Source organism: Pseudarthrobacter sp. lyk4-40-TYG-27, assembly GCF_030209295.1.
Classification (GTDB): domain Bacteria; phylum Actinomycetota; class Actinomycetes; order Actinomycetales; family Micrococcaceae; genus Arthrobacter.
In genome coordinates this window covers 287,110-339,908 of record NZ_JARVSH010000007.1, presented here as the reverse complement: position 1 = coordinate 339,908, position 52,799 = coordinate 287,110, and the positions used below count along the sequence as shown (strand labels likewise).

At 63.6% G+C, this 52,799-nt stretch carries 40 protein-coding genes (1 of these 40 running past the window's edge); 29 read left to right on the top strand and 11 right to left on the bottom strand.

Annotated elements, in window-relative coordinates; translation table 11 throughout:
* Positions 1–299: 299 nt before the first annotated feature.
* A complete protein-coding gene (locus tag QRM96_RS15630) occupies positions 300–3,113 on the top strand; it encodes an NACHT domain-containing protein (protein WP_285320187.1) in 2,814 nt (937 codons plus the stop codon).
* A gap of 261 nt (positions 3,114–3,374) precedes the next feature.
* On the opposite strand, the gene QRM96_RS15625 is transcribed toward QRM96_RS15630, so the two are convergent.
* Positions 3,375–4,139, bottom strand: coding sequence for a FadR/GntR family transcriptional regulator (locus QRM96_RS15625; protein WP_285320186.1), 765 nt, complete (start codon positions 4,137–4,139; stop codon positions 3,375–3,377).
* A 96-nt stretch (positions 4,140–4,235) separates the two neighbouring features.
* Between QRM96_RS15625 and QRM96_RS15620 the strand changes: the two genes are divergently transcribed.
* The 8 genes from QRM96_RS15620 to drmB all read left to right on the top strand — a co-directional run bounded on the left by QRM96_RS15620 (position 4,236) and on the right by drmB (position 19,757).
* Positions 4,236–5,114, top strand: coding sequence for a carbon-nitrogen hydrolase family protein (locus QRM96_RS15620; RefSeq protein ID WP_285320185.1), 879 nt, complete (start codon positions 4,236–4,238; stop codon positions 5,112–5,114).
* A gap of 9 nt (positions 5,115–5,123) precedes the next feature.
* Complete coding sequence (locus QRM96_RS15615) at positions 5,124–6,473, top strand: APC family permease (RefSeq protein WP_285320184.1); 1,350 nt, start codon at positions 5,124–5,126, stop codon at positions 6,471–6,473.
* 48 nt (positions 6,474–6,521) lie between these two features.
* Positions 6,522–7,301 carry a carbon-nitrogen hydrolase family protein gene (locus tag QRM96_RS15610; protein WP_285320183.1) on the top strand — a complete coding sequence of 260 codons (780 nt, stop codon included), beginning with the start codon at positions 6,522–6,524 and terminating at the stop codon, positions 7,299–7,301.
* Between the two features lie 207 nt (positions 7,302–7,508).
* Positions 7,509–8,291: a protein NO VEIN domain-containing protein gene (locus QRM96_RS15605; protein ID WP_285320182.1), complete on the top strand. Its 783-nt coding sequence runs from the start codon at positions 7,509–7,511 to the stop codon at positions 8,289–8,291.
* A 253-nt stretch (positions 8,292–8,544) separates the two neighbouring features.
* Positions 8,545–13,257: a sacsin N-terminal ATP-binding-like domain-containing protein gene (locus tag QRM96_RS15600; protein WP_285320181.1), complete on the top strand. Its 4,713-nt coding sequence runs from the start codon at positions 8,545–8,547 to the stop codon at positions 13,255–13,257.
* Positions 13,254–14,771: a nuclease-related domain-containing DEAD/DEAH box helicase gene (locus QRM96_RS15595; protein ID WP_285320180.1), complete on the top strand. Its 1,518-nt coding sequence runs from the start codon at positions 13,254–13,256 to the stop codon at positions 14,769–14,771. The genes QRM96_RS15600 and QRM96_RS15595 overlap by 4 nt, the downstream gene beginning before the upstream one ends.
* Positions 14,768–17,962, top strand: coding sequence for a helicase-related protein (locus tag QRM96_RS15590; protein ID WP_285320179.1), 3,195 nt, complete (start codon positions 14,768–14,770; stop codon positions 17,960–17,962). Before QRM96_RS15595 ends, QRM96_RS15590 begins: the two co-directional genes overlap by 4 nt.
* A complete protein-coding gene (gene drmB / locus QRM96_RS15585) occupies positions 17,913–19,757 on the top strand; it encodes an MrfA Zn-binding domain-containing protein (protein ID WP_285320178.1) in 1,845 nt (614 codons plus the stop codon). Before QRM96_RS15590 ends, drmB begins: the two co-directional genes overlap by 50 nt.
* Positions 19,758–19,831: 74 nt before the next feature.
* On the opposite strand, the gene QRM96_RS15580 is transcribed toward drmB, so the two are convergent.
* Positions 19,832–20,920 (bottom strand): DNA cytosine methyltransferase, encoded by a 1,089-nt coding sequence (locus QRM96_RS15580; protein ID WP_285320177.1) that lies wholly within the window; start codon positions 20,918–20,920, stop codon positions 19,832–19,834.
* Between the two features lie 430 nt (positions 20,921–21,350).
* On the opposite strand from QRM96_RS15580, the gene QRM96_RS15575 reads away from it, so the two are divergent.
* Entirely contained in the window at positions 21,351–22,364 is a 1,014-nt protein-coding gene (locus QRM96_RS15575; protein ID WP_285320176.1) for an NgoMIV family type II restriction endonuclease, read from the top strand.
* Between the two features lie 461 nt (positions 22,365–22,825).
* Here QRM96_RS15575 and QRM96_RS15570 read toward each other — a convergent pair whose 3' ends face one another.
* Positions 22,826–24,196: a GAF domain-containing protein gene (locus QRM96_RS15570; RefSeq protein WP_350224072.1), complete on the bottom strand. Its 1,371-nt coding sequence runs from the start codon at positions 24,194–24,196 to the stop codon at positions 22,826–22,828.
* A 76-nt stretch (positions 24,197–24,272) separates the two neighbouring features.
* On the opposite strand from QRM96_RS15570, the gene QRM96_RS15565 reads away from it, so the two are divergent.
* The 3 genes from QRM96_RS15565 (at position 24,273) to QRM96_RS15555 (ending at position 28,114) form a co-directional block, all read left to right on the top strand.
* On the top strand, positions 24,273–26,072 hold the full coding sequence (locus QRM96_RS15565; protein ID WP_285320175.1) for an NAD(P)/FAD-dependent oxidoreductase: 1,800 nt from the start codon (positions 24,273–24,275) through the stop codon (positions 26,070–26,072).
* 14 nt (positions 26,073–26,086) lie between these two features.
* Entirely contained in the window at positions 26,087–27,142 is a 1,056-nt protein-coding gene (locus QRM96_RS15560; RefSeq protein WP_285320174.1) for a 2,3-butanediol dehydrogenase, read from the top strand.
* 108 nt (positions 27,143–27,250) lie between these two features.
* Positions 27,251–28,114 carry a class I SAM-dependent methyltransferase gene (locus tag QRM96_RS15555; RefSeq protein WP_285320173.1) on the top strand — a complete coding sequence of 288 codons (864 nt, stop codon included), beginning with the start codon at positions 27,251–27,253 and terminating at the stop codon, positions 28,112–28,114.
* Positions 28,115–28,135: 21 nt separating this feature from the next.
* On the opposite strand, the gene QRM96_RS15550 is transcribed toward QRM96_RS15555, so the two are convergent.
* Positions 28,136–28,510 carry a PH domain-containing protein gene (locus QRM96_RS15550; RefSeq protein WP_285320172.1) on the bottom strand — a complete coding sequence of 125 codons (375 nt, stop codon included), beginning with the start codon at positions 28,508–28,510 and terminating at the stop codon, positions 28,136–28,138.
* A gap of 221 nt (positions 28,511–28,731) precedes the next feature.
* Here QRM96_RS15550 and QRM96_RS15545 point away from each other — a divergent pair, with 221 nt between their 5' ends.
* Both QRM96_RS15545 and QRM96_RS15540 read left to right on the top strand, forming a co-directional pair.
* On the top strand, positions 28,732–29,238 hold the full coding sequence (locus QRM96_RS15545) for an SRPBCC family protein (RefSeq protein ID WP_285320171.1): 507 nt from the start codon (positions 28,732–28,734) through the stop codon (positions 29,236–29,238).
* The gene (locus tag QRM96_RS15540; protein WP_285320170.1) at positions 29,235–29,714 is read left to right on the top strand and encodes a nucleoside deaminase; all 480 of its coding nucleotides are present in this window, start codon (positions 29,235–29,237) and stop codon (positions 29,712–29,714) included. The genes QRM96_RS15545 and QRM96_RS15540 overlap by 4 nt, the downstream gene beginning before the upstream one ends.
* A gap of 28 nt (positions 29,715–29,742) precedes the next feature.
* Here QRM96_RS15540 and QRM96_RS15535 read toward each other — a convergent pair whose 3' ends face one another.
* Both QRM96_RS15535 and QRM96_RS15530 read right to left on the bottom strand, forming a co-directional pair.
* Positions 29,743–30,045, bottom strand: a complete 303-nt coding sequence (locus QRM96_RS15535) for a YciI-like protein (protein WP_285320169.1) — start codon at positions 30,043–30,045, stop codon at positions 29,743–29,745.
* Positions 30,046–30,127: 82 nt separating this feature from the next.
* Positions 30,128–30,796, bottom strand: coding sequence for a TetR/AcrR family transcriptional regulator (locus tag QRM96_RS15530; protein ID WP_285320168.1), 669 nt, complete (start codon positions 30,794–30,796; stop codon positions 30,128–30,130).
* 98 nt (positions 30,797–30,894) lie between these two features.
* On the opposite strand from QRM96_RS15530, the gene QRM96_RS15525 reads away from it, so the two are divergent.
* The gene (locus tag QRM96_RS15525; RefSeq protein WP_285320167.1) at positions 30,895–31,344 is read left to right on the top strand and encodes a nuclear transport factor 2 family protein; all 450 of its coding nucleotides are present in this window, start codon (positions 30,895–30,897) and stop codon (positions 31,342–31,344) included.
* Positions 31,341–32,231, top strand: a complete 891-nt coding sequence (locus QRM96_RS15520) for an SDR family oxidoreductase (protein WP_285320166.1) — start codon at positions 31,341–31,343, stop codon at positions 32,229–32,231. The genes QRM96_RS15525 and QRM96_RS15520 overlap by 4 nt, the downstream gene beginning before the upstream one ends.
* Positions 32,232–32,303: 72 nt before the next feature.
* Here the strand turns inward: QRM96_RS15520 and QRM96_RS15515 are convergent, their stop codons facing one another.
* From QRM96_RS15515 to QRM96_RS15505, 3 genes are all read right to left on the bottom strand, one after another.
* Positions 32,304–33,578: an ArgE/DapE family deacylase gene (locus QRM96_RS15515; RefSeq protein WP_285320193.1), complete on the bottom strand. Its 1,275-nt coding sequence runs from the start codon at positions 33,576–33,578 to the stop codon at positions 32,304–32,306.
* Positions 33,568–34,908: an MFS transporter gene (locus QRM96_RS15510; RefSeq protein ID WP_285320165.1), complete on the bottom strand. Its 1,341-nt coding sequence runs from the start codon at positions 34,906–34,908 to the stop codon at positions 33,568–33,570. Before QRM96_RS15510 ends, QRM96_RS15515 begins: the two co-directional genes overlap by 11 nt.
* A gap of 174 nt (positions 34,909–35,082) precedes the next feature.
* Positions 35,083–36,276, bottom strand: coding sequence for a helix-turn-helix domain-containing protein (locus tag QRM96_RS15505; RefSeq protein WP_285320164.1), 1,194 nt, complete (start codon positions 36,274–36,276; stop codon positions 35,083–35,085).
* 156 nt (positions 36,277–36,432) lie between these two features.
* Here QRM96_RS15505 and QRM96_RS15500 point away from each other — a divergent pair, with 156 nt between their 5' ends.
* Complete coding sequence (locus QRM96_RS15500; RefSeq protein ID WP_285320163.1) at positions 36,433–38,127, top strand: amidohydrolase; 1,695 nt, start codon at positions 36,433–36,435, stop codon at positions 38,125–38,127.
* Positions 38,124–39,377 (top strand): M20 family metallo-hydrolase, encoded by a 1,254-nt coding sequence (locus QRM96_RS15495; RefSeq protein WP_285320162.1) that lies wholly within the window; start codon positions 38,124–38,126, stop codon positions 39,375–39,377. The genes QRM96_RS15500 and QRM96_RS15495 overlap by 4 nt, the downstream gene beginning before the upstream one ends.
* 68 nt (positions 39,378–39,445) lie before the next feature.
* Here the strand turns inward: QRM96_RS15495 and QRM96_RS15490 are convergent, their stop codons facing one another.
* Together QRM96_RS15490 and pdxA are read right to left on the bottom strand one after the other, a co-directional pair.
* Positions 39,446–40,222: a DeoR/GlpR family DNA-binding transcription regulator gene (locus QRM96_RS15490; RefSeq protein ID WP_018762022.1), complete on the bottom strand. Its 777-nt coding sequence runs from the start codon at positions 40,220–40,222 to the stop codon at positions 39,446–39,448.
* Positions 40,223–40,297: 75 nt separating this feature from the next.
* A complete protein-coding gene (gene pdxA / locus QRM96_RS15485; RefSeq protein ID WP_285320161.1) occupies positions 40,298–42,673 on the bottom strand; it encodes a 4-hydroxythreonine-4-phosphate dehydrogenase PdxA in 2,376 nt (791 codons plus the stop codon).
* A 188-nt stretch (positions 42,674–42,861) separates the two neighbouring features.
* Between pdxA and QRM96_RS15480 the strand changes: the two genes are divergently transcribed.
* The 10 genes in view from QRM96_RS15480 to QRM96_RS15435 are tightly spaced (at most 44 nt apart) and all read left to right on the top strand, a layout consistent with a single transcriptional unit that may run on beyond the window.
* The gene (locus tag QRM96_RS15480; RefSeq protein ID WP_018762020.1) at positions 42,862–44,436 is read left to right on the top strand and encodes an ABC transporter substrate-binding protein; all 1,575 of its coding nucleotides are present in this window, start codon (positions 42,862–42,864) and stop codon (positions 44,434–44,436) included.
* Between the two features lie 3 nt (positions 44,437–44,439).
* Positions 44,440–45,375, top strand: a complete 936-nt coding sequence (locus QRM96_RS15475) for an ABC transporter permease (RefSeq protein WP_285320160.1) — start codon at positions 44,440–44,442, stop codon at positions 45,373–45,375.
* Positions 45,372–46,310 carry an ABC transporter permease gene (locus tag QRM96_RS15470; protein ID WP_018762018.1) on the top strand — a complete coding sequence of 313 codons (939 nt, stop codon included), beginning with the start codon at positions 45,372–45,374 and terminating at the stop codon, positions 46,308–46,310. The genes QRM96_RS15475 and QRM96_RS15470 overlap by 4 nt, the downstream gene beginning before the upstream one ends.
* 1 nt (position 46,311) lies before the next feature.
* Positions 46,312–47,184 carry an ABC transporter ATP-binding protein gene (locus tag QRM96_RS15465; RefSeq protein WP_051083469.1) on the top strand — a complete coding sequence of 291 codons (873 nt, stop codon included), beginning with the start codon at positions 46,312–46,314 and terminating at the stop codon, positions 47,182–47,184.
* Complete coding sequence (locus QRM96_RS15460; protein ID WP_285320159.1) at positions 47,177–48,007, top strand: ATP-binding cassette domain-containing protein; 831 nt, start codon at positions 47,177–47,179, stop codon at positions 48,005–48,007. Before QRM96_RS15465 ends, QRM96_RS15460 begins: the two co-directional genes overlap by 8 nt.
* Positions 48,008–48,041: 34 nt before the next feature.
* The gene (locus QRM96_RS15455) at positions 48,042–49,031 is read left to right on the top strand and encodes an aldo/keto reductase (RefSeq protein ID WP_285320158.1); all 990 of its coding nucleotides are present in this window, start codon (positions 48,042–48,044) and stop codon (positions 49,029–49,031) included.
* Between the two features lie 44 nt (positions 49,032–49,075).
* Positions 49,076–49,867: an HpcH/HpaI aldolase family protein gene (locus tag QRM96_RS15450; protein ID WP_285320157.1), complete on the top strand. Its 792-nt coding sequence runs from the start codon at positions 49,076–49,078 to the stop codon at positions 49,865–49,867.
* Between the two features lie 4 nt (positions 49,868–49,871).
* Positions 49,872–51,110, top strand: coding sequence for a sialidase family protein (locus QRM96_RS15445; protein WP_109863535.1), 1,239 nt, complete (start codon positions 49,872–49,874; stop codon positions 51,108–51,110).
* Positions 51,107–51,781: an SDR family NAD(P)-dependent oxidoreductase gene (locus QRM96_RS15440; RefSeq protein WP_018762012.1), complete on the top strand. Its 675-nt coding sequence runs from the start codon at positions 51,107–51,109 to the stop codon at positions 51,779–51,781. Before QRM96_RS15445 ends, QRM96_RS15440 begins: the two co-directional genes overlap by 4 nt.
* 18 nt (positions 51,782–51,799) lie before the next feature.
* Positions 51,800–52,799: the 5' portion of a metallophosphoesterase family protein gene (locus QRM96_RS15435; protein WP_285320156.1), read on the top strand. It continues 17 nt past the right edge of the window; the window shows 1,000 of its 1,017 coding nt (coding positions 1–1,000); its start codon is at positions 51,800–51,802; its stop codon lies off the right edge, out of view.

Below are 52,799 nucleotides of genomic sequence, written 5' to 3'. Positions count from 1 at the left end.
GGGGGGGGGGGGGGGGGGGGGGGGGGGGGGGGGGGGGGGGGGGGGGGGGGGGGGGAATAGCCTATTTTGGCGGCGATCCGATTTCAATCCAGGGACCGGGCGGCGGCACAAGGAAAACGACGGGACACGAAGCCATCGGTTTTGCCGCCGTCACGTGGCTGCTGAGAAGGGCCTCGGGGTGTGCTGACAGCCTGCAGAGCCTCGCCGAAAGTCGCGCGATTACACGTGCTAGAAAGCTCCGAGCGCGCTATCTCGGCGATCAAACACGTATGCCACGTATGGGACTAAAGTCGGGTCTCATGGATCCAATTACAATAGGAGCCGCGGGACTTGCTGCAGTGAAGGCAAGCAATGCCACCGTTACCGGCGCCAAGAATGCGGCAAATGGGCTGCAATGGGCTATACGTAAGCTGCGGCTGTACGGTAAGTACGATCCCGAGTGGCTTGACCTAGGACTAGATAGTGCCTCGCTGACTGCCGCTCAAGCAGCCGATGTGCATAGCTTTTTGGCTTCTGCTCGAGCCCAGCCGGTTCTTCGGTTCGTCGCGCTGAGCATGCTCATACCAACTTCAGAGGGGCACTCTGACATTCAAGAAGCGATGAAGGAAGCGTTTTCTAGCGAAGCCAAGCGATGGCTGATTGACTCCAATGAAAAGTGGAGCGACGCAATTGCGTCGATCTGGGATCGACTCTGTCTCATGTACAAAGGCCTTATTCGGCCGCTAGACAACGACCCTGCCCTCGTTGCAGAGGCAGAAAACTATACGCGTTTTCTGTCTTTGCCGCTGGGGACTCCCATTAACGCTAATGGTGTCGCCACTCATTACCTGAATCGCTTGACGGAATTAGCAGGCAACTTGGAGCAGCTGTTCTCCTCAGGATCCACTTCAGCGCATCTTGCTCAGCTCATTCGGGCATCAGGGTACGGGCAGATTATCAACCACATTGATGTCTCTAATATTGAGTTTCAGAACCTCTACGTCCGCCGTCACTTCAATGATTCAACCACGGGGCAGACAATTGAATCTGAAGCGCTAGTCACCTCGGAGAATCCATTTCGTGTCGTCCTGAAGGGATCTCCTGGCGCTGGTAAGACCACGTTCGTAAGCCACTTCGTGCACGCGATAGCCTCACCGAGAGAGGACGGCATAGGTACTCCATCGGCGGTAATCCGGTGTCGTGACTACGCAGGCAGTGCTTGGTCGTCAGCTCTCACTGACTACGCAGCCCAAAAGCTGGCCGCGGAGCTATCGACAACCCTTTCCTCAGCACAATTGGAAGCCATGCTCCTTACCGGTCAGATCGTTGTCGTTTTTGACGGTCTCGACGAGATTACTGAAAAGACTCAGCGATCGGAAATGGTCCAGCGCATTCAAGCGTTCACCGCGCAGTACCCGCCCGTTTCGGTACTCGTGACAACCAGAGCAGTGGGCTATGAGCGGGCACCCGTAGATGGGCGGCTATTCCGGCACCTGGAACTGCGAGAATTTTCTGAAGACCAAGTGTTGGAATACGCTACCAAATGGTTCACTCACGCTGCCCGCCCCGAGCTAATTGAAAGTTTTATTATGGATTCCGATAGCGTGTCGGATTTGCGCATTAACCCCCTGCTTTTGTCATTACTATGCAATCTTTATAAAAATAGTGGCGAAATACCAGTAAATCGTCGTGAAATTTACGAGGAGTGCGCACAGCTGTTATTCAAGCGATGGGATGCGCATCGGCAGATTCAGGTTCCACACTCGATGCCAAAATTTGCCAACCAGTTAATGCGAGAGATCGCTCGCTGGTTCTACACAAGTCAGTCAGCGCAATCGGGTGTGGAAGAACGACAGATTGCTCAGACTATCGCGAACTACATGGTTGACGACATTGGAATGTCGATAGACGAGGCGCGAGAAGCGGCCAAGGAATTCTTGAACTTCTGCGCTGATCGCGCGTGGCTTCTTGGCAGCACGGGAACTAGTGCTCAAAGTCAGAGGCTGTATTCCTTCACCCATCGCACCTTCTTTGAGTTCTTTACGGCTGAAGCTTTTGCTCGGGCGAGCGATGCGTCGGCTGCAAGTATCGCTATGCGAATTCGAGAGGCTTACGAAAGAGACTCTACCTCCGTGCTGCCAGAGTTACTTATTCAGAGCTACCACTCGGTGAGGGAGCGCGGCGCCACCCATGTTTTCGAAGAACTCTGTAAGGCGGGATCCCCTCCCACGCCGACACTTTTGCTGTTGAGGCTCCTTGATGGAGCTGTACTAGCCAAATACGCTTTGGTGGCGGGATTTAATCTTCTACGTACTCGGTGGACTTCTTCCGAATATCATATTTCCGCTTCTGAGTTCCTAGCCCTACTATCCGTAAATCCCGTTGCGCGCTCTCTTTTCGTTGAGAATTTCTTACTTGTCCCGGATGGAAGGGCCATGAGGGAGATTTTCTTCTCTCTGTGGGCAAACTACCAACTATTCGGTGGAAGGCGGTACGAGGAAAGTTGGACCCCGGATTTGCAAAAAGTCTTGGACGCCTTTGCCGAGGAACTTTCCGGCTATGAAGATGAGTGCGTCCTAAATTGGCTTTTGATTCTCGGCAGGGAGGCCGCAGAGCCGGAGTCACCTTGGGAGTATATTCGAACAGGGGGGGTGATCGGGCCGGCTGACGGAATCATTTCGTGGCTGATCAAGCGCGGTGAACCGGACAAATTTACCTCGCCCCAGAAATCTGCAATAGATGCTGTTCACGACATGATCACCCGCGGAACTTGGGTTCCCATTTGGGTGCTCAATAATTGGACCACGGATTCAGATTTTGTTCCTTCTCCGCTGCTTTCCTGGTCCAACGGTGCCGAGGTCTATACTCAGAAATTGCGCGACATTCTGGCGGTTCTCCTTTTGGCTTCATATGAAGAAAAGCATGAGAATGGACATATGTTGGCCTCAGAGCTGTGCTGGCCAGGCCGTATAAGCTCCGTCGCCGCGTACCGCGATTGGAAGCATGGGGTGGGACCTAAACCAAACATGGACATACGACACGATGCGGTGGCTGTAATCGAAGTCCTGCCTCCACACGTCCGGCGATGGGCAGCAGGTGGGCGGTACCTGGTTGAAGATTCACGATTGGATTGACGCCAGCGCGAAAGCCAGATGTTGCATGGTTACGGGATCACCCCTCGGAGGACTCCCGGTGGTCAGAGATTTCAGTACAAGGTGGCAAACGATGTAGTTAGGTCCTACTGGACGACGTTACGGACTGGTCGGTTTCTACATGCCGGATCCGGAGCGGATTAGCCTGCAGACCCTAGGCCTCAAAGGCTATGGCGCCGAAAACTGAGCTGTCTTCTATGCGTCTTCAATCTGGCAGGAGTATAGCGACTGGCCGAAGGTAACCTAGTCCGGCCTGGTGGTGGGTGCTACCCGCGCCAATCCCATAAACATCGTCCGGTGCAGGATGTCCACGTGTTTGCGGGCCACCTCCACGGCGTCCTGAACGTCCCCGGCGCGGAGGGCCGCCACGAGCGCGATGTGGTCCTGGTTGGATTTGTGCAGCTTCTCGATGGGGTAGGGGATGAAGTAGTCGTAGAGCTCCGCTAGCGTCTCGTGATAAACCTCGACGGCGGAGTCCAGACATGATGCAGTGCCCACCAGCTGATGGAACTGCTCGTCCATCCGGTGGTAGTACGACCAGTCGGTCGCGTTAGCCATTTCCCGGGTCAGCCGCTCCAGCTCATCCAGCTGCTGGCCAGTGGCGTTGACCGCTGCGTAATGCGTTACCGCGCATTCGAACAGCAGCCGCCGGTCCACCAGCCGGTTCACGGCCCGGGACTCGGCCGGGGACGCGGAAAGTGACGCCAGAACATCAGTAGGCGGCGAGTCCGCCACAAACGTTCCGCCGGCCCGCCCGCGCCGGCGAACCACCACGCCCTGCTCCGCCAGGCTCGCCAAAGCGCGGCGGGCGGTGATCGGACTGACCGAAAGGCCCAGTGCCACGTCCTCTTGGTCCGGCAGCCGCTCGCCCGGTTTCAGCAGCCCCAGAGATATCGCCATGCCGATCCGCATCCGCACGGCGTCCATGGCACTCCGGCGCTCCATGCCGGGCATCCTGCCGGCACCCAGGCGTGAGGGCTCGGCGGTGTCTTCCAGCCGATTGGTCATGACCGCTACTTTACGGCCCACGCCGGCCCCCTTCCCATTATTAGATCATTCTGATCTAATATAACCCGGATCACACCCCACAGCGGAGAAAAACCCATGCAACGAATCCTTCCCCTCGTCGCCGCCCAGGCACGGCCGCGGCTCATCGGCGAACCCGTGTCGGCTTTCCTGGACGAGGTCAAAGCAGCCCTCGACGCCCAGCCGCACAGCAAACTGGTGGTCTTCCCCGAGCTGCACCTCTTCGGCGACGAAAACCCGGACCTGCAGCGCACCGAAATGCTCCAGGCGATTGCCGAACCTCTGGACGGGCCACGGGTTAGAGAGCTCCAAGAGCTCGCCAAGGACCTCAACATCTGGCTGGTCCCCGGCAGTGTCTGCGAACGCGGCCCGGAAGGCCAGCTGTTCAACACCCAGCTGGTCCTGTCCCCGGAAGGGGAGCTCGCCGGCTACTACCGGAAAATCTTCCCCTGGCGCCCGTTCGAGCCCTACGACCCCGGCGACCGGTTCACCACCGTGGACCTGCCCGGCATCGGCAGGATGGGCCTGAACATCTGCTACGACGCCTGGTACCCGGAGGTGTCCCGCCAGCTGGCCTGGATGGGCGCGGAAGTGATCCTCAACGTCGTCAAAACCACCACCCCGGACCGCAAACAGGAACTGGTCCTGGCCAAGGCCAACGCCATCGTCAACCAGGTCTTCATGGTGAGCGTCAACTGCGCCGGCCCCACCGGCAAGGGCCAAAGCATCATCGTGGACCCGGAGGGTAACACCCTCGCCGAGGCACCTGACGATCAACCGCAGCTGCTCACCGCGGAACTGGACCTGGCCGCCGTCGAGCGCGTCCGCACGCACGGCACGGAGAACCTCAATCGCCCCTGGTCGCAGTTCCGCGAGGGTGAGCCCGCCGTCGAACTTTCCGTCTACCAAGGCCGGATCAACCCGGCCACCTGGACACCGCCGTCCTACAAGCCCTAAGGAAACACCGTGACAACAACCCTCACCCGCACGCTGAAACTGCCCTCGCTGGTCCTGTTCGGGCTGGCCTACCTCACCCCGCTGATCGTCCTGGGGATCTTCGGGATCATCGCCGAAGCCACCGGCGGCGCCTCGCCGGCCGCCTACCTGGTGGCGCTGATCGCCATGCTGTTCACCGCGCACAGCTACGGCCGGATGGCCATTGCCTACCCAGTTGCTGGCTCCGCCTACACCTACGTGCGCCGCTCCATCGACCCCCGGGTGGGCTTCCTGGTGGGCTGGGCCATCCTGCTGGACTACCTCTTCCTGCCCATGGTCATCTGGCTGATCGGCGGCTCGTACCTCAGCGCGCAGTTCCCCGGCATCCCCATCGGGCTCTGGATCGTGGGCTTCATCGTGATTACCACGCTGCTGAACATCCTGGGCATCAAGGTGGCGGACAAGGCCAACTACGTGCTGATGGCGTTCCAGCTGCTGGTCATCGTGTTCTTCGTGGCACTGTCCATCGGCAACTTGGTCTCCACCTCCGGCGCCGGGGGACTGGTGAGCAGCCAGCCGTTCGTCAACGACACCTCCAGCTTCGCCACCATCTCCGCCGGCGCGGCCATCGCCGCCTACTCCTTCCTGGGGTTTGACGCCGTCACTACCCTCACCGAGGAGACCGTCAACCCGCGCAAGACCATGCCGCGCGCCATCATGCTCGTGGCGCTGATCGGCGGCGGCATCTTCGTGGCCGTCTCCTACGTGACCCAGCTGGTCCACCCCGGCGGCGTGTTCGAGGACTCGGCCTCCGCGGCCAGCTCCATCGCCCTGCAGATCGGCGGGCAGCTGTTCGGCGCCGTGTTCCTGGCCGGCCTGGTGGTGGCGCAGTTCGCCTCCGGCCTCGCCGCGCAGGCCAGCGCCTCCCGGCTGATGTACGCAATGGGCCGCGACTCCGTCCTGCCCAAGGCCGTCTTCGGCAAGCTCAGCGAAAAGTTCCACACCCCGGTGGTGAACCTGGTGATCACCGGCATCATCGGCCTGATCGCGATCTTCCTGGACGTGGCCACGTCGACGTCGTTCATCAACTTCGGTGCCTTCACCGCCTTCACGCTGGTGAACGCCTCGGTGGTGTTCCACTACGTTCGCCGGCGCCGGGCCGGGCAGCAGCTGAACCCGGTGTCCTACGTGGTGGTCCCCGTGATCGGCGCCGTGATCTGCGCCTATCTGCTCTCCCAGCTGGACAGCAACGCCATTACGCTGGGGGTGTCCTGGCTAGTGCTGGGCGTGGTGGTCCTGGCCCTGATCACGCGGGGCTTCAAGGCGGCGCCGCCGGAGATGACGGCCACGGAGAAGGCAACGGTCGAGGCGGCTGCCTGAGCCTGTCTTGTTTATAGCGTGGCTTTGGGGCCAAGGGAAGGAACACTCGTGAAGATAGCGCTGGGGCAGCTGGAGTCGGGCGCCGACATCCGGGCCAACCTCGCCGCGATCGACCGGTTCGCCGCCGAGGCAGCGCGCGACGGCGCCGCTCTGGTCGCCTTCCCGGAGTACGCCACCTACGAGAAGAAAAAGGTGGACGCAACGTTCCCGCAGGTGGCCGAGCCGCTGGACGGGCCGGTCTGCCGGGAGCTTGCCGCCATAGCCGCCCGCCACCGCATCGCGCTGGTGGCTGGCGTGGTGGAAACCTCGGACGAGCCGGGCCGGGCGTACAACACGCTGGTGGCGTTCGGGCCCGACGGCGGCCAGCTGGCTTCCTACCGGAAGATCCACCTTTTCGACGCGCAGGGGTTCGGGGAGTCCGAGTTCATCAAGCCGGGACCGTCCACGGCCCCGGTAGTGTTCGAGCACGGGGGAGTGCGGTTCGGGCTGATGACCTGCTACGACCTGCGGTTCCCTGAACTGGCGAGGTCGCTGGCCGACGCCGGCGCGCAGGTCCTGCTGGTCTGCTCGTCCTGGGTGCCGGGCGAGCACAAGACGGAGCAGTGGCTGGCTTTGAACGCGGCGCGTGCGATCGAGAACAGCGTGTACGTGGCGGGGGTGTGCCAGGCGCCGCCGGTGTCCGTGGGGCGGAGCGTGCTGGTGGACCCGATGGGGGTTGTGGAGGCGGATCTTGGGATGGAGCCTTGTGTGCGGACGGTGGAGGTTTCGCTGGAGACCGTGGACCGGGTTCGGGAGTCGTTCCCGATGTTCCGGCAACGGCGGTTGTAGGCGGAACCTCCAAGAGCCGAGAAGGCCGCCACGAAATCCCAGACAAATTCAGTGCCGGTTTGGTAATGCCGCTGCCGCACGACATCCAAGAACGTGATGTAGCCTGGCCGCAACAATAGGAAATGAAGGAATGAGGGCAGGGTGGCAGGGAAACCGACTGATTGGTCTCAAACGGAAGTGGCACTGACCGTACGGAGCTACCTTGACATGTTGCAGCTGGAAGTGTCGGAGCAATCCTACGTAAAGAGCCATTTCAGAAAAGCGCTTTTGCCTCGGCTCTCGAATCGCACTGAGTCGGCTATTGAGTTCAAATACCAGAACATCTCAGCTGTGCTTATGAAGCTAGGCCTACGGCCAATCCGCGGTTACCAGCCTGCCCAGAACTATCAGCAGACTCTAGTCCCTGAAGTTCAGCGCCAACTGGCGTCAAGGCCGTCTATCATCGAGCTTGTCCTGGCCGAAGCCTTGCGGGTGCCCGGGACCAGCCCCATCGGTGCCCTTGATTTCGATGGTGCCAGCGTTCCTTCGATCATTGTCCCGCAATCATCTAATGGTGCCAGTGTTCACACTGCCCGTCCCGACTACGCAGCAATTGAGGCAAGAAATCGCGCGCTCGGTCTTGCAGGAGAGCTCGCCGTAGTCGATCTCGAATACCGGAGACTCGTCAAAGCAGGGAAAGCCAATTTAGCTCGTCGGATTGACCACGTAAGCGAGTCGCGAGGTGACGGGGACGGTTACGACATACTTTCGTTTGAGGAAAACGGCAGAGAAAAGTTGATCGAAGTGAAGACTACAAGATCTCGTGCGGAGACGCCTTTCTTTGTCACCAGCAATGAACTTAGAGTGTCGAGGGAGCACCCGGACATCTACTGCCTGGTGCGTGTATACAACTTTGGAAATGACTCCGCTTGGTTCCCTCTTAGAGGTGATCTCGACGCGAGCTGCCTCCTAGAGCCAAACGGCTTCACGGCGCTTCCGCGTCCAGCCTGATGACGTCCTGGCGACTTTTGGCCGCTGAGAGTGCGTCGAAGATCAAGATCAGCTCAAGAATGGGTCAGCGTTTGGCCAGAATTCTCTGTCCGCAGGGCTGCCCGGTAAAGAAGGAATTACCATCGACAGCAACACCTTGGCTAAGCAGATGGCTAGGTAACTTGTAGCGGCTCCATGCGTTGGAATTCCGCGCCTGTTTAAGTTGCTGTGGTCGATTCGGTGCGAGGAAGCACCAACAAGGTTGGGGGAATAAATGGCAATTACAACTGCCGACTGGGTTGCCGACGAAGTTCTTGTTCGAGAAATTAACCAGCAGTTCCAAAGTGCGATAGCAGCCTACGATGCGAAGCCGACGCTGATCGCTGAGCATGCTAACCACGAGGAGTCCATACGTACGGGGGGCTATGCGAACCGGACACTTCTCGAGCTTGTTCAGAACGCGGCCGATGCAATGGCTGGGTCGGAAGATGGCAAACTCAGCGGTCTCGGAAAAGTCGAAATTGTGCTCGATTCTTCTTCGAGCACACTGTACTGCGCCAACTCCGGACGTCCTTTTTCCAAGTCTGGATTGATCGCCATCACGCACGCACACCTCAGCGGAAAACGAGGCGATGAGATTGGCCGCTTCGGGCTCGGGTTCAAGTCGGTCCTCAGCGTCAGTGACTCGCCACAGGTTTTTAGCCGCTCGATTTCATTCGAATTCAATTCACCGCAGGCACGCGAAGCCCTAGCCGGAATCGCGCCAGGGCAGCGGTTTCCGATCCTACGCACGGCAACTATCCTCGATGCTGAAGAAGAAATTCAGGCAGACCCGATCCTAGCCGAGCTGGGAGTATGGGCGTCGACGGTTGTAAAGCTGCCACATGCGTCAAATCTGGACCACCTTCGTGAGGAAATTGAGAGCTTCAGCTCAGAGTTTCTTCTTTTTGTTGAAGCTGTCCGTGAAGTGAAGCTTCGAGTGGTGGGTCCTGATCCCTTTGAGACAAGCCACGTCTCTCGCGACCTGGGCCAGGGAGTCCTGAGAATTGAAGGCCCCTCGGGCGAAGGCAGCGAATGGGTGGTCGGGAGCCGGATGCACGCTCCTTCGGCCGCAGCGAGAAAACTTGTCGGAGAAGCTGTATCGCGCGCGGAAGTGAAAGTAACAGTCGCGCTACCAGCCCAGCAGAACGCGCTGAGGATTGGACAATTCTGGTCCTACTTCCAGTTGCAGGACACAACATCGGCATCGGGGCTCTTTAACGCTCCTTGGAGCGTAAATGATGACCGGACCACTTTGCTCAAGAACGAGTACAACCGGGAAATGATTGGAACGCTTGCTGAGATATTCGTAGGTCTGCTGCCTCAGCTCAGGACGGAAACGGACCCGGCGGTACATCTGGATTACATGCCCGCGCGTGGCCGTGGCCAGGAAAGCCACGGCTTTGGCGACGAGAACTTGTCGGCGCATGTCCTGCGATTGGCGGGAGCGCGTGATCTGATTCCAGATGCCAATGCCCAGCTTTGCAATGGTGCTTCGCTCCGTCCGCTGGATCTAACAGTCCGCTTCGAGGAACCGGTACATCAAGGCTGGATCATGTCGCCGAACACGGGAAGCGACGTCCCCCACTGGCGCTGTTACTCGACACCGACCCGCGCTACTCGTTTGCGAGATCTTCTTCTATCCGCGACCAGCCCTAGTCTGGAACCGAGCGCACGTGACACTAAGCTGGCGCTGGAGCACATGCCGAAGCGCGGCCTTTTGACGTGGCTGCGTGAGTGGGCCGAGGGCAATGACTCAAGATCGGCAGCCAATGCATTCCGGACGGTAATTAAGAATCCTGGTCTTGATGACATCGCGAAAGCAAACGTAATTCCTACGTCAGAAGGCATGCGAGCACTGGCCGATAAGGACGTTGTGTTCCTCCACCGGGAAGCAGACCTTGAAATCGAAGGAGCCGTCTTCGTCGATGCCGCATTCCTGGCCGAGGAAGGCATCGAAATGCTTCTCCGCGGCCGCGGGTTTCGCGACCTCGACCCTGAAGCGATTCTCAACGCACGATTGGCGACGCTTCCAGTGGAGCCTAGCGACGATGACCTAGTAAGGCTATGGGACGGCGCTTTGTCTGTCGCGGTTCCTGCCGCCGCGAAGCTGATGACTTCGTCACGAGCTTCCGTCAAGGTACCGACGCGTGACGGTGGTTGGGCTTGGCCTCAACAAGTGCTCGATCTCGATATTGCGCTACCGGGGGAAGTCGCGTCTCGGCTCCTTGATCGGCGTCGGTGCGTTCCTGATGTTGCCCACCGGCTGGGAGTAGTACAGCAGCCAGTGAAGGATTTTGCATTGGAAGACGAGCTTGCGTACCAGGCATACGTTGAAGCGACTCTCAGCGAGCTTAATGGGCTACAGGGGCCGGGCGAGCGACCAATCAAGACTATCGATTTGAGTCCTAGCGAAGGTCCGGGGCCTTTCTCGGTACTCTTCCTGCTCCGCGATGCGGGTGCTTCCGATCAGGCTCGTGCGAACTGGACGACCGCCCTTCTTTCGTTTGGCGAAGACGACTGGATAGTCGAGGACTCTGATACCGGACGGACATTTGCCGTGCGCTCACCCGTCCGGTGGGCTATCGAGCAAGCGGGGCTCTTCAACACCACCCGTGGTTATCGTCCGCTACGAGATGTCGTCGCACCTTCGTTAGTGCGCTTTTCCGGCCTGCTGCCGCTATACAAGGGGTCACATCAGGCCCTGACTTTGCTCGACCTTCCGGATGAACTCACCGACGTTCCTCCACACATAATGCAGGAGATGCTTGAGGGCCAGCTCTTTCCCCGAGTAGACGATGACATCCTCGTGGAGTTCATATTGACCGCGAGTAGGGTCGGGCTAGGTGGTGCTAAGCCGAAAACGCTTCCAGCCCGAGTAAGGCAAACGATAGAAGCGCACGCGCCGTCTTCGGTTTACCTTGCTACGACAGATGAGCAGGAGAATTTCCTTCGCGCTCGCCATCGCCCGTACTTGCGCGTCCGATCCTCGCAGGTTGAGGAGATGGTCGCGGTTGTCGGCTGTCGCAGGTTTGAAGACAGTTTCTCATTTTCTATGGTTGTCGAGGGACAGCAGGATCCCCAGAAGATCCTTGACGTTTACACAGGGCTTCGAAGCGAGTTCGGCGTGCAGTTGTATGCCGCTAAAGTTTCCCGTGCTTTATTGATTGCCAAGCGCGTTACGACTGAGGACGGCGTCGAAGATCAGCCATTGAACTGGCACCGCGATGGATTTGAACTCGTGGTCGCCGGAGACTCAGACGCGCGGCAGATTCTGAGCTTCGTGAATGAAGCCTTCGATCTGCGCCTCGATAACGCCAGGCTATCGGCGGTGCTCAAGGCAGGGCTCGACCATAAGCTGGAGCTCCTGCGTCAGCAGGCGCGTACGATCGAGTCCGACGCTGAACGGCTCGACCTGTACATTGGCCCGGACGATCTCCAGGACGCGCTGCCAACCGGCCTTTGGACGGCTTTGGAGGCACAAGGACTCGTCGATGAGGACACTTCCGTCGCTGACCTGTTCCTCACGGTTTACGGCTCGGACTCCCTGAGGATTCTTGCCGAGCGCTTCCGCGAGGAGGGATTCTCAGACGTCCCGTCAGCGTGGGCCGGAACGCCGGCGGCGATTTCGTGGGTGCGCAAGATGGGCTTCGGACCTGAATTTGCTGGCCAGCGGAACCGGCCGCGTCCTGAAGAGTTCGTCGTCGCCGGTGCTGTCCGACTCAACAAGTTCCACAGCTACCAAAAGAGGATCAGCGAGGATTTGCGGAGAGTTCTAACCCAGCCGTCTGCGGATGGACCGGCACAAAAGGGTATGGTCGAGTTGCCCACCGGAGCAGGCAAAACTCGTGTGGCAACAGAGACAGCGCTCAAGTTGTTTGTGGATGAGGTGCTGTCCGGAACGATCCTGTGGATAGCCCAGTCCGCAGAGCTGTGCGAGCAAGCGGTGCAGACGTTTCAAACAGTCTGGCGGTACCTGGGCGATGAGCGCCCTCTAACCATCGGTCGGCTTTGGGACACCAACACGGTCCACGAGCCTGACACCGAGCTCTCTGTCGTCGTCGCTACCGACGCCAAGATTGAAGCGATCATGGGTCGACCCGACTATGAGTGGCTCAGCCGGCCGACTGCCGTCTTTATCGACGAGGCACATCGCACGGGTGGCTCGACGCGCTACACGGCCATATTGCGCTGGCTCGGTGTCGATGGGCGCAGCTGGGAACGGCCTCTGGTGGGCCTATCGGCAACGCCGTTCAAGGGCCGCGCAGGTGACCACAGCGGTACCAAAGAGCTGGCCGCTAGGTTCGGCACCAATCGTCTCACCGCTTTCGAATCCGACGCATACAAGGAGCTTGTCAAACTTGGAGTGCTCGCAAGGGTAAGGCACGAGGTGCTCCCATCCGGCGTCGAGGTTGATCTCAACGCCGCTGAACGCAATACGCTCAATTCGAGCCGCCTCATCGATCGGAACGTTTACGAGAAACTCGGTCGCAATGAGCATCGAATGCGGATCCTGGTGGAACACATCCTTGAACAGGATCCGGAGTGGCCAATCCTCGTATTTACGCCGAGTGTGTTGTCCGCGCAGGTGCTGGCCGCGTCATTGAGGTATCGCGGTGTGAACGCGGCATCAGTCAGTGGCCAAACCGGACGCCAGGAACGCCGAAACGTTATCAAAGAATTCCAGGACGGCGGAATCAAAGTACTCGCTAACTGTGACCTGCTGGTGCAGGGATTCGATGCACCTGGCGTACGCGCCCTATACATAGCTCGACCCACCTTTAGCCCCGGCGCTTACATCCAAATGGCGGGCCGAGGGCTGCGGGGCAAGGAGAACGGCGGCAAGGAGGAGTGCCTGATCGTCGACGTAGCCGACAACTGGGGCGCGATGAATGATTTCCTTGGCTACCACGACTACGAAGAGCTCTGGAAGGAGCAGCAGGGATGATACTGGTTCCGACGCTGGCCGACATCGAGAAGAAGTCCGTCAGTGCGGGCGAGCGGTCCCTTGCTCGCCTACTTCATGGAATTGACACGGACCCGAATGCAGTCGCTTTTTACTCCGTTGACCTGCGCTCGCACTCCTACAAGCAGCAGGCCGAGGCAGACTTTGTCGTTCTATGGCGCGGATGCGTGGTTGTGATCGAGGTCAAGGGGGGAGGCGTGCGCAAGCACGACGGAGTTTGGTACTCGATCGACCGGCACGGGGACTGGCATAGGCTCTCGACCTCACCAATGGAGCAGGCCCGGTCGGCGGGGTTCGCGCTTCGAAACATCCTGAAGGAGCAGGGTGTGGGATGGTTCGCCCACGAGGCCGTCGTGGTAACCCCGGATATCAATACGCCGCCGGATGCAGTCGGATGGCTACCCACGCATTGGCTCGCACGTGACGACATGACATCTGCAAAGCTAGCTGCCGCTCTCAATGCAGTTGCGGCTGGCGCCCGCGAGGCTCCAGCCGGGCAAAAAATCGCTCGATTGGACGACCTTCGGGCTCGTTTATTCGGCGAGTTCACGCGAATGCCAGTCATTGACGCACAGCGCGGGGCGATTATCGAGGAGCAGAACCGAGCAACGGCTGGGCAGTCAAGAGTTCTTGGAGCGCTCGCGAGGAACCAACGTATGGTCGTCTTCGGTGGCGCGGGGACGGGGAAGTCCTTGGTCCTGATCGAGGCAGCCAAACAAGAAGCAGATCGAGGACGTTCCGTGCTCGTCACATTCCGCTCGCCTGCCCTGGCACAGTATTTCGCACCGCATCTCGACGACCGGCCAGTCGATGTGGTCCCCTTCGAGAATCTCGCAACCGCGGGCAGGTACGACGTGGTACTGATTGACGAAGCACAGGACATGATGTCCGCCGAAGCCATGGATTTGATTGACGGCGTAATTGTTGGAGGGCGAGCCAACGGGCGTTGGCGGATGTTTCTCGACCAGAACAACCAGGCACACGTCGATGGCGTCTACGATGGTGACGTTGCTGCGCTCGTTGCTGACGAGGCCGTGGCCGTCGACCTAGACCTCAACGTGCGGAACACGAGTGCTATCGTGCACGTCGTTCAGGAGTACCTAGGCGCTGATGTTGGCGATCCGGGAATCGTGAACGGTGAAAAAGTCCAGTGGCATACGACCGATAGTCAGGTCGCAATCTCGGATGGTTTAGCTGTCGCTGCGCAGCTCCTCCAAGATGGGGCGCACCGGAGCGAGATCTGGCTCATTGACCCTCGTTCTGACAAGAAGCCATCGACGTCCGATGGAATCACCATAACCACACCTAGGTTCGCGAAAGGGCTCGAAGCCGAACACGTCATCGTATGTGGTCTACCCGAATCGCTCGATGACTTCGGCGTAGCTGGCTTCTACGTCGCCGTCACGCGGGCACGGGTCTCACTACACATCGTGGTTTCCAAGGACGACAAACGGCGCCTTCAGCAACTTGTACGACAGCGGATGGTGACAAGGTGACTCTCACCCACGCACAAAGCCTTGTGCTGCAACACCTGCGATCTGCTTACCTCGGTCCAGACGGAGGCGACGACGAGGTCCTCGAGAACCTGCCCAATAGGCAATACGCCGTGGGCATGCTCTTTCCACATGACAGTGCTGCTCCAACTGCCGACCTGGGCGCCGCTACTGACTATGACGAGGTTGACGTCGACGGAGCGGTCTCTTCGTCTGGGGAAGTCGAGGAGACGGGTGCCAGCGTTCCAATCGCAGAGGATTGGCGGCCGTCCTCCGTTGCAATTTCTTTCATCACTAATGACTCGGCGGTTAAATGTGACCTCACAGGCGCAACATACACTCCCTTGGATGAGGACGGCCCGCCCCGGTGGCGGCGTGTGCCATTCCATTTCGAGGGTCTCGAGCTTTCTCGCGAACAGCCGCACTATGAAGACGTGGCAGGCGACGTGCCAATCCAAATTGGATCTCGGTGGAGAGGATTTGGCGTTGCCTTCCTTGTGACCGTCCACGTACGTGTCCTGAGCCAGTCGACTGGTGACGACCGCCTTGACGCGGTCAATATGCTTTACCAGGTCGCGCTTGCAGTCGCCCCACAGGGACAAGGGTCGATCCTCGAATACGACACCACGAGAGCATTGGATCTCGAGGATGAGGCGGCCGAACTAAGGCTCCGATACCGGGATCGAAAGATTTACGCCGTCGGGCATGGTATGGCTGCCGACTGGGAATTGAGTGAGGGATGCTGCCGTCGGGTGTGGCTCGAACCCGTGCCCTCCTTTGTGGTGCCAGCTATTGAGACAACCGGCTTCGACGATTCGACAGCTGAGGCGCAGGCGCTGCGTCTCGATCATCTTTCGCGGCTCGACGGGTCGCCGGAGGAGGTTCTCGCATCGCTTGATGCCTTCGTTGATGCTTTCGGGTCTTGGGTTGCTTCGGAAGAAAATCGCGTGAGTGAGTTCGGCTTCGACGCTTTGGTTGCCAGGCGGATTGTTGACCGCTCGGTGGTTGCCCATGGCCGGATGAGCGAGACCGTCGCGCTCTTGCGCCGGGACGACCGACCCGATCTCCGGTCGGCGTTTGCCCTGGCTATGGTGGCGATGCGGCTGCAAATGCGACAGGCTCAGCTCAATCGAGGTGCTGAACTGACGGAGCCACGTTGGCGGCCGTTCCAGCTCGGGTTCCTGCTGGTCGCTCTTGCCTCGACCGTGGATGAGACCCACAACGAACGCGAGCTCGTAGACTTGATTTGGTTCCCCACTGGTGGCGGCAAGACAGAGGCCTACCTCGGGCTGGCGGCTATCGAAATCTTCCGCCGGCGAATCGCAGAAGGACCGGCAGGTGGTGGAACGGCAGTACTGACCCGTTACACGCTTCGACTGCTGACCTCCCAGCAATTTCAGCGCGCTGCCTCGCTGATCTGTGCAATGGAGCTCCTGCGAAGGCCGGGCCCGCTTAGTGACCCCAGGGTCAAAGGAATGGCAACCTTCACGATCGGCCTCTGGGTGGGCAATGAGGTTACCCCGGGATCCCGACGTGATGCCAAGGCGTCTCTTGAACGGCTATACAAGGCAGCACGTCCGGAAGAGGCGAACCAGTTCCAGGTTGAAAGCTGTCCGTGGTGCGCTAGCGACCTCCTGCCGAAGGCGCGGTCCGCAAAGTTGCACGAGTATGGAGTTAGGCTTGTCGGCCGTGACGTCGTCATACACTGCACTGATAGCTCCTGCGAGTTCAGTGATGCGCTTCCGGTGGAGGTTGTCGATGAGGTTCTGTATGAGAATCCACCCACGATCCTGCTCGCTACCGTCGATAAGTTTGCGCGCCTGCAGTTTCGCGCCGAGGCAGGGCGGTTGCTCGGTCTAAATACCGCGTTTCGCCAGCCGTCTTTGATCATTCAGGACGAGCTGCACCTGCTGTCGGGCCCCCTGGGAACCACAGTGGCAGTCTTTGACGCGGTAATAAAATTGCTGCTTTCCGCTGGCGGGGCGACGCCGAAGATCGTAGCGTCGACTGCCACGATCAGGTCGTCGGATGACCAGGTTAAGGGCTTGTACGGGCGAGCGGTTGCTTTGTATCCCCCGTCGGGACTCGACGACGACCGGACGTTTTTCTCCCGGCCTGTTAGCAGTGGCGAGGGACGCCTTTACCTTGGGCTGATGCCGCAGGCGTTATCGCAGATGTCGGCGACAGTTTCGGCGGCTTCGCCGTTGATCGAGATCCCAGCTGTGCTCGAAAAATTAGGAAGCTCAGGTGTCAGCCGTGACGCCTACTGGACTGCCGTTATGTACCACAACAGCTTGCGCGAGCTTGGACGAACCGGAACCCTCGTTGTCGATGACGTCAATGCACGCCTTGAACCCAGGGCGGAGCGGCTCGGCCACGACCTCCGAACAGTCAGAGCAGGAAGGGTCCTCGAGCTCACCAGCCGCCGTGGACCAGAAGAGCTCCCGAACGATCTGCGTGAGCTAAGGCGGAGCATAGACCGTACTGACCAAGCCATCGACATCGTACTTTCGTCCAACATGCTTTCCGTGGGAATTGACATCCCACGCCTAGCTTTGATGCTTATGGTCGGCCAGCCCAAAACGACGTCTGAGTACATTCAGGCCACCAGCAGGGTCGGGCGCGGCAGCGTCCAAGGCGTCGTCACAACGTTATTCCGCTCCAACCGTGCGCGGGACCGCTCGCACTTCGAGACTTTCCGCGGGTACCACGAAGTGCTCTACCGCAACGTCGAACCGACCAGCGTCACTCCCTGGTCGCTGGCGTCACGAGAACGCTCGCTGGCTGGTGGGGTGGCGGCGCTTATACGGCATCTAGTACCCGCGCTAGCCGGCAACGACGCTGCTGGTCAACTTGATCTGGAGAATGCCGTGCTGAGAGGGACAATTGACACGCTAGTCGATAGATTCGTGGGACTCGTTGAGCGCGCTGACAAGGTCGAAGCGGACGACACGCGCGAGAGGGTTAGGACGCTGCTCAACGAGTGGGACAGACGTGCGAGAAATGCCCGGGAGGCGGATTCGCTGCTGCTGTACGACAGGAAGAATCAGACGGACAATGCGCTGTTCAAACGTTTTGGGCAATTGGGGGAAGGCTGGCTGGTGGCCGATTCCATGCGATCTGTCGAACCTAACGTGGCCGTGGATGTACGTGAGCCTTTTGAGGAGGTATCCAGTGGAACGGATCAAGCATGACCTGCGGCTGTCGGAGATCGTCTCACCTTTCGGAGTTGGTGCAATCGTAGACGTGCGTGGTGAGTCTCTCATCGCGCCCGACACATCCTGGTGGGATAAACGTTTCGCTCCTGAGATTCACTGCGAACGTCTCGTAGAGCGGCTGGGACCGAGCGTTCTGCGTGAGGCCCCGACTCACTCAGGCCGGGCCGGTAAAGACACGATCGGTCTCCTGTACTGGCGGTTTCCATCTTGGAGGTTCTGCGAGCGATGCTCGCGGCTCTCCCAGCAGACCGGGAAAAACAAGGGAAAATGGGCAAACAAGTGTTCCTGCGACGGTTCACTGGTTCCCATGCGTTATGTCGCGGTTTGCGAGAAGGGAAGTCACCTACAGGACATTCCGTGGTTTATGTGGACACACCGCGGCCACGACGCCGGAGTCACAGAGGCTGTACGCCTTTGTCGCGCCTACAAGGAGCTTCGGTTCGTGCGGTCTGCGAAGCACGGCGAAGGCCTCAAGTCGCTGCGCGTGGAGTGCGGAGGCTGCAAGCGTTCCAGGCCTCTGTCTGACCTTGTAACCAAGGACGCGCTCGGGCGGGACGGTATCCGTTGCAGAGGGGGCCAACCCTGGCAGGACCCCTTGCCCGCTAGTGCATGCGATCACAAGCTTTTTGCGGTGCAGCGCGGGGCAACCGGAAACTACATCGCGGAAAGGATTTCTGCGCTCGACATCCCCGAAGAACGTCCGGCCTCGGCTGCAGCTGATGATGCCATCCGAAATCACATGTTTTTTGAAAAGGTCGTCGCTGACAACGGCGGACCGCAGTCCGAAATGATCGCTGGATGGATAGCCGACGAACTCGGCGTAACGGTTGAACAAGTCTTGACTGTCGCTTCTGGTGACAGCGAGCCCGCCGATAATGTCTTACTGGATCTGAAGGACGGTGAATGGGCAGCCTTCCTAAAGAAGCTGGGGAAGCCAGGACGAGACCGAAGTGAAGGCGACTTTGTAGTCGATAGCTGGTCGGCCAAGAATCATCAGAGCGTTCTCTCGACGCTGGCGTCCCGGCTCACCGCCGTCGGACAGGTCAGGAGGGTGCGAGAAGTTCGGGCGCTGAAGGGATTCCGCCGCTACTCCGCCGATGCGGAGATGATTAGTGCAGATCTCTCCATCGATGGCAAGAGAAGACCTGTCTTTCCGGCCATCGAGATGTATGGGGAGGGGATATTCCTTCAGTTCGACGAGGAGTTCCTAAGTGAGTGGGAATCCCGATCAGAGGTCCAGGCGCGCGCTGGAATTCTCGTTAGCAGGCGGAACGAAACTCCGTGGGCGCACCGACTGGACGCGCCAGAGCCGCGTTACGTCGCTCTACACACGATCGCGCATCTCCTGATCCGCCGTCTGGCCTATGCAAGCGGTTATTCGTCCGCATCTCTTCAGGAGCGGATCTACGCGCACTCGGATCGTCCTGATCGTACCGCCGGCATTCTGATCTACACAGCAGCCGGTGATGCTCAGGGCACTCTCGGGGGACTCGTGAGACTCGGCGATCCTGACAAGTTAGTGCCGCTACTCCTCGCAGCCCTCGACGATGCTGACGTCTGCTCGAACGATCCTGTTTGCATTGAGAGCGATCGGCAGGGAACGTCCAGTCTGAACCTATCCGCCTGCCATGGCTGTTCACTTGTCAGTGAGACATCGTGCGAAACCGCCAATAGACTCCTCGATAGGCAACTGGTGCTAGGTGGAAGCCATGTCCCCGGTTTGCTGGATGGAGTACTTGAGGAAGTTAGGTCAATGGGGTCAGAGAAGTAACAACTAACAGCGGCCATTCGAGCAGAAAGGCCGCCCTTGCATGGGCAAGGGCGGCCTCCACAACTATTGCTCTATTACCCGACGGTAGCAAGCTCGCGTTCGGCAACAAGAGCAGCGTGGAGATGCCGGGCTATTGCCTGGGCCAGAGCTGTCGGAACGGCGTTCCCGATTTGCCGGGCAATCTCAATTTTAGAACCCTCGAAGATGAAGCTGTCAGGGAAACCTTGAAGCCGTGCGGCTTCGCGGTGGGTAATCGGCCGATGCGCCTCAGGGTGAAGGTACCGGCCCTTTTCCGGCTTGAAGAACTCCGTGCGGATCGTTGGCGATGGCCGCTCCCACCACAAGCGACCCATAACATCAGTTGTACCCGTCGGTTTCTCAGCCCAGCACCGGGGGAGAAGATCTGGCCGGTTCCGTGCCAAATCGAACCGGTTCCCGCCTTCGGGAATTGCCATGTAGCGTTCGAGGCTCGTTGGGCGGGGGTTTCGTTTCAGGTGGAGCTCCTGACGGTCGCCAGCAAAACCCTCGATCACCTCCGGCTCGACGGCTGTCGGGTACGGAGGCAGGTCGCCGATGGCGTCGCGGACGGTCACATACGGGTTACCGCTTACCGCATTCGGCCCGTGAGTGATGGGCGGGGGCCAGGCTACGGACTCTGCTCCACGGACCGCCATGAAAATGCCTCGTATCCGGCGCTGGGGCGCGCCGTACTCGGCAGCGTTCAGAGGGCCGTAGGCAAAGGCATACTCCTTCAGTACGGGATCGGTTTCCATCGCCTCCAAGAGAGCGTGGAACTGAGCCGACTTCTGGAATTCCGGCACGTTCTCGATGACAAACGCCGCGGGGCGTACTTGGCGGACAGCCCGAAGGTACTGCTGCCAGAGTTCATTGAGTTCGGCCCGGGATTCGTCGTCACGGTCGCGCCCCAGTGGTGAAAAGCCTTGGCAGGGAGGTCCACCGATGATCACGTCGGCTTCAGGAAACGTGGCGACGTCAGTTACGGAGCCTGTCTCCACGGTGCAGCCGAAGTGCCGCTCGTAAGTGCTTGCGGCCGCCTTGTCGATCTCAACGGCGTAGATCGGCATGAAGCCAAGCTTCGCCTGCTCGAAGCCAAGTGAGAGTCCTCCAGCGCCTGCGAATAAATCTATTGTGCGTATGTCCATGATGCCCTTCCCGGTTGTAATCCTATCCTTGCGACTGGGTCAGACATCCCCGCGCGACGGTGTGTCCGGCTGGGTGATTGGTCACCATGAGTGAAGGCTTGGGCGCATGCCCGCTTCATTTGTCGCGCGGCTTTGTGTGTCTGATGCATGCCACAGGTGGCGAAGGCTCTGGGGAACCCAGGGTGAAACTACAGGGCGGTGCCAAGGGGAGGTCGAAGATGCGATTCAAAAGCACCCCCACCGATATGTCTAGACAAGGCCGCGTGCACCGTCAGCAGGTGGTCCTTGAGTACCGGAAGTATGCACAGTCGTGAGTTCGACCAGGCAAGTCGCGTATGAGAATCGGGTCCTGCAAGGAACTGGATACATGTGACATCGGCCCGCCCTAATCCTAATGTGAGCAGATACGGTCTAAACGAATAGAGGAAGAATGTCAGAAGAAAATACTCTCTTTGGGCTGCCGGCCCCAGTCGGAACAGCCCGAAAGGAAGCCCACGTTCAAACTGGTGAAGTCGACTTCGATCCTCATACTGGCAGTCTCGTTAGCCGTATCAACAGTGGAACTGAGCCCCTATTAGTCACAGCACGCCGCGACTTCCACCGGGACTTGGCCAGCGCCCTGACCATCGATGCGGAAGGAGTCCCAAGTAACGCGGACTCGAGCAGCCGGCCAAGTATCAGGTTTGCGCAAGGAGTCGCTGAGAGGTTGGGAACTGCAACGCGGGCGAAAAAACTGCAAGGTCAAACTTTAGGAGCACGGTTCGAACAGGCAACTGCCAATTTTCTAGGAAATACTTTTCCTTATCTAGATTCACTGCGTCCCGGTGATTGGACGGTGCGTCGCATTGGCGACAACAGCCACCCTGGATTCAAGTCCCAAAAACAGAAGATCGAGGGATCCATTTATGAGCAGTATGAGCACCTTGCGGATTTGGAAACAATTGTCAAGGAAAACCGAGCAATGCAGGCATCCTTAGGGAACGCCTATGCTATTGCGCCGGACGTTGTCGTGACGCGTATGCCAGTTGGTGATGACTTGATAAATCGGGACAGGTACATCGTCGGCGAGAACGCAGCACGCTACGCCCCGATTCGTAGCCAGGTACAGACGCGTGCACTTCTCCATGCAGTTATTTCCTGCAAGTGGACCATTCGGACTGATCGTGCTCAGAACGCCCGCTCTGAAGCGCTTAATCTGATTCGAAACCGAAAGGGCCGCACTCCTCACATCGCGATCGTGACCGCTGAACCCGTACCAAACCGATTGGCATCGCTGGCTCTCGGAACCGGTGACGTGGACTGCGTGTATCACTTCGCACTTCCAGAGTTGATGCACACGCTTGAGGAAGACAGCGACGAATCCGCCTTCGAAATGCTTCAGATGATGGTGCACGGAAAGAGGCTAAAGGACATCTCTGACCTGCCACTGGACCTTGCCGTCTAGGCCGATCGAGGCGCCTAATGTGTAAATTGACGTGGGGGAGGCAGCGTCCGGCTCTTTGCTTATGTCTTGACGCCTGGAACGACGGGTAATGTCCAAACGGCCGGGAAAGCAGATCGTCACTAAGAAATGAACCGCACACTCAGACTGCTCTCCTTGCTTTTTTAAAGATTGACATGTTGCGAAGAAATCGAATGTCGGCTGCTGGGCTGCTTCTGCTACTTGCGATATTTGGTATTGGTGAGAGTGCCACTGAGTGCCAACTTTGAATTTCGCACGTGCGACATGCTGGAAGAAGCTTGTTTTAGAATTCTAGGAAGAAGAACTCCTGGCCTCATCTTCAGGTCCATCGTGTCGCATTGCTGCTGCCAATCGGCCAGGTCGTGATTCACATAGCGCCGATGCGTCACGTTGGTTTCTGAGGAGCAGTCACTTGCCGTCTTTCTCGTAGCGCTGAACCGACTTCAATTACTGCAGGCGGCCAGGAACGACAGGTACCGTGCATCACCGCGCCCCACCAGCCGGCGCAGGGCTTCGACGGCTTCAGAATCCGCGGCGCCCATATCAGTGGAGAGCCACCGAACCAGCAACGCCGCATCGCCACTGGCCCGCACCGACGAGCCAATGGCCATGTCCAACTGGTCCCGCAGCAGCTGCACAGCCAGAACACCGGACCGGCTGAGCAGGGGAGCGGTGTACGCCTCCAGCGCGTCGGCCACCCGCCCTTCCCGCAGCAGCCGCAGCACCCGCCCCGAATCCGAGCATCCTGCCAGCCCGGCAGCAAGCCGGTAGGGGTTCGACTCCACCGCGTCGCCCAGCAGCGACCTGACCCGGAACATCTCCGTCCGGATGGCCTGCGGCGTGCCCGCGTCGCCGTGCAGTTCGTACGCCAACTCCTCGGCGCTCCAGCCTTGCGACCGGGAATCCAGCAGCGCCAGGATCTCCGCGCGGCGCAGCGTCAGCGGCACCCGGCTCCCGTCAGCAAACACCGCTGTGGGCCGGTCGCCAAGCAGCTCCAGCGACGAAACCGCAGCACCAGGCTGGCGCGCACCCTGCCGGGACGCATGCACAATAGAAGAAGCACCCAAGGAAGTCCCGCCGTCGGACGTTCCCAGCAGCGATTCCGCCACCCGCACCGCGCACCGCACCATCCGCAGCGTGTCCGCGCTGATGGTGTCCAGCGGCCCGGAAACATCCAGCACGCCCAGCAGCGCACCCGTCAAAGGGTCCGTGATTGGGGCCGCCGTGCAGGCCCAGTCGTGGTGGGTGCGGACCAGGTGCTCGGCGGAGAACAGCTGCACGGGCCCGCCGGTGACCAGCGCCTCGCTGATGGCGTTGGTGCCGATCCCCGCCTCGGACCAGTCCGCACCTTCCGAGAACTCCAGCCGGTCCGCCCGGCGCAGGGCCTCCCGGCTGCCCACCCGCCACAGGATCTCACCGCCGGCGTCGGTGAGCACCAGCAGGTGCCGGCCGGAACTGGAATCGTCGGCCAGCAGGTCCTGCAGCGCAGGCATCACCCGCTGCAGCCGGTGCTCCCGCCGCAGCTGGTGCACCTCGGACGGATCATGGAGGTGCCGGGGGCTGTGCTGGTCCGGGCTGATGCCGAGCGCCATGGATCGGCGCCACGACTCCGCCAGCGGAACGGGAATCTCAGGGCGCGGGACACCGGAGATGACCAGTTCGTGCGCGCGGCGCAGGGCACGCGCGTACTTCGCCGGGTCCGAAAACCTCAGGCCGTAGTCCACCGTCTCCTCCTCACCGCCGGCGTCCTTGCCGGCAGTGCCCGTGTAACGCGCTTGTAACCCCCGCCGCGCTCCAATAGTGATGCAGCTCACGCCCGCCTCAGCATACCGCAGGGACACCGGCGGGAGCCGTTCGGAACACCTAGGGACCGCACACAAAGGAGTGGAGATGACCGAAACACCCACCGCCGCCGCGCAGGCCTGGCTGGCCAGCCTGGACGGCGCGCTGCAGCGCCGCGACGTGGACGCCGCGCTGGACCTCTTTGAGGAGGACAGCTACTGGCGCGACTTCGTGGCGTTCACCTGGAACCTGAAAACCCTCGAAGGCAAGGCGGACATCCGCCGCATGCTCCAGGCCACGCTGGACCACGTGCAGCCCGCCAACTGGGCGCTCGCCGAGGACGCCACCGGCAGCGCCGCGCCTGAAGGGACCGTGGAAGCCTGGATCACGTTCGAAACCGGCACTGCCCGCGGCTACGGCCACCTCCGGCTGCGGAACGGCAAATGCTGGACGCTGCTCACCACCATGCAGGAGCTGAAGGGCTTCGAGGAGAAGAAGGGCCCGCGCCGCGAGCAGGGCGTGGCGCACGAAATCGTCCGCGGCCGCCGCTCCTGGAAGGAACTCAAGGAGGAGCAGGAGGCACGGCTGGGCTACGAGGAGCAGCCGTACTGCGTGATCATCGGCGGCGGGCAGGGCGGCATCGGCCTCGCGGCGCGGCTGCGGCGGCTGGGCGTGCCCACCCTCGTGATCGAGAAGAACCAGAACCCGGGCGACTCCTGGCGCAACCGCTACAAGTCCCTGCACCTGCACGACCCCGTCTGGTACGACCACCTGCCCTACCTGAAGTTCCCGGAGGACTGGCCCGTCTTCGCCGCCAAGGACAAGATCGGCGACTGGCTGGAGCACTACACCCGCATCATGGAGCTGAACTACTGGTCCGGCACCGAGTGCGTGGGCGCCGAGTACGACGACGGCACGCAGGAATGGACGGTCAGCGTCCTCCGCAACGGGTCACCAGTGACGTTGCGGCCCAAGCAGCTGGTCTTCGCTCTGGGCGTCTCCGGCTACCCGAACATCCCCGCGTTCGACGGTGCCGAGAGCTTCCTGGGGGAGCAGCGGCACTCCTCCCAGCACCCCGGCGGCGGGGACTGGACCGGGAAAAAGGCCGTGGTGATCGGTTCCAACAACTCCGCGCACGATATCTGCGCCGACCTGTGGGAGCACGGCGCCGACGTCACCATGGTGCAGCGCTCCTCCACGCACATCGCCCGCAGCGAATCGCTGATGGACCTGGCGCTGGGGGACCTGTACTCGGAGCGGGCTTTGGCTGCCGGCGTCACCACGGAGAAGGCCGACCTGCTGTTCGCGTCGCTGCCCATGCGGATCCTGCCGGAGGCGCAGGTGCCCGTGTACCAGGAGATGGCCAAGCGGGACGCGGAGTTCTACTCCCAGCTGGAGGCCGCCGGGTTCGACCTGGACTTCGGCGTGGACGGGTCCGGCCTGTTCCTGAAGTACCTGCGGCGCGGCTCCGGCTACTACATCGACGTCGGCGCCTCCCAGCTGATCATCGACGGCCGGGTGAAGCTGAAGAACGGGCAGGTTGCCAAAATAACCGGCAACGCCGTGGTGATGGACGACGGCACCGAGCTGGAGGCCGACCTGATCGTCTACGCCACCGGCTACGGCTCCATGAACGGCTGGCTGGCGGACCTGGTCTCGCCCGAAATCGCCGACCGGGTGGGCAAATGCTGGGGATACGGCTCAGACACGCCAAAAGACCCTGGTCCCTGGGAGGGGGAGCTGCGCAATATGTGGAAACCAACCAACGTCCCCAACCTCTGGATCCACGGCGGCAACCTGCACCAGAGCCGGCACTACTCCTCCTACCTGGCCCTGCAGCTCAAGGCCCGGATGGAAGGGCTGGAGACGCCCGTCTACGAACTGCAGCCCAGCCACCACACCCGCTAAAGGAAGAACCCATCATGAAGGCAGCACGATTCCACGCACAAAAGGACATCCGCATCGAGGACATCCCGGAACCGGAACTCCGCGCCGGTGCCGTGAAGATCGACGTCGCGTGGTGCGGCATCTGCGGCACCGACCTGCACGAATACCTGGAAGGGCCCATCTTCTGCCCTGCTCCCGGGCACCCGCACCCGCTCTCCCACGAGGAATCCCCGGTGACCCTGGGGCACGAATTCTCCGGGACTGTCTCCGAGGTCGGCGAAGGGGTGACTGGCCTGGCGAAGGGGGACAACGTCGTCGTCGAACCCTATTTCGTGGACGGAGACTGCGACATGTGCCAGGCCGGCAGCTACCACCTCTGCCGGCAGATGGGCTTCATCGGGCTGTCCGGCGGCGGGGGAGGCCTGAGCGAGAAGATCGTGGTGGACCAGCGGTGGGTGCACCCCATCGGGGACATTCCCCTGGACGAGGCGGCGCTGATCGAGCCGCTGTCCGTGGCGCACCACGCGGTGGCGCGCAGCGGCGTGAAGGCGGGCGACACGGCGCTGGTGGGCGGGTCCGGGCCGATCGGGCTGCTCACCGCCGCGGTCCTGAAGGGCATGGGGGTGACCACGATCATCAGCGAGCTCACCCAGGCGCGCAAGGAGAAGGCCACCTCCAGCGGCGTGGCCGACCACGTCCTTGACCCGAGCAAGGAGGACGTCCCGGCGCGGGTGCGGGAGCTCACCAGCGGCACCGGGGCCGACGTCGCGTTCGAATGCGCCGGCGTGAACGCGGTGCTGGACACCATGCTCGACGCCGTCCGGCCCGGCGCCGTGGTGGTCAACGTTTCCATCTGGGGCGCGCCCGCCACCATCGACATGCAGAAGATCGTGCTCAAGGAGATCGACCTGCGCGGCACCATCGCCTACGTCCGCGACCACCCCGCCGTGATCAAGATGGTGCAGGAGGGCAAGGTGGACCTCAAGCCGTTCATTACCGGCCGGATCGCGTTGGAGGACCTGGTGGAGCAGGGCTTCGACACCCTCATCAACCACAAGGACACGGCGGTGAAGGTGCTGGTGCACCCGTAGGTTCTGGCGGCAGACGCCCGGCACGCGAGGACGGACGACGGCGGAAGGGGAGTTTCGTCGTCGTCCTTCCCCTTCCTTCGCTGCGGAGCGCCGTTGTAGGGTCGGGGCGTGATCGTCCCCAATATCTCCCAGGACGCCGTGGCCGTGGCGGATCACTACGACGAGCTCGATCCCGTCTACCGCCGGGTGTGGGGTGACCATGTCCACCACGGGCTGTGGACGACGGGCCGCGAGACACCTGGCGAGGCCGTCGAGGCGCTCGTGGACACTGTTGGCGACCGGCTGGGCCTCATGCCGGGCCAGGAATGCGTTGACATCGGCTGTGGCTACGGCTCCACGGCACGGCGGCTCGCGGTGATGCGTGGGGTCCGCGTCACCGGCTTCACGCTGTCCGCCGAGCAGGCCTATGCTGCCGCGAACCCCGTGCCGGGGGTGAACATCGAAGTCCGCGACTGGCTCGCCAACGGTCTGCCCGACGCCTCTGCCGATGCCGCCTGGGCCATCGAGTCGAGCGAGCACATGGTGGACAAGCCCCGGTTTTTCGCCGAGGCGCACCGCGTACTGGCGCCAGGCGGACCGTTCGTCATCTGCGCGTGGCTCGCCGAGACCGATGCCCGCGGTTGGAAGGTCCGCCACCTTCTGGAGCCGATCTGCCGCGAGGGTCGCCTGCCCTCGATGGGCACGCGCGAGGAGTACGAGGCGATGGCTATGGCTGCCGGTTTTGAGATCACCGGCTATGAGGATGTCAGCCGCCGGGTCGCCCGCACCTGGCCGATCTGCGCTCGCCGGCTGGTGAAGGCCCTGTTCGTGGATCCTGAGATGCGCCGGCTGGCCCTTCGCGCCCGCAACCGCGTCTTCGTCCTGAGCATCCCGCGCCTGATCCTGGCCTACCGCACCGGTGCCATGCGCTACGGGATCTTCACGGTCACCAAGGCTGGGGCGCCTGGTGGCCAAACGAACCCTGCAAACTAGCGCTGACGGCGCCCCATCACATCAGTGCTGCGTTCCCAGAACGGAGTTGGCAATCAACATGTCGAGGCGCCGGATGTCGGCTTTCTTGCCTACTTTGATCTTGATATGCCCTGCCCGTGTCCACAGTTCCAACTCCGCATCCAAATCGAATTTCCCGGCATTCTCTGACGACCACATGTTGATGGCCGAGTACGGGAGCGAATAGATCTCCACTTTCTTACCCGTGATGCCCTGGGCATCCCGGACAATCATGCGCTTGGTTGTGAAGATGGCGCTGTCCCGGAAGGTCCTGTAGGCCGCGACCGGCTGCTCCCCACCAACCATGAGCTCCATGACGTCATTCGGAATAGGACATTCTTCGACGAACATCCAGGTAGTTACTGCGGCTGCTTCCAAGACGATTTCCCCCTGTTTTGGATCTAGGTCAAACCAGATCTCTTTCGGCCGTGTTCCGGCAAGATCGTGGCGTGGAACTGCTGCTGCCCACCCTACCGGCAGGCCTCTGGGATTTCGGTGATCACGTGGAGGAGGGTGGCCGGACTGAATCCTTCTTGAGCGGGAGGACAGGCGCGCCCTGTAGCCCGGCACAAGAAGTGCCCGTCTGCAAGGATGGAGCCATGAACCAGAGCAGCCCCCGCCAACACCAGGATTCCGTCACGGTCAACGCATCAGCCGAGACGCTCTACAGCCTGGTCTCCGACGTCACCCGCACCGGTGAGTGGAGCCCGGTCTGCAAAGCGTGCTGGTGGGACGACGAGACCAGCGCCGGCCACGTCGGCGCGTGGTTCACCGGGCGGAACGAGCTCCCGCACCGGACCTGGGAGACCCGCTCGCAGGTGGTGGCCGCCGAGCCGGGACGCGAGTTCGCCTGGGTGGTGGGCGGCAAATACGTCCGCTGGGGCTTCACCCTCACCCTTGCAGGCACCGGAACCGTCCTCACGGAGTCCTGGGAATTCCTGCCCGAGGGGATCGCCATGTTCGGAGACAAATACGGTGCCGACGCAGACGCCCAGATCGCCGACCGCACCCAGCAAGCCCTGGACGGCATCCCGAAAACACTCGAGGCAATCAAGATGATCGCCGAGTCCATCGCCGCACACGACGACGTAAGGTCCCCGCGATGACCCACCAACAGCACGAAACCGCCGCGCCGGCACTGGAGAGCAAGGATTTTCAGGCATTCGAGGCCGCCTACCAGGCCGCCCGGAAGAGCCTGGCCGACGGCGGGATCCCCATCGGGGCCGCGATCGCCCGGGACGGAGAGGTCTTCGCCAGCGGGCACAACGAACGGGTCCAGAACGCCGATCCGATCGCGCACGGCGAGATGTCAGCGCTCCGCGCCGCCGGCCGGCAGAAGAGCTACCGGGACACCACGCTCTACACCACGCTTGCCCCGTGTGCCATGTGCGCGGGGACCATCATCCAGTTCAAGATCCCCCGTGTGGTGGTGGGGGAGGCGCGCACGTTCGACGGCGAACTGGACCTCCTGCGCGCACGCGGAGTTGAGGTGGTGGTCCTGGACGATCAGCGCTGCGTGGACATGATGCTCTCGTTCCAGGCCGACAAGCCGGAGCTGTGGGCCGAGGACATCGCCGAGTAGGTTCAGGTCAGTGCGGCCATGGTCACGACTAGGGGTGGACCGGTGAGGCGGCTTCGTTGCCCAATACCGTGGTCCACGGGCTGGCGGCCCACGATGTCACGACGCCGTTGATGACGTAGGGGTCCGCTTCCGCAAACGCCTTGGCGGCCCCCAGCGGGTTCTCTCCGGTGAAAATCAGCAATCCCTTGAAGGGGCCTTCGCCGGCTGCTCCGCCCAGCAGAAGCTCGCCGCGTTCCACGGCTTCCCACCCCGCCCTGAGATGGTCGGCGCGGTACTGTTCACGGCTCTCAAGATAGTCGTCAGCGTAGGTGTATTCGAGCACGGCGTGCATGCGGGTCTCCGTTCCGGTTAGAGGCTTGCCGAGGTGTAGCAGTAGCCTACGCGGGGTTTCGACAGGCTGGGTTTCGACAGGCTCAACGACCGCCCGGCGGCAGGAGGTTGGCGGCCAGGGTCCTGGCCATGAACGTCCCGAAGCGCTCGGCGCTCCAGCCGCGCTTGAGGACCAGGGTCTCGTACAGCTCGGCCGAGGTGCTCATGAAGAAGACGTCAGCCACCTCCTCCGCCGTCAGGCCCGGGCGCAGGAATCCCCGTCCGAGCACCTGGTGCGCGTTGTGCAGCATCCGCCGGTACCGCTCGTCATCCACATGGCGCAGGAGTGCGGCCATGTCCCGGTCCCCGCTCGACGCGGCGTCCCGGATGAGCAGGTAGACGGGCGAGCCCAGCGGGCTCACCTCGGAAATGAACCGGCCGAACCGCTCCAGAAGCTCGCGGGCGTCGACGGCGGTGGCCTGTGCAAGGTCCGACCGCTCTTCAGCGGGAGGGCCGCCGGATCCCAGGAGGCTTTGCTCGTAGATGGCCCGGACTAGCCCCGGCTTCCCGCCGAACCCCTTGTACACCGACTCCTTGGACACGCCGGCGGCATGGGCGACGGCGGCGATGGTGGTCCGGCCGTATCCCTTCGCGAGGAACAGCGCCCGCGACTCGGCGAGCACCCGCTTCCTGGACTCCCCGGCCGCCTCCTGCCGGCGGCGGGCGTCATAGCCGCGGGAGCGGGGTGGCGCACCATTGACCGCGGGTCCCATCGGGCTTAAGCTCCTTGTATCAGTTAGATACAGCTGACTGTATCAAATTCAGCGTACCAGCCTCTCCGCCTCCCGCGACGGAACCTAAGGAGCAGATCATGGACGCTTCAGGAATCGACCGCCTCCCCGAAGGCCCGGTACGGCGCATGCTGGCCGCGGCCGGCCGCCACGACCTCGAGGACATGGTGTCCCAGTTCGCGGATGACTACCGCAACACCACCCCCGTCCACCCCGCCCGCAGCTTCACCGGCTCCGCCCAGGTCCGGAAGAACTGGGCGGCACTCTTTGCCGGCCTGCCGGACCTCACCCTCACCGTCCACGACGCCGCCACCGGCCCGGATGGCAAACTCTGGCTGGAATGGAGCAACCGCGGCACCCGGCCCGACGGATCCGTGCAGCGCGCCGCGGGCGTGGCCATTTTCACCCTCCGCCACGACAAGATCGCCGCGGCCCAGTTCTACCTTGAGCCCGTGGACCAGGACTCCGGCGACGTGGACCAAGCCGTCCGGGAAGCCGTCCAGGGCGCTGCGGGAGGTGGCCGGTCATGATCCTGGTGGTCGGCGGCACAGGCCGCCTTGGCCGCGCCGTGGTTCCCCTCCTGCTGCAGGCGGGCCAGCAGGTCCGTGTCATGGCCCGCGGCACGTCCCAGCCTTTCCCCCAAAAGATGGGCGACGGCGTCGAACTCTTCCGTGCGGACCTCGCCTCGGACGAGGACTGCCGGCAAGCGGTGGCGGGCTGCACCGGGGTGGTGTTCGCGGCCTCCGGATTTGGGGCCAAGGACACAAACCCGCGCGCGGTTGACCGCGACGGCGCCATCCGGCTGATCCGTGCGGCCGCCGCAGCCGGAGTCCGGCACCTGGTGATGATGTCCATGCACGGCGCTGCCCCGGACGGACCGATTGACTACCTGCGCTGCAAAGCGGCCGCCGAGGATGCGGTCCGTTCATCCGGCATGGACTGGACGGTTATCAGGATGGGGGCGCTCCTGGAACAGCGATTGGAGATCATGGCGGCCCCGCTTGAATCGAAGGGCAAGGTGCCCGTGTTCGGCTCGGGAGTCGTCCCGGTGACCTATACCTCGGTCCGGGACGCGGCCGCCGTCGTGGTCCGTGCCCTCCGGGACCCTGCGCTGCGGAACCGCGTCATCGACTGGGGCTCGCAGACGCTCACTGCCAACGAGGTGGCGGAGGCCCTGTTCGCCCGGGCCGGCCGTGGGTCGGTCCAGCGGATCCCGGCGGCCGCCGCGCGGGTCCTCTCCGTTGCTGCCAGGCCGTTTTCACCGTTCCTGGCCCGGGTGGCGGGCGCCGCGGCCTGGGAGGAATCGGGAGCGGCTTCTTTTGAATATGCACCAGCGCGGTCCGAGTTTCCCGACATCCCGGTCACCGGGCTGCAACAGGTCCTCGAGGTATCAGGCACTCCGGGACCTTTGGCGTAGCCGCCTACCAGGCCGCCCAAAGAGCTGGGCCGAGGGCGGGATCCGGTAGGGGGCGGAGGCCCGCGGTGAGGTTCAGGGCCGTTCGTCGATACCGCACCACCCGGCAATGAAGAGGGCGATGCTCTTGGTGACCCGGCGGATGGATTCGACCGAGACCCGCTCGTCGAAACCATGGATTGACTCTGACACGGGGCCGTAGACCAACGGCGGCGTGTTGGCATAGAGCGCGAAAACCCTGCCGTCCAGGTAGCCCGGCGTGGTGAAGCTTTTCAGTTCACTGCCGAACACCTGACCATGGGAGCGCTCCAGCATCGCCTCCGCTTCACTCCCAGGCTCCAGCACATAGCCCTCGGAGAAGAAGCCTGTCTTGACGCCGACCGCGCTGATCGGGTCGGGTCCCCGGCCAAGGGAGGCAAGGCAGTCCTGAAGTTCAGCCCATGCCTGCTCCGCGGGGATTCCGGGATAAATTGCCGCGCGCACGTCGAACTCGCACCAGGCCGGGACGCTTGAAGGCCAGTCCCCGCCCTGGATGCCGCCGAAGTTGAAATTGATGGGGTGCTCCAGGTCTTCAAAGTAGCGGTGCTGTTCGCGGTCGGCGTTCCACTTCCCTTCAACCTCCCGCAGCGCGGAAATTGCCGTATACGCCGCGTCGATGGCGTTGAAGCCGGTGCCCATCTCGCGGGGATGGGTCGGGTTTCCGGTCACCCTGACCCTGAACCAGAGCACGCCCACGTTGGCGCGCACCAGCATGTCCTCCTCGGGCTCGGGAATGATGACGGCGTCGGCACGGTAGCCGCGCATCAGGGCGGACAGCGAGCCGTTCCCTGTGCATTCCTCCTCGACGACGGACTGGAAGTGGATACGGCCTGCCGGCTCGAACCCCGCGGCGCGGACGGCGTCGAAGGCGAAAAGGTTGGCCGCGAGACCTGCTTTCATGTCGCCGGCGCCCCGGCCGTACATCCATCCATCGATGATGGGGGCGTCCCAGGGGTGGCGCGACCAGGACTCGGAAGGGCCCTCGGGGACGACGTCTATGTGGCCGTTGAGGATCAGGGAACGTCCGCGCTCAGCAGCCGGACTGTACGTGCCCACCACGTTGGTCATCCCCGCATAGGAAACCGTTGCGGGCCCGTAGCCCTCGTGGGCGGACAGGTCATCGGCGTCCAGCTCCCACCGGTCCATCTCCAGGCCACGGCTTGCCATGGCCGCATGCATCAGGTCCTGGGCGCTGCCCTCCCGGGTGCGCAGCGACGGGTGCCTGACCAGGTCCTGGGTGAAGGCCAGCTGGGCATCGAAGGCGGCGTCCACGGCCTCCAGGATGCGGAGTGTTTGGTCGTCACTGAGCACTGTTATCTCCGACAAGCTGCTTGTCCTGGACCCGCAGGCGCTCGCCGAAGAACCCGCCGACGGCGGTAAGCAGCGAGATGATCGCCAGGATCAGGGCCGCACCCCAGGACTGGTTGCCGGAGACGCCCAGCATGGCCGTGGCCAGCAAGGGCATGAATCCGCTGGTGGCGCCCGCGATGTTGTACCCGAGGGCCACGCCGGAGTAGCGCAGCTTCGGCGGGAACAGCTCGGTCAACAGGGCGCCGTTGACAGCGTAAGCCACCGCTATGAGCATGATCCCGACGGTGATGGCCAGCGTAATCAACAGGGGGGATTTCGTATCAATCAAGGCGAAGAGGGGGAACGCGGCGAGAGCGCTGATGATGCCGCCCCACATGGTGACCTTGCCCGGCCCGATTTTCTCTGCGAGCCGGCCCATGAGGAATGTGACGCCGATCTGGGCCACGGCGGCGACCAGCGTGGCGTTGACCATGACGTTCCGGTCCACCTTCAGCGTGTTGGATCCGTAGCTCACCGCGAAGGTGGTGATCATGTAGAAGCCACCCACGCCGAGGAGTGCGGCGAGCACGGCAACGAGCAGGCGGCCGGCGGCGTGGCGGAAGACCTCGAAGGCTGGAACCTTGGACGTTTCGCCCTGGGCGAGCAGGTCCTTGAAGATGGGGGACTCTTCCACCTTGAGGCGGATCCAGAGTGCGATGCCCAGCATCGGGAAGGCCGCCAGGAATGGGATCCGCCAGCCCCAGGCGTCAAAAGCTTCGGACGGGAACAGCAGGACGAGCGAGAAGGCGCCTGACGCCAGCAGCGTGGCCACCGGCGAGCCGACCTGTACCAGCGCCGCATACCGGCCGCGCTTTTCAACGGGGGCGTGCTCGACGGCCATTGTCACGGCGCCGCCCCATTCACCGCCGACAGCCAGGCCTTGGACCAACCGCAAGACGGCGAGCAGGATGGGCGCCGCCAGGCCGATGCTGCCGAAATCGGGCAACAGGCCGATGAAGGCCGTGGCCACGCCGATCATGACGATGGTCATCAGCAGCGCGGGCCGGCGTCCGTATCGGTCTCCGATGTAGCCAAAGATCATGGCTCCCAGCGGACGGGCCGCGAAGCCGACCCCGAATGTGGCGAAGGAGGCCAGCAGCGCAGCGGTGGGGTCCATGTTGGTGAAGAACAGCCGGTTGAAGACCAGCGCGGCGGCGGTGCCGAAGAGGTAGTAGTCGTACCACTCCAGGGCGGTTCCGACGAACGCGGCTCGGGCAATTTTTCCCGCGTCCTTGCCTGAGATGACCGGAGGAGCATCTGCACCGGGGGAAAGTGAATGTGAGGTGGTCACTGCGTGGGCCCTTTCGAGCGGGGTTGAGTTCTTGCATCCCGGGTCCCGCGGCGGGCGAAGGGCGGTGGCCTGCACTGCTGCGGTGGTGGTTATTCGAGAGTAAGTGAGTGATAACGCCCTGAACAATGATAATTTCCACCCACTTCCGGCCCCTATCTTGGGCATTCGCACAAATCAGGAAGGGAACTCGCTATAGCGGTTGAGGGCGATGAGTGCCCGCGCGGCCTCGGCCGGTACGGTGAGGTCAAGGCCGATCACCTCGTGAAGGCTGTGCAGGCGGTTCACTACTGTGTTGCGGTGGCAGAACAGCTCCTCCGCCGTTTCCTTGATGGATCCGGTCCGCCCATAGCTGCGTGCCACCTCCAGCAGGCGTTGGCGCTCAAGCGGAGTGCACTTCTCCAGTGCGTTCTTTATGGGGGCTGAAAAGCCGGGAAACTTCTGCTCCAGGAGGGCGCCGGCGATTCCCATCCATGCGTCTTCCATCGTGGCCAGCCGGGTGCCGCGGCGCTTCTGCTGCGCCAGCACAAGCGCCGCGGCCGCAGCGGAGGGCACAGCATCCAATCCCTCAACGTCGGGTACGTATCCGGCAGGAAAGGGCGGCGGCTCATGACGCCAGGTCAGCCCCTTCCGCTGCTGCCGGAAGAGATACAGGACTCCGTTGTTCTCGTACATATAGATGCTGTGGTCGGGCTCAAACTGCTGCTGGGCCTGGGATACGGCGTCCAAGGTCACGGCGAGCACTTCGAACGCACCGGTGGCCTGGACTTCGAGGGCTGCTGCAAGGTCCTGGACTTCCCGCGGGGTGTCAAGGCCCGCATTGAACAGCCGGGAAAGCAGGCGCTGCCGGTACAACTGCTTGTTGCGGGCCAGGCGGGCCTCTTCCTCGGCATAGGCCTGTTGGATGCTGGTCACGTAACCTTCGACGGCATCCAGGACCCGGTCCATGTTGGCCACCAGGACACCGATTCCCTTGTCCCGCGCAACCCGTTCCAGCCCCTTCCAGAGAACACGGAAGTCATTGCGGATGGCTACCAGGAACGCGTCCAGGGGGACCCCCTGGCGGGCGCGCCGGGCGGCCACCTCGCGGGGAAGCGTCTGCAGGTCCGGCGGGAGCTCCAACCCGGCCATCTGATAGAGGAACATGTCCATGGTGTCCGCAGCGGTCCGGTAGATGTCCTCCTTGGGAACCACTGCTTCACCATAGGAAATGGAAGAAAAACGCTCCAGGAAGTCGTCTACCAGCAGGGACCGATCCTTCCAAAGACTTTCCAGCAACTCGGTCCATTCGGGCTCGGTAGGACGGCCGGGACGGAACTCCCTTGCGCCAGTACCGTAGGATCGCGACACGTCACCATCATTTGCTGTCATGACGCTATTTTATGCAAAAGCCTAAATTTCGGCCATGAAGCAGCGTTTTATATCCATTGAAGGCAGCGATATCACAGAGTTGAATGGACGGAGCGGCACGTACAGGCCGCGGTTCCAACCCCCGGAAAGGCCCGGGGACCCTAGCAAAGAGGATCCATGCCCGTCGATCTCCTGATTCGCAATGCACACATACTGACCCAGGATGCCTCCCGCCCCACCGCGACAAGCCTGCTCATTCACGACGGCAAAATCCTTGATGTGGATCCCGACGCCGGTCTCTGCGGCCATGCCCTCAGGACCATTGATGCCGCCGGAACCACGATTGTCCCAGGATTCAATGACGTCCACGCGCACAGCGTCTGGTTCGGCCTGGGGCTGATGGAGGCCAACGCAGGGGCAGCGGCGAACCTGGACGGGCTGTACCGGATCATCGCTGAGGCCGCCGCCGGGATGGCCCCGGGGGAGTGGGTCGTGGCATCGGGCTACAGCCCGCTGCTGCTCGACGGCCAGCAACCGGATAAGGACCGGCTGGATGCGGCGGCGGGGGGACGTCCAGTGTGGATCAAACATTCTTCCGGCCACGCCTGCACGCTCAACGGCGTAGCACTGGAGCGGGTGGCCGCCCATGCCGATCTCAGTGCACCGATCGAAGGCGGCGTCGTCGTCATGGGCGAAGATGGCCTGCCGACGGGGCTGTTGGAGGAAAACGCCATGCGGCTGGTGCAGGACATCCTGCTGCCGTATCCGCTGGAGACCATTGAACGCGCACTGGATCTGGCCACGTCACACTATTTGTCCGAAGGAATTACCAGCGTCACTGATGCGGGCATCGCCGGTGGCTGGATCGGTTATTCGCCGCGGGAGTTCGCCGCGTACCAGAACGCCCGCGACAAGGGGCTGCTGAGCGTCAGGATGCAGCCAATGCTGGTCATGGATGCCCTCCACGATGTGCCCGGCCACGCCGATGATCCGGCCTCCATTGGCCTCGACGCCGGAATCCGCACCGGCCTGGGCGACGATTGGCTGCGCTTGGGACCGGTGAAGATCTTTAGCGACGGTTCGCTCCTGGGCAGCACGGCCTACATGACCGAGGACTATGTCGGCTGCACCCATAACCACGGCTATCTGCAAATGGACGCGGAGCAGCTGCGAGAGTCGGCGCTCAGCGCCTACCGTGCTGGCTGGGCGATTGCGATGCATGCCATCGGCGACCACGCAATCGACCACGCCATTGACATCATTACTGAGGCGCAGGAAAAGTTCGGGGCCAACGCACAGCCCAACCGGATCGAGCACGGCGGAGTTGTCCGCCCCGATCAGCTTGACCGGATAGCCCGGGCCGGCATCGTGCTGGTCCCGCAGCCGCACTTCATCACCGAATTCGGAGATGGCATGGCCCGCCTGCTGGGCCCCAAGCGCACCACCTGGTCCTACCCTGCCAGGGGCCTGCTGGCGCGGGGGATTACGCTGCCGGGAAGTTCGGACCGGCCCGTCTCCAACGGCCGGCCCCTGGACGTTATGCAGTCTTTCGTGGAGCGGCTGACCCCTTCGGGCGACGTATACGGCCCGGACGAAAGGATCACAGCAGCCCAGGCGCTCGCTGCGTACACCACCGGATCGGCTGCCGCGACCGGAACCGGCCACATCAAGGGGCGCCTGGCACCGGGGTACTTGGCGGACCTCGTGTTCCTGGACCAGGACCCCACCGCCGTCGATACCTCAAACATCTCAGCCACGCGCGTGCTCGCCACTATGGTGGGCGGTCAGATCCGCTTCGGCGAGGAAAATCTGCCGGCGCCGGTCCTCGCCACAGACCTGGATGCCGCACTGACAGGGAAGGAAACCCCATGAACACCGCACACAACGAGTTCCTCGCAGACTTCGCCACGATGTCGGGCTTCGGCGCCACGCCCGGGGGAGGCGTGGACCGGCAGGCCGGCACGGCCGCAGACCACGCCACGCGGGCGTGGTTCAGCCAGTGGCTGGCCCGGCATGGCTATGCCGAATCAGTGGACGGGGCAGGCAACCAGTTCGGCACCCTGGACCTGGTCGCCGGCGCCCCCTATGTGCTGGTCGGCTCACACCTGGACTCCCAGCCGCTGGCCGGCCGGTACGACGGGGCCTACGGCGTTCTCGCAGCGGCCCATGCAGGCGCCCGCGTCGCTGCGGAAGCCCGGGCCGGCAAGCTCCACCCCACCTGCAACCTGGCCGTTGTGAACTGGTTCAACGAGGAAGGCAGCCGTTTTGCGCCCAGCATGATGGGAAGTTCGGTCTTCACCGGGAAACTGCCGCTGGGCGACGCGCTTGCCACCGCAGATCCTGCCGGAATCACTGTGGCGGAGGCCTTGGCGGACGGCCATGCCACCCCGCAAGCGAACGCCCCGGTCCTCGCCGACGTGGCATGCTATGCCGAGATCCACATCGAACAGGGCAGGAACCTTGAAGAAACCGGCACCCAAGTGGGGATCGTGGACCGTACCTGGGCCGCCAGCAAGTACCGGGTAACGGTGGATGGAGCCCAGTCGCACACTGGCGCGACCCGCATGGAGGACCGCCGCGACGCCCTGTACGGGGCCGCGCTGGTCATCGCCGCCGCCCGTGAACTGGCCGCGGAATTCGAGCCGGGGCAGCTGCACACATCGGTATCGGAGCTTTATGTCCTGCCGAACTCGCCGGTCACCGTCGCCCGCCAGGTGCTGATGAACCTGGACCTGCGTTCCCCCGATGAGTCCGTCCTGGGCCTGGCCATGGAACGGCTGGGCAAGAGGATTGTCGACGCCGAGGCAGATTCCCGGACGGAGATCCGCCTGGACCTCACCCACAACTGGGGCGTGGTGTCCTACCAGTCCAAGGGGGCTGAACTGGCCAGGTCAAGCGCAGAGAGCCTTGGCTACAGCCACCGGGACGTGATGACCGTCGCCGGGCACGATTCCACCAACATGAAGGACGTGGTCCCCACCGTCATGCTATTCGTTCCCAGCGTCGAAGGCATCTCGCACAACGAGGCCGAACACACGCTCGATGACGATGCATTGCGCGGCGTTGACTTGCTCACGGACGTCACGCGGCGGCTGGTCCGCGGCGAGCTGCAAGGGGATTAGCATCACAACGGACGGATGCTGCGGTTGGTCGAGGTGTCTCCACAGCCACGCAGCCGTCCGGGGAACGCTCAACCACCGGAAACCGCAGCCACCTCAACGCTGACCCCCGCGTCCCGGAACTTCTGCACCTGGGCAGGGTCGGCGCCGTCGTCCGTCACCAAAGTCCACGGCAACGCCAGCCGCACCCAAGCGTGGAAGGGCCGCAGGCCCAGCTTGGAGGAGTCGGCCAAAACGTAGACGGAGCGCCCGCGCCGGGCCATGAGCTCCTTGAGGCGGGTCTGGGCGTGGTCGGCCTCGCAGATGCCGTCGTCGGCGGTGACGGCGTCCGCCCCCAGGAACACGCGGTCAAAGCTCATCCGCTCCAGCGCCGCCTCCGCCAGCGGGCCGACGAAACTCTGGGAAACACTGCGCAGCCGGCCGCCCAGGCAGTCCACCTCGATGCCATCGCATTCGGCCAGCTCCTGCAGCGTGTTGATCCCCGGCGTCGTGACCGACAACCGGTCAAACCCGCGCAGCTCGTGCGCCAGGGCACCTGCGGTGGATCCGGCGTCGAGCAGGATGCTCTCCCCGGGCTGGATCACCGAGGCCGCCCACCGGGCGATCGCATGTTTCTGCTCGAACGCCTCACCAGTGCGTTGCCGCAGCGACGCCTCCGGGTGCGCGCCCAGCGCCATTGCCCCGCCGTAGGTGCGGGCCAGACGGCCCTGCCCGTTCAGCAACGCCAGGTCGCGGCGGATGGTGGACGCCGTCACCTCGAACTTCGCCGAGAGCTCCTCCACGGACGCGAGGCCGGTGGTCACGGCAAGGTGGTAGATCTCCTCGCGCCGCGCGTTTGCGCTGAGCATTCCCGGTCTCCTTCCCGTGGGCATGGCGGTGGCAGTGGTACCCATGCTAGTTCCGGCCCCCATCAAACCTGTGACCTACACGGCCACGGCCGGCCGGGTGGCCATTTCTGCCGCCTGGTGCAGCGCCTCCACCATGGACCGGGAATCGGCGATGGCCTTGCCCGCGATGTCGAACGCGGTGCCGTGGTCAACGGACGTCCGGATCACCGGCAGGCCCACCGTGATGTTCACGCCGGCCTCGATCCCCAGCACCTTCACCGGTCCGTGCCCCTGGTCGTGGTACATGGCCACCACCAGGTCGTAATCGCCGCGGCCGGCCAGGAAGAACAGCGTGTCCGCGGGCAGCGGGCCCACGGCGTTGATCCCGTCCGCCTGCGCCGCCTTCACGCCCGGCTCGATCTTCTCCGCTTCCTCGCCCTGCCCGAACAGGCCGTTCTCGCCGGCGTGCGGGTTGATGGCGCACACGCCGATCTTCGGGTTGGGGATGCCCGCCCGCACCAGCGCCTCGTGGCCGCGGCGGATGGTCCGCTCCACCAGGTCCGGGTTGATCTTGCGGATGGCATCCACCAGGCCGATGTGCGTGGTCACGTGGATCACCCTGATCTTGGGCGTGGAGAGCATCATGGACACTTCCTCCGTGCCGGTCAGGTGCGCCAGCAGCTCGGTGTGCCCGGGGTAGATGTGCCCGGCGGCGTGCAGCGCCTCCTTGTTCAGCGGCGCGGTGCAAATGGCTTGCACCTTCCCGGCCATCGCCAGCTCGCTGGCCACCCGGATGTATTCGTAGGCGGCATGCCCGGCCACGGGCGAGAGCTGCCCCCACGCCAGGTCCGCCGGCAGCAACGCCAGATCGATGACGTTAACCCGGCCCGGCGTGAACACAGCATCGTCCACATCCTCGATCGGCCGGATGTCCGCCCCGATGCCCAGGGTCTCCGCGGCCTGGCGCAGCCGCAGCGCGTCGCCGATCACCACGGGCCGGCACTCGGCGTTGCTCTGCGGATCCAGCACGGCGGCCACCACCACCTCGGGGCCAACTCCGGCGCCGTCGCCCATGGTCACGGCCACGTAGGGGAGGGGCTGGTTCTGCGTTGATTCGTCAGTCATTGTTGCTCCAGATTCTTCGGAAGTCTTGTGGGAAAGGGTTTGGGTGGAAGCTGCGGCGGCCTGGCCGCGGCGCTTCCGGATTTCGTCGTACAGCTGAAGGAGGGCCAGGTGGTCGCCGAAGCTGCCGGGCTTGGTGCCCACCAGCGTCCCGTCGTCCGCGCGGCTCAGCACGGCTCCGTGCTGCACCGCCGCGAGCGGCACCAAGCTGGAGCGGCCGACGGCGTCCAGGACTTCCCTGGCCGTCTCACCGCCGGTGAGGATCAGGTCGGCCCGGGTTCCCTTGACGGCCTCGGCGGCGAACCTTGCCAGCGCCTGCACGATGCGGGGTGAGGCGGACGGGTCCACTTTCTGGGCCGCCAACGTGATAATCACGCGGGCAGCTGACCGCAAATCCGCCGAAACCTGGGCCAGTTGGGACACGTAGGCGCCGTCCGCACCGGCGTAGAGCGGGTGCAGCCGGACCACCGTGAACCCTTGGGCTTCAAGGGCAGCCAGTTGCGCCTGCGCGGTCTGTGAAGCGGAGCCGACGACGGCGAGCACCGGCCCGGGTGCCTCCTGCGGTTCCGCGGTGGTTGCGTCAGCCGTTGCCACAGGTTGCGCATTTCGCGCAAGTCGTGGGCTGAGCCGCTGGGCGAGAACATCGGCCGCCCCGCCGGTTCCGACCAGCACGATGCGGCGTCCGCCCGCCCGGAACTCCAGTTCCAGCAGGGCGTCCACGGTGTTCTCCAGGTCCCGGACGGTCTCGCCGTCCACCACCACGAGCTGCGGCCGCTCGGGTTCGAGCAGCCCGGCGAGCTTCGCAGCCAGGGATCCGGAGCGGACCGCAGCCAGATCAACGGAGCGCACAGAGGACGGATCCACCGGGGCCAGCAATGAAGGAACATCGACTGGCGGGGCCGACAGCTCGGCCTCCCAGAAGTCCGTTTCCGCCAGGGGAGTGCCGGCAGCCAGCGGCTTGCCACCGAGTACTGTGCGCTGCAGCTGGGGGAGTGCGCCCGCAATCACGGCGTGGAATCCAAGGCTGGCCAAGGCCGACACCTCAGCCTGGATGTTGCCGCGCCACAGGGAATCCATCTTCTTGAACTGCACCTGTGCGGCAGAGGCCTCGGGACCGGAGAACGCCTCCTTCACCAACGCCTCAGCCTCGGCCCCGGACAGGCCACGGGAGTGTGTATCGGCGACCACCACGTCGGTGACCTCTCCCGCAAAGGAGGGGCCGCCGTCGTGCGTTCCGAAAGACGCACCCGCGGCGAGAATGACCTGCGCAGTCAGCCCATGTTCCACAAAGCAATAGCCAACCTCGGCGGCGCCGGAGAAGTCGTCGGCCTGCACAAATACGGAAGCCACGGTGCTCCTCTCGTCATAGTCGGCTGGAACCCGCCAATCAGCGGGAGGCTTTCCATCATCATGACATGGTTGCGCGAATCGCGCTAGATAGGTTGCGCAATTTGCGCAGGAGTGGCAAAGTGATGGACACAACATTCGGCGCAGCCATTCCGGCAGCCCGCCATCCCCGATCTACCGAGAGGTCAACGATGACCGTTCTTCCTCAAGGAAGTGAGATTTCCCGCCGCCGCCTCCTTCAGTTCGGTGCGGCCGCCGGGTTTCTGCTGGGCACCGGCAGCCTGGCCGGCTGCGCCGGCCCCACCGGACTCCCCGGACCCAGCACCCTGACCCTGGCCCTCAACCGGTCCCTGGTCAGCCTGGACAACAAGCTCAACCAGTTTGACGCAGCCGTCACCGTGCAACGCTCGGTCCGCCAGGGACTCACCGCCATCGGCCCCGAAACCAAGCCCGTCCTGGTCCTGGCCGAACGCTTCGAGATGACCGGCCCCACCGAATGGACCGTCCGGCTCCGCGACGGCATCCGCTACTCGGACAACAGCCCCGTCACTGTGGAGGACGTCTCCACCGCCCTGAAGATGTACAAGCAGGTCCAGGGCTCCTTCGTGGCCGGGTTCTTCCCCGAATTCCCCGAGGTTGTCCCCGTGGATGACCGCACGTTCAGGATGGTCACCAAGAAGCCGGTCCCCATCCTGGACTCACTGATGAGCATGATCCTGATAACCCCGGCCGCACAGAACAAACCGGAGGAACTCCAGGAAGGCCTGGGCACCGGCCCTTATGTTGTCACCAAGTACAACCGTGGTGCCGGCACCTACAGCTTGGAACGCAACAAGAACTACTGGGGTCCCGCGCCGCACATCGACAACGTGGAGGTCCGGTTCCTCCCTGAGGAATCCAGCCGCGTCATCGCCCTGCGCAGCGGCGAGGTGGACGTCATCGACTCCATCACCCCAGACTCCCGCGAACAGCTCGCAGGCCTGCCCGGCGTCACGCTGCAGGAAGCCTCAAGCCTGCGCCTCAACCAGATCTTCTTCAATTTCCGCAAGCCCGCTGGCCACCCGCTGGCCAACCCCCGCGTCCGCCAGGCCCTCAGCATGGCCATCGACGGACAGTCCCTGGTGAAGGACGTCCTGGTGGACTCCGTCACCCAGGCCGCAGGCGTCACCCCGTCCAGCCTCACCGGCTACTACAAGACCGGCGAATACGTCTACGACCCCGAGAAGGCCAAGGCCACCCTTGCAGAACTTGGCGTCAAGGACCTCACCCTGAAGATCATCTGGGAAACCGGCGAATTCGCCTCCGACACCTCCGTGATGGAAGCCCTGGTTGAAATGTTCGGCAAGATCGGCGTCAAGGCCGAGCTCCAGCAGTTCGAACCCGGCGGCAACATCATGGCCTGGCGCCAGGGCAAACAGGGCGACTGGGACCTGCTGGCCAACGGCTACCCCAGCCCCACCGGCCTGGCCATCACCATGCTCCAGGGCATGTACGCCGGCACCCCGGAAAAGGAAGCCACCCGCGACACCTACCAGGGGTACGTCATCCCCGAGGTCACCGCCAAGATCCAGGCCGCTTCCGCCGAGGCGGACCCGGCGCGCAGGACGCAACTGCTCAACGACGCCCAGCAGGCAGTCTGGGACACCTGGCCCTGCGCCTGGGCGTTCGTGCCCAAGTCCGTCCTGGCCCACCGGGAACGGGTGTCCGGGATCAACCTGGCACCCACCAACTCCTACCCCCTCGTTGATGTCCGGCTGGAGGCCTAAGCCATGACGAACTACATCCTCAAACGCCTGGGACAAGGCCTGCTCACCGTGTTCCTTACGGTATCCACCGTGTTCATCCTGATCCGCCTGGCCCCCGGCGACCCCGCCGTCTCCTACGCCGGTCCGCTGGCCACTTCCGAACAGCTCGCCAAGGTGCGCGAACAGTTCGGCCTGGACAAGCCCCTCCTGGAGCAGTACTGGATCTTCCTGCAGCAACTGTTCAGCGGCAACCTCGGCCAGTCCTACTCGTTCCAGGCGCCGGCCATGCAGGTGGTCTTCGAACGCCTGCCCTACACCCTGACCCTGGCGACGTCGGCAATCCTGCTGACCGCCGTCGTCGCCATCCCGCTGGGGGTGTGGATGTCCCGCCGCCCTGACACCGGCCGCGAATTCGGCGTCAACGTGCTCACCATCGCCGGGCAGTCCATGCCCGATTTCTGGACCGGCATCATGCTGCTCACCGGGTTCGCCGTGCTGGTCCCCCTCTTTCCGGCCTCCGGCTTCGCCACCTGGGGCGGCCTGGTCCTGCCCACCGTCACCATCGCCATCCTGCAGATCGCGCTGATCTCCCGCATGGTGCGCCGCGAGATGACCAACAACCTGGCCGCCCCGTACCTCACCGTGGCCCGCTCCCGCGGCGTGAAGAACTCCGTGCTCACCTGGCGCTACGCAATGGGCAACTCCGCCATTCCCGTCTTCACCGCACTGGGCACCCGGTTCGCCGCGATGCTCAACGGCGTGGTGGTGGTGGAAGTGGTGTTCGCCTGGCCCGGCGTCGGCTCCCTGATCGTCCGGGCCCTGGAAACCCGCGACTACCCCCTCATCCAGGCCACGGTCCTCATCACCGCGCTCCTGGCCGTAGGCGTGCAGCTGCTGATCGACCTCGCCTACCCGCTCCTTGATCCCCGCGTTCGTCTCGGAAAGGCGGCCACAGCATGAGCCTCCACACCGCAACCCCCGCCGGCCCGTCCGGAAGCACCGGCGCGCCAACCCGGCAGCCAAGCCCCAGCGCCGTCACCAAGGCGGACCTTGCCCGGGCCGGCGCCACCCGACGTCGGAAAGCCGCGCAATGGAAACTGGTGGTCGGCGCCATCTGCACCCTGCTGGTGATCATCCCGATCATCCTGGCCAACGTGCTCCCGCTCCCGGACGCCAACTTCCAGGACCTCGCCGCCCGGCGCCTGCCCCCGCTCACCGACGGCCACCTGTTCGGTACCGACCAGCTGGGCCGCGACCTGCTCTCCCGCGTCCTGCACGGCGGCCAGGTCTCGCTGACCATCGGCCTGCTGGCAGTCCTGGTCTCAGGGGCCATCGGCGTGATCCTCGGCTCCGCCGCCGGCTACTTCGGCGGCTGGGTGGACACCATTGTCTCCCGTCTCCTCGAAGCCCAGATGTCCCTGCCGCTGCTGATGATGCTGCTGCTGGTGGTGGCCCTCTTCGGCCCCTCCATCCCCGTGATCACGTTCGTGATTGCCATCGCGCAGTGGCCCGAGGTGGCCCGCCTGACCCGCTCCATGGTCCTGGTGGAACGCGAAAAGCCGTACGTCTCCGCCGCCCGGATCCTGGGCCTGCACCGCATCCAGATCCTGATCCGGCACATCATCCCCAACGTCATCAAGCAGGCAACCCTGGTGGTGCTGCTCCTGCTGGCGCAGGCCGTGCTGCTCGAATCCGCGCTGTCCTTCCTCGGTGCCGGCCCCCAGCGCCCCTTCGCCACCTGGGGCCGGATCATCTCCGACGGCCAGGACTACATCACCACCTCCTGGTGGATGGTCACCCTGCCCGGCCTGGTGATCGTGCTCATGGTGGTAGGCGTCAACCTGCTGGGCGACGGCCTCCGCGACCGTCCCCGCCGCAAGAAGAAGGGTGCCTGACATGTCTGTTTCCCCCACGTTCACCGAGCAGCCGCTGCTGGAGGTCCGCGACTTCCAGGTGGAACTGATCACGGACGCCGGCATCATCCGCGCCGTGGACTCCGTCAGCTTCAGCATCCACCGGGGCGAGACGGTCACCATCATCGGCGAGTCCGGTTCAGGCAAGTCCACGACGGCGATGGGCATCCTCCGCCTGCTGCCCGAGGACCTGGCGGTCCTGTCCGGCACCGTGCTGATTGACGGCGTCGACATCTCCGCCGACCCCAAGGCCATCGACAAGGTGCGTGGCAGGACGCTGGCGCTGATCCCGCAGGACCCGATGACGGCACTGAGCCCCGTGCACTCGATCGGCAGCCAGCTGTTCGAGGCCATCCGGATCGCCGGCGCCGCCTCCGCCAAGGACAAGGGCGCGCTGCAGGCCCGGGCCGTGCGGCTGCTGGAACAGGTGCACATCCCCACGCCGGAGAAGCAACTGAAGAAGTACCCGCACCAGCTCTCCGGCGGCATGCTGCAGCGCGTGCTCATAGCCATCGCTTTGGCTTCCGAGCCGCAATTGCTGGTGGCGGACGAGCCGACATCGGCCCTGGACGTCACGGTGCAGGGCGGCATCCTGGACCTGCTGCTGGAACTGCAGGAACAGCGTGGCATCGGCATCCTGATGATCACGCACGACCTCGGCGTGGCCCGGCTCATCTCTGACAGGATCCACGTGATGAAGGACGGGTCCTTCGTCGAATCCGGCGAGGTCCAGCAGATCGTGGACCACCCCGCCACCGAGTACACCCGCACCCTGCTGGCCGCGGTGCCCGTACTGGGGCCGTGGGACGAAACCCCCAACTCCACCCTGACCACTACTGGAGCACGCCATGACTAAGCCGTTCCTCGCCGTCGACAACCTGGTGGTGGACTACCACGTCCCCGGCGGTACCTTCCGCGCCGTGGACGACGTCTCCTTCTCCGTGGACAAAGGCAAGACGATCGCCGTGGTGGGTGAATCCGGCTGCGGCAAATCCACCATCGCCAAGGCCCTGATGCGGCTGGTGACCCCCACCAGCGGGTCCATCAACCTGGACGGGACGGACATCGCGGCCATGAGCGAAGCGAAGCTGCGGCCCATGCGCTCCACGTTCCAGATGGTGTTCCAGGATCCATACGGCTCCCTGGACCCGCACATGACCGCGCAGGAAATCGTGGCCGAACCGCTCAAGCTGCAGGGAGTCCGCTCCAAAGCAGAACGGCATGCGGCGGCGGCGAAGCTGATTGACCAGGTGGGCCTTCCCGTCCGGTCCCTGGACAAGCACCCCGGCGAGTTCTCCGGCGGCCAGCGCCAGCGCATCGGGATCGCCCGGGCGCTGGCCTCCAAGCCCCAACTGCTGGTCTGCGACGAAGCCACCAGCGCCCTGGACGTCTCTGTCCAGGCACAGGTGCTGCGGCTCCTCAAGTCCATCCAGGACGAAACCGGCATCACCTACGTGTTCATCTCGCACAACCTTGGCGTGGTGCAGGAAATCAGCGATACCGTCATGGTGATGCAGCGCGGCAAGCTCGTGGAACTCGGCCCCACCGCCGACGTCCTGACCGCCCCCAAGGAGGACTACACCCGCAAACTCCGCCGCGCGGCCCTGGACCCCTCCACCATGACCGGCCTGAAGCCGCGGCACATCGTCCGCTCCCTGGCGCTCGCCAACCAGCCCTGACCCTTTGACACACGCAACCACGAGGAATCAACGCATGAGCACGCAGCCCAACGGCACCCAGGTGGACGGCCTGGAACTACCCATCTCCCGGCTGGTCCTGGGGACCATGACGTTCGGCGACACCGCTGACGAGGCCACCGCGGGCCGGATGGTGGAAGAAGCGCTCGCCGCCGGCATCACCACCATCGACACCGCCAACGCCTACGTTGGCGGCACCACGGAGGAGATGCTCGCACGCCTTTTGAAGGGAAAGCGCGACGCCGTCATCCTGGCTTCGAAGGCCGGCATGCCGCACGCGGACCACGGCTCCAATGCACCGCTCTCCGCGGCGGGGCTGCGCGCCAGCGTGGAAGGCAGCCTGCGCCGGCTGGGCGTGGACAGCCTCGACCTCTTCTATCTGCACCAGCCGGACCGGGCCACGCCGGTGGCCGAAACGCTTTCCACCGTGGCGGCCCTGGTCGCCGAGGGCAAAATCGGGGCGCTGGGCGTGTCCAACTTCGCCGCCTGGCAGATCGCCGACGTGATCCACACGGCACGCGAAGTGGGGGCGCCGCAGCCCGTCGTCGCGCAGCAGCTCTACAACCTGGTGGCGCGCCGGCTGGAGGAGGAATACCTCGAATTCGCCGCCACCCATGACGTGCACACCATGGTCTACAACCCGCTGGGCGGCGGCCTTCTCACCGGCAAGCACAGCTTCGAGGCAAAGCCCACCGAAGGCCGCTACGGCGATTCCAAGCTCGCGGCCATGTACACGCAGCGGTACTGGGACAAGCAACTGTTCGACGCGATCGGCGAGCTGTCGCGAATCGCAACCGGTGCCGGGCTGTCCCTGGCCGAACTGTCGCTGCGCTGGCTCGCCTACCGCTCCGGTGTGGGCTCGATGCTGCTGGGCGGCTCCAAGGTGGAACAGCTGCGCGCCAACATCGCCGCCGTGGCCAACGGGCCGCTGCCGGCCGACGTCGTGGACGCCTGCGACGCCGTGGGCACCTCGCTGCGCGGCCCTATGCCCGCCTACAACCGCTGACCCATTCCTCCCGACTGAACCGATTACGAAACTGAAGGACTCTGATGACCTCCCAACTGGCCCTCGAATTCGCCCGCAAGATCCGCGCCCGTGAGCAGGCGGTGGGCTATTGGGCGGTGCTGGACGCGCCCGTGGCCACCGAACGCATCGGCCGGCTCGGCTACGACTACCTGGCCCTGGACGCGCAGCACGGACTGCTCGGCTACTCCGGCGTGCTCAACGGGCTGATGGCCATCGACGCCGGGCACACCGCCGTCGGGATGGTCCGGGTGGAGGCCAACGACTTCACCGCGATCGGCAAGGCACTGGACGCCGGCGCCGTGGGGGTCATCGTTCCGCTCATTAACAACGCCGAAGACGCAGCCGCGGCCGTGGCGGCAGCAAAGTACCCGCCGCTGGGCGGCCGCTCCTACGGCCCCATGCGTTCGGCCTTGCGGATCGGGCCCGTCCCGGCCGAGGCCAACGCCACCACCCTGGTCTTCGCCATGATCGAGACCCCCGAAGGCCTGGCCAACGTGAAGGAAATCTGCGCCACCCCCGGCCTGGACGGCATCTACGTTGGCCCCTCCGACCTCTGCATTGCGGTAGGCGGGGCCTTCCCCGGGGATCCCGCCGTCGAAACCGAATTCAATGCCGCCCTGGAAACCATCGCCGAGGCAGCGGCCTCCGCGGGGATCGCCGCCGGCATCCACACGGCCGCCGGCACAGTGGCCAACCAGCGGCTGCGGCAGGGCTACACGTTCACCACCGTGGCCTCGGACCTGACGCACCTGGAACAGATCGCCAAGTCCCACCTCGACGCTGCCCGCTCCGATGCCGGCACCAAGGAGAGCTAATCCCATGCAGAACACCACAACCGACGCGTACAACACCATCACCCCGGACGGAGCGGTCAAGACGGCCGACGGCGCCGACTTCGCCTACCTGCCCGCACCCACCGTGCAGAGCCACGCGGCCAACCTGCTTACCCTTCCCGACGGCCGTTTAGGCTGTGTGTGGTTCGGCGGCACCCAGGAAGGCGTGCCGGACATCTCCATCTGGTTCTCCACCCTGGAGCCTGGCAGCAGGCAGTGGTCCGACGCCGTCCAGCTTTCGGATGACTCCACCCGGTCCGAGCAAAACCCCATCCTGTTCGTTGCGCCGGACAAAGCCCTGTGGCTGCTGTACACCGCGCAGAAGGCGGGCAACCAGGACACCGCCGAGGTCCGCCGTCGTATCTCCCTGGACAGCGGCCGCACCTGGGGTGAGGTGGAGACCCTGTTCCCGGCCAACGAGACCGGCGGCGTGTTCGTCCGCCAGCTGCCCGTGGTGCTCCCGTCCGGCCGGCTGATCATCCCGATCTTCCGCTGCATCACCACGCCTGGCGAAAAGTGGGTGGGCAACAGCGACGACAGCGCCGTGATGATCTCCGACGACGCCGGCGCCACCTGGACCGAAACCGTGCTTCCCGGCAGCCTGGGCTGCGTTCACATGAACATCCAGCCCGTGGCCGACGGCTCCCTGCTGGCCCTGTTCCGCAGCCGCTGGGCCGACTCGATCTACGAATCCCGCTCCACGGACGACGGCACCACCTGGAGCGAGCCCGTCCCCACCGAGCTGCCGAACAACAACTCCTCCATCCAGTTCACCGCGCTCGCCGACGGCCGCCTGGCCCTGGTGTACAACCACAGCCGGGCGGGGGAGGGCACCGAACGGCGGCTGTCCCTCTACGACGAGATTGACGACGACGGCCTGGCCGACGAACAGGGGCAGGTGGCCGAGCCGGATGCTTCTGTTCCGGACGACGGCGTGAAGCGCGCCTTCTGGGGGACGCCGCGCTCACCCATGACGCTGGCCATCTCCGAGGATTCAGGCCGTACGTGGCCGATCCGCCGGAACCTGGACGTGGGGGACGGGTACTGCCTGTCCAACAACTCCCGTGACGGGCTCAACCGCGAATACTCCTACCCGTCCATCCACCAGGGCCCGGACGGCGCCCTCAACATCGCCTACACATACTTCCGGCAGGCCATCAAGTTCGTCCGGGTCGACCCGCAGTGGGCCTACGAGGGCGCCACCACGCCGGGCGGGGACTCATGACCCGGCACGCGGTGGTCACCGGCACCAGCTCGGGGATCGGCAAGGCGATAGCGGAGCGGCTCCTGGCCGACGGGTGGCAGGTGACCGGCCTGAGTCGGACCGGGTCTTCGCTGGTGGGGAAGTTCGCGTGGCGCCAGGCCGATCTCTCGGAGCCCGAATCGTTGCCGGATGTCCTGGCCGGGCTGGGGTCCGTTGACGCGTTGGTTCATGCCGCAGGATTCCAGCGCACCGCGCACCTTGGCTCCCTTGACCCGGCGGCGCTGGCGGGGATGTTCACGGTCCACGTTGCGGCCGCGTCGGTGCTGGCGAACGAACTGGTGCCGTCCATGCCCGACGGCGGCCGGATCGTCCTGCTGGGCAGCCGCACCTCCACGGGGATGCCGGGTAAGAGCCACTACGCCGCGACGAAGGCGGCGCTGATGGGGCTCGGCCGGACGTGGGCGCAGGAACTCGCGCCGCGGGGGATCACGGTGAACGTGCTCTCCCCGGGGCCCACCGACACCCCCATGCTCAACGATCCGGGCCGCGCCGCCACTCCGGTGAAGCTGCCTGCACTGGGCGCCCTGGTGGACCCGGAGGATGTGGCCGCCCTGGCCGCGTTCCTGCTGGGTCCGCATGGCAAGTCCATCACCGGCCAAAACTACGTGATCTGCGGCGGCGCATCCCTTTAGCGCTCGGTGAGGAGGATCATGGTCCTCGTGGGGTTGACGTACCGCAAGCGCGTTCGAGGTGTGGCCGCAATCGCTGCGGCCCTCCTGGTGGCCGCCGCCGCGGGATGCACCGGTGCCCCGGAACCCCCTGGCCCGCCCGGCGGCACCGCGAGCCCCGCGGCGGATGTCCGGATCGCCGCCGTCGGGGACATGAACCCCGAGGGGAACGCGGACCCGGACAGCAGGTCTGGCCGGAACGGTGCGGCCATCTCCCGGCTGGTTAAGGACAATGAGATCGATGCGTTCCTCGGGCTCGGCGACTTCCAGTACGACACCGCCTACTGCCGGGACTACGTGGACTACTGGACGCAGCTGTGGGGCGGCACGATGCCCAAGCTGTACTGGGTGTCCGCCCCCAACCACGACTGGCAACCGGGCCGCAACGAAGACCTTGATGATTTCATGAACGGCCAGTGCCCGGGCTCGGACGCGAAAGCGGCCATCAACGAGGAAAGGGGCTTCATTCCCAACGAAAAACCGTATTCAAAGGACTTTGGGAACTGGCACTTCGCATTCCTGCCTTCCGGGCTGTGGCGGTACGACAAGGCAGCGGCTTCCGCCGCGACAACATGGCTGGACACTGACCTCGGTGCCGCCAGGGCAGCAGGCAAACACCTTGCGGTGGTCTACCACGAGCCCTACTTCACGTCGGACACGGACGAACATGAGCGGGCCGCAAACCATAAGCCCTGGATCAACGTGATGTGGAAGCACCGGGTCCGGCTGACCCTGTCCGCCTCACAACACAACTACGAGCGGTCCTGCCCCGTGGATAATGCGGATACGTGCGTCGATGACGGCATGACAGCCTTCCAGGTTTCAACGGGAGGCCGCACCCTCCGCCCGTTCACCAGCAGCCCAAAATACATCGCCAAGCGGTTCAGCGACACCCACGGGTTTCTCCGGCTGACGCTGCATGGTGACGGTTCGTTCGACTGGAACTTCGTCCCGACCACAGGGCAGAGCACGGACACAGGTT

Excerpts from the sequence above, each read along its gene's own strand:
- QRM96_RS15630 (WP_285320187.1), top strand. The coding sequence starts at position 300 with ATGGATCCAATTACAATAGGAGCCGCGGGACTTGCTGCAGTGAAGGCA.
- QRM96_RS15625 (WP_285320186.1), bottom strand. The coding sequence starts at position 4,139 with ATGACCAATCGGCTGGAAGACACCGCCGAGCCCTCACGCCTGGGTGCC.
- QRM96_RS15620 (WP_285320185.1), top strand. The coding sequence starts at position 4,236 with ATGCAACGAATCCTTCCCCTCGTCGCCGCCCAGGCACGGCCGCGGCTC.
- QRM96_RS15605 (WP_285320182.1), top strand. The coding sequence starts at position 7,509 with ATGTTGCAGCTGGAAGTGTCGGAGCAATCCTACGTAAAGAGCCATTTC.
- QRM96_RS15600 (WP_285320181.1), top strand. The coding sequence starts at position 8,545 with ATGGCAATTACAACTGCCGACTGGGTTGCCGACGAAGTTCTTGTTCGA.
- QRM96_RS15595 (WP_285320180.1), top strand. The coding sequence starts at position 13,254 with ATGATACTGGTTCCGACGCTGGCCGACATCGAGAAGAAGTCCGTCAGT.
- drmB (WP_285320178.1), top strand. The coding sequence starts at position 17,913 with ATGTACGTGAGCCTTTTGAGGAGGTATCCAGTGGAACGGATCAAGCAT.
- QRM96_RS15580 (WP_285320177.1), bottom strand. The coding sequence starts at position 20,920 with ATGGACATACGCACAATAGATTTATTCGCAGGCGCTGGAGGACTCTCA.
- QRM96_RS15575 (WP_285320176.1), top strand. The coding sequence starts at position 21,351 with ATGTCAGAAGAAAATACTCTCTTTGGGCTGCCGGCCCCAGTCGGAACA.
- QRM96_RS15565 (WP_285320175.1), top strand. The coding sequence starts at position 24,273 with ATGACCGAAACACCCACCGCCGCCGCGCAGGCCTGGCTGGCCAGCCTG.
- QRM96_RS15560 (WP_285320174.1), top strand. The coding sequence starts at position 26,087 with ATGAAGGCAGCACGATTCCACGCACAAAAGGACATCCGCATCGAGGAC.
- QRM96_RS15545 (WP_285320171.1), top strand. The coding sequence starts at position 28,732 with ATGAACCAGAGCAGCCCCCGCCAACACCAGGATTCCGTCACGGTCAAC.
- QRM96_RS15540 (WP_285320170.1), top strand. The coding sequence starts at position 29,235 with ATGACCCACCAACAGCACGAAACCGCCGCGCCGGCACTGGAGAGCAAG.
- QRM96_RS15535 (WP_285320169.1), bottom strand. The coding sequence starts at position 30,045 with ATGCACGCCGTGCTCGAATACACCTACGCTGACGACTATCTTGAGAGC.
- QRM96_RS15530 (WP_285320168.1), bottom strand. The coding sequence starts at position 30,796 with ATGGGACCCGCGGTCAATGGTGCGCCACCCCGCTCCCGCGGCTATGAC.
- QRM96_RS15525 (WP_285320167.1), top strand. The coding sequence starts at position 30,895 with ATGGACGCTTCAGGAATCGACCGCCTCCCCGAAGGCCCGGTACGGCGC.
- QRM96_RS15520 (WP_285320166.1), top strand. The coding sequence starts at position 31,341 with ATGATCCTGGTGGTCGGCGGCACAGGCCGCCTTGGCCGCGCCGTGGTT.
- QRM96_RS15505 (WP_285320164.1), bottom strand. The coding sequence starts at position 36,276 with ATGACAGCAAATGATGGTGACGTGTCGCGATCCTACGGTACTGGCGCA.
- QRM96_RS15500 (WP_285320163.1), top strand. The coding sequence starts at position 36,433 with ATGCCCGTCGATCTCCTGATTCGCAATGCACACATACTGACCCAGGAT.
- QRM96_RS15495 (WP_285320162.1), top strand. The coding sequence starts at position 38,124 with ATGAACACCGCACACAACGAGTTCCTCGCAGACTTCGCCACGATGTCG.
- QRM96_RS15490 (WP_018762022.1), bottom strand. The coding sequence starts at position 40,222 with ATGCTCAGCGCAAACGCGCGGCGCGAGGAGATCTACCACCTTGCCGTG.
- QRM96_RS15480 (WP_018762020.1), top strand. The coding sequence starts at position 42,862 with ATGACCGTTCTTCCTCAAGGAAGTGAGATTTCCCGCCGCCGCCTCCTT.
- QRM96_RS15475 (WP_285320160.1), top strand. The coding sequence starts at position 44,440 with ATGACGAACTACATCCTCAAACGCCTGGGACAAGGCCTGCTCACCGTG.
- QRM96_RS15470 (WP_018762018.1), top strand. The coding sequence starts at position 45,372 with ATGAGCCTCCACACCGCAACCCCCGCCGGCCCGTCCGGAAGCACCGGC.
- QRM96_RS15465 (WP_051083469.1), top strand. The coding sequence starts at position 46,312 with ATGTCTGTTTCCCCCACGTTCACCGAGCAGCCGCTGCTGGAGGTCCGC.
- QRM96_RS15460 (WP_285320159.1), top strand. The coding sequence starts at position 47,177 with ATGACTAAGCCGTTCCTCGCCGTCGACAACCTGGTGGTGGACTACCAC.
- QRM96_RS15455 (WP_285320158.1), top strand. The coding sequence starts at position 48,042 with ATGAGCACGCAGCCCAACGGCACCCAGGTGGACGGCCTGGAACTACCC.
- QRM96_RS15450 (WP_285320157.1), top strand. The coding sequence starts at position 49,076 with ATGACCTCCCAACTGGCCCTCGAATTCGCCCGCAAGATCCGCGCCCGT.
- QRM96_RS15445 (WP_109863535.1), top strand. The coding sequence starts at position 49,872 with ATGCAGAACACCACAACCGACGCGTACAACACCATCACCCCGGACGGA.
- QRM96_RS15440 (WP_018762012.1), top strand. The coding sequence starts at position 51,107 with ATGACCCGGCACGCGGTGGTCACCGGCACCAGCTCGGGGATCGGCAAG.